Origin of the sequence: Burkholderia sp. Ac-20349, from assembly GCF_017104865.1 — a bacterium.
In the GTDB taxonomy this organism is placed as follows: domain Bacteria; phylum Pseudomonadota; class Gammaproteobacteria; order Burkholderiales; family Burkholderiaceae; genus Burkholderia; species Burkholderia aenigmatica.
Genome location: NZ_JAAGPM010000027.1, coordinates 1 through 56590, shown reverse-complemented (window position 1 = coordinate 56590; position 56590 = coordinate 1). Strand labels below are relative to the sequence as shown.

Here is a 56590-nt window from a genome sequence, read left to right as displayed (position 1 = left end):
GCGATGTGGCTGATTCCGCGCCTCGGCCGGTTTCGTCACGTCGATCCGCACCTGCATATCAAGGTCGAAACCGGCAACACGCTCGCCGATCTTGAACGCGATGCGCGGATCGATCTGGCGATTCGCGCGACGTCGCGCACGTTTCCGGCGCTGAACGAGATTGCGCTGATCGACGAGTATTTCGGCGCGTATGCGGCGGCCGGATTCGACGTGCATCGCACGGACGAGCCGCTCGACCTGATCGAGACCGTGTGGGATACGCCGCTGCCGGTGTCGGTCGACTGGGCGTCGTGGTGTCGCGCGGCCGGTCGCGACGCGTGGCTCGAACGCGCGGTGTTTCGCCACTACGACGACGAGCATTACGCGTTGCAGGCGGTGCTGCACGGGCAGGGTATCGCGCTGCTCAGCTCCGTGCTGGCCGCCGAGCATGTCGTGCTCGGGGCATTGATGCCGATCGAGCCGTCGGTGCGGCTCGACGGCGCGCGCTTCGTCGCGCTGTGCCGGCCGGGGCGGGAACGGGAGCCGCAGGTCAGATCGTTTCTCGACTGGCTCGAAGCGGAAATTGCGCAGACGCGGGAGGCGGTGGCGCGGATGGCGGGAGGGGGCTGAGCGGGAACGCATGGCCGCACCGCTCGTCATGCGCGGGCGGGGGTGCCGCTCCGGTCATTTCCCGGGGCGTATCGGCTTTGCGAGCTTCGCGTCGCAACGCCAGCTTCGGTCGCGTATCGCTGCGATCTGCGCGACGGCCGGGCTGCGCCATGCGTCGGGCAGCTTGCAGGTGCGACGGACGGCGTGTTTCGCGGGCGTTTCGTCGCCGGGGATCGGCGCGTCGCTGTCGTGCACGTCTCCCGTCAATGCATTGACGCTCGTATGGGATTCGCTGCTGCCGCTGCCGTCCCAGCGGAAGTCCCAACTGTCCTCATCCCATCCCGCGACGATCCATTGGCCGTTGCGCGTCGTCACGCGCCAGGTTTCGCCCCAGCGCATCGAACTGCCGCCGTCATTCCGCACCAGCAGCGAACCATGGCTGATGTCGAGCGGCTGGTACGGATCGCCCATCACGCCGCCGTCGTCTGGTCCCATCGCGATCGCGTCGTTCGTGAGCACGCGCTTGCCGTCGACGAAGATGCGCAGGCGTCGCGGGCCGTCGGGCTGCCCGCGCAGCACGTCGATGCAGGCGGTGACCGGCTGGGTCGAGCCGAACGCGCCGCGGATGCTGTCGTCGAGTGTGTAGCCGGTGTCGACCTTGCCGCATGGAGCGTCGGTCGTGTTGGTCGGGCCGGCGCCATGTGCGGTGGCGGCGGCGAGGGCGGTGAACGCAAGCAGTGCGCGCAGGCTGTGCGGCGCAGCGTTGAAACGCCCGGGAAACGACCGGAGAAATCGCATGGCGACGGGGGATGAGAGGTCGGGCGTGCAGTGTAAGCGATTCGGCGGGCCGATCGGGCGGCGTGCGGAGGCGCGGTTTGCCGACGAGCGGGCCACCGCATTTTTGCATCGGCTTCGACGTTCCGGAGCGGGCCGTCAACCGGCCCGTCGCCCGTCGTTACCCGAACCTGACGCAATAAACCGGAGGCAAATGCGCAGACACCAGCCGCCAGTTTTCCCCGCCGTCGTCGGACGTCCATAACCCGCCCGTCGTCGACGCCATCGCGAGGCGCGTGCCCGAATCGTCCACCGCGAGCCCGTGCCGATACACGAGGTCGTACGCCGGTGCGGGCGGCAACCCGTTCGTGAACTGCTCGAAACTGCGCCCGCCGTCGCGCGTGCGCGTGACGACGAACCGGCCGTTCACCGGAATCCGGCACGCGTCCTTCACGGCCGGCACGAACCACGCGGTATCCGGCTCGCGCGGGTGTACGGCCACCGCGAAGCCGAAGCTCGAAGGCTGTGCCTCGATGCGCCGCCAGTGTTCGGCGCCATCGGTCGAGCGGAAGATCGCGCAGTGATGCTGCGTCCACAGCACGTCCGGGTTGGCCGCGCACTGCACGACGCGGTGCGGATCCTGCATGTTGGGTTCGCCGCGCCGCTCGGGCGGCATGTAGTCGGCTTCCATGCCGTCGGCGGTCACACGCCACGTCGCGCCGCCGTCGGCGGTCTGCCAGACGCCGCCGCACGAGATGCCGATCGTCACGTGCCGGCTGTCGCGCGGATCGACCATCACCGAATGGATGCCCGGCGCATCGTATCCGCCGCCGCCCCATTCGGCGCGCTCCGGGCGATCCCACAAGGCCCGGTTGAGCACCCAGGAACGGCCGCCGTCGTCGGAGCGGAACAGCCCGCCGGGAATCGTGCCGGCCCACAGCACGCCCGGCTCGTCGGCGCCACCGGCTTCGAGCGACCAGATCTGCTGAAGCGTCCACGGCGGCTGCGGCGGGCCGGGCGGCGCGTCGTCCGCGTCGCCGGTGCCGGCATTCACGCGGGCGCTGGCGGGTGGGGCGTCGGCGGGTTGCGGCGGATAGACGGGGACTGCGCATTCTTCCCAGTCGGCGGCGCCTGCCTGCCTGCGGTGCAGCTTGACGCCGAAATGGCCGAGGTTCAGCGCGGCATACAGCGTGCCGTCGCGCGGGTCGGCGAGCGCCATGCTGACCGGCTCGCCGGCGAAGTGCGGCTCACCGAGCGTCCAGCCGCCGTGGCGGTCGGGCTGCAGGACGAACAGGCCCTTGCGGGTGGCGACGAGCAGTCGATCGTTCATGTGCGATGTCTCCTGATGGCCCGACCGCGCGATGGGGTGCTGGATCGGGGCTGATGCATACGTCCCCTTATCCGCCCGTCAACGCCTGCACGACATAGACCCGGCTGGCGTCGCCGAGCACATCGGACAGATGCTGCCGGTCGCGTATCGGCTGGCCGTCGATGAATACCGACAGGTGTTTGCGCAGCGCACCCTGGTCGTCGAGGATGTAACCGCGCAGCCGTGGCTGCTCGCCGAAAACGGTGTCGAATGCTTCGCCGACCGAGTGGGCGTCGATTTCGCGCTCGGGCGTTTCGATATGCCGCTGGATCGAAGCGGCGAAGAAGAGGTGCGCCATGGCGGTGACTGGCAGGAGCCGCGCGGAGGGGACGGTCTGTAGTTTAGGCGATCCGTCGGCGGCGGAAAGGTGACGTCGCGTAGTCGCGGTGTGCCGGCGTGTCGGATCCGTCCCGGTCGACACGATCCGGTGATTCGGCAACAATCCTGCCCGGATCGTCATCGCATGCCGGGTTCGGCTGCAATGCCAGACGACGGTCGCACACGCTCCATTTACCGATGAAGGAAACGCTTGCCATGCCGCGATTCGCGCTGTCGATCGTCAAACCCGCCGTCGACGATATCGTCGCGGGCCGCAAGCGGGTGGAAATCCGGTCGTGGGCGCCGCCGGCCCTGCCGCTGCGCGATCTCGTGCTGGTGCAGAACACGATCTTCCTGCGACAGGACGGACAGGAGGATCCCGACGGTATCGCGCTTGCGTTGGTCGACGTCGTGGGGATACACGACTGGACGCCTGATGAAGCCCGTGCGCAAGGCAAGTCATGGTGCGCCGGATACGTATGCTGGGAACTGACGAACGTGCGGGCGATCGATCCGCCGTTTCCGTGTGTCGCCAGGCGCGGCATCTATGCGTTGGCGGATGGCTCCGGCAAGGTGTCCTGATGATTGCGCCTGCATCCGGACTGCGCTGAGTTCCGTCTTGTCACAAGATAGGGCGGTCGCGAATCGACTGGTCACGCGGCGCATGCCGGTGACGTGTACTAAACCGGAATCGACCGCCCGCGAATCCGGATCCCGAGCCGCACGACGCCGATCACCGCATTCGACAGCCACGTGAGCGGGCGCGGCATCCCGCGCCGGCGGATATCGAGCAGCAGCACGATCCGTACGGCGTCGCTGTCGTTCCACACCTCGTGCATGAACGTGTCGTCCCACAGCAGGAAGCGTCCTTCCTCGAGCCGGTATTCGTGGCCGTCGACCTTGAGCACGGCGGCCGGCGTGCCGTCCGCGCGCGTCGGCATCGACAGCACGAGATAGCCGCGCAGGATGCCGCGAAACGGCCCGCGATGCGGGGGAATGTGCTTGCCGGGCGCGAGGAACGACAGCGATGCGGACAGCACGTCCGGCGACGCCGCGACGATCGACGCGACGGTCGGGCAGCGCGACAGGTTGCGCGGGAACGGCTGGCCGTACGCCTGCATGATGAACATCCGCCAGTCGCGTGCGTCGTTGGCCGAGATGTCGTACTGCTCGCGCATGATCTCGTGAAAGCGCGGGATGCGCGGCATGTCGCGCGCCACGGCGAATGCCTCTGTCTGGATGTCGGTCCACGCCCGGACGAAACGCTCGGCGTCGGGAAACGCGGCTGTATCGAGCACTGCACCGCCGTCGATATGGCGGTCGTACAGCGTGCGCAGCAGGCCGGCTGCATAGTCGTAAGCGACGGACATGGTCGATCGAAGGGCGATCCGTAGGGGATGACGTCAGTCTGCCCGAAGCGCGGCGGGCGCTGCGTTACGTCAGGTTACGCCGGCTGACGAAAGAATGACAGTTTCATGAACGTCCGTCCCGAGCGTGCCCGGCGCCGGAGAAACTGCGTGGTCCGGGTCGCGGCGCGCGGGAATAAACGCACACGCTCCGTCGTCATACGGGTGTAGCACGTCGTCTCGTTGACTTCTCAAGGAGTGGAACATGAATACGCATTGGCTGGTGGCCGCCGCCGTGGCGGCGATTTCTCTCGCGGGTATCGCGCCGCAAGCGTCGGCACAGGCACTGACGCGCGCGCAGGTCAGGCAGCAACTGATCGACGCCGAAAACAACGGGCTGCGCTTCGTGACCGATACGTCGTATCCGGACGTGAGCCCGCTGTTCCAGCGGCAGGCCGAGCAGATGCCGCAGCATCAGGCCAGCACGGCGATCGGCGGCGATCCGGCCGCCGCCTCCGAAGCGGGCAAGCCGGCGACGATGTCGCCGCGCCCAGGTTCTGCCGCGTGCGTCGGCCCCGCAAGCTTCTGCTCGATCTATTTCGGAAGCTGACGCAGCCGCCCGCGTGCGCAGGTCAGGCATTCAAGGCACTCGACAAGGTGGATCGATACGGAACATTGAAGGAGTTCATGATGAAAACATATATCGCAGTACTGATGATGATCGGAGCGATCGTCGGTCAGTCGGCCTTCGCGCAATCGGCCGCGCCGCTGACGCGTGCCCAGGTTCGCGACGAATTGATGCGTCTGGAAGCAGCCGGGTATGACCCGGCGAAGGGAGACGAAGGGGAGTATCCGGCGGACATCCAGGCGGCGGAAGCGAAGCTTGCCGAGCAGGACCGGGCGAGGATGGCGGCGGCCGCCGCGCATGCACCGGCCGCCTATACGCCGGCGCAGACCCGCAACTAGGTGCCGCCATGGTCTTGTGTGACTTCAGGCCGTCGTGTTCGCGGCACGGCAGTACGGCAGCCCTTCGTGCCGCTCGACGCGGCAGAAGGGCGCCGGTTGCGATGCCGGTCATCGCGCGCCGCTTCGCGCGGCGTCGCGATCATCTGGCCTGCCGCGCCAGATGGGCGGGCAGGTCGTTCGCGCGATGAGCCGGAGCGGAAGCCGGTATCGGCCTCGGCGGCAGCCCGGTTCATGCACGCAATGGCATGCCGTGCCGCCAGCGTGGTGATCACCAGGGCATCATGCGCTGTACGACCTGATCGCGCAGCACGAAGCGGTGCGCCAGCGCGGCGACCACGTGCAGGCAGATACCGCCGAACAGTGCCCAGGCGAGGATGCCGTGCACGTCGCCCATCGCGTGGCCGAATCCGGAGCCGGCCGCCGACAGCGCGGGCAACGGCACGATCCCGAGTAGCGTCACGCCCCATGCGCGCGACGACGCGTTGATCCAGCCGAGCAGCGGCACCGCGATCAGCAGCGCATAGAGCGCGAAATGCGTGACGCCCGACAGCGCACGCATCGCGGGCGGCAGGTCGCTCGCGGGCGGGCGATGCGTCGCGCGCCACAGCACGCGGCAAGCCATCGCGGCGAGCAGCGCGGTGCCCACGAGCAGATGCGCGGCGATCAGGCCGATGGGCTGCGTGTCGCGATGCACGTCGGGCATCGTCCAGCCGATGGCAAATTGCGCAACGATCAGCGCGACGATCAGCCAGTGAAGAAAACGCGCAACGGTGTCATATCGGGCGGGCGTGGACATGAAGACTCCTGGCGTACGACGGGGACGATATCGATCGGGCGAATTCTACGGTCGCTTCCTTAACGAAACGTTAAGCAGGCGTCGCCACAATCGTTCTCCGCTGGACTTTCGCTTGTCCTGATCCTGACCCACGCGACCTTTCGAATCTTTCAGACCGATACCGGTCGTCCGCACGGGAGACTCTTCACCATGGCATCTTCGACGATCGAGCGATGGCGCGCCCACCTGCTGATCGCCGCACTGGCCGGCATGCTCATTCAGTGTTTCGTGCTGGTGTCGCTGCTTGCGGGGCGCGTACCCGAAGCATTTTTCACCACGATGACGTTTCGCGTCTGGGTCGTCATCGCGGTCGCCACGGCGATCCTTTCGGCCCGCAAGCTTGCCGACGTCGCGTTCCGGGCCGCGGTCGCATGCGGCTACGTGCGCGTGACAGGAATCGATCGCCGCACGGTAGTTGTGTCATCTGAATGCGCGTATCGTCGCTTGGTCGTCCTTCACATCCGGCTCCACGGGAATCGATACGGCGGCGCGCACGGGTGAACCCGCGTGCGCGCGGCGGTTCCCGGGTGTCGTGGTCGCACGGGTCACCACTGGGGAGAAGCATGGTTTTGCTGCATGTGCTGCGCGCGCTGGCCGGGGCAATGTCGATCGTCTGCGGGCTGGGCGTGTTACTGGGCGTTGCATATACGGTCACGGCCAGCGTGCTGGTCGGCCGGTTCTTTTCCCGGGCGGCGGCCGAGCCGCGCGATTATCCGGGCGTCACCGTCGCGAAGCCGCTGCACGGCGACGAGTGGCAGCTCGTACAGCATCTTGAAAGCTTTTTCGTACAGAATTATCCGGGACCGGTCCAGCACCTGTTCGGCGTGCACGATGCGAACGACAAAGCCCTCGCGGCCGTCGAGACGCTGCGTGCGCGCTACCCTGATGCGAACATCAAGGTCGTCGCCGATGCGCGGCTGTACGGGCCGAACCGCAAGATCGCCAATCTCGTGAACATGCTCGAACACGCGGAGTATTCGGTGCTCTGTCTCGCCGACAGCGACGTACTGGTCGAGCGCGATTATTTGCGCGCTGTCGTCGGCGCGCTGCAGCAGCCGGATGTCGGCATCGTGACGAGCGTGTATCGCGGCATCGCATCGCCCGGCTTCTGGCCCGGCATCGCCGTCGCGATGACGAACTACCATTTCCTGCCGGGCGTGATCACCGGGCTCTTCATCGGGCGCGCGCGCCCGTGCTTTGGTCAGACGATTGCGATCACGCGCGCGACGCTCGAACGCATCGGCGGGCTCGCGCGTTTCGCGCATCATCTGGCCGAGGATCACGCGCTGGGCGAAGCGGTGCGGCAGGTGGGCGCGCAGGTCGTCATTCCGCCGTTCGTCGTCGGGCATGCGTGCGTCGAGGAGACGTTCGCGAAGCTGTACGCACACGAATTGCGCTGGAGTTGCACGATCCGCGCGGCGGACCGGCTCGGCCATGCCGGCTCGGTGCTGATGCACCCGGTGCCGCTCGCGTTGCTGGCGCTGCTGTTCTCCGGCGGCACGACCGCCGCGTGCGGGCTGACGGTCGCCGCGCTCGCCGCACGGGCGCTGCTGATGCTGAAGACGAGCCGGGCGACCGGCGCGGGCCTGCGCGGCGCGCTCTGGCTGCCGTTCGTCGATCTCCTGCAGTTCTTCGTGTTCGTGTCGAGCTTCTTCTCGTCGCATGTCGTGTGGCGCGGCACGCGCTTTCGCGTCGACCGCGAAGGCCTGCTGTCGCCGGTGAGCGAATCATGACGACGCAGACGAACCCCGGCGCCGATGCCGCGGAGCGGAACGCCGCGCGGGGCGACGCACGGCTCCGTCATGCGGGGCAGGTGGCGGCATTGGGCGGGCTCGCGCTCGCCGTGTGGCTGATCTGGCGCGAGCATCCGCTGGAAATCCTGCACCGCCTGCAGATCGCCGGCGCGGGGCTGTTGCTCGCGGCGCTGGCGCACATCCTGCCGATGCTCGCGAACGCATGGGACTGGCGGATGCTGATCCGCGGCCCGCGCCGGCCGTCGTTCGCGACGATGCTGAAGCTCGTGTGGATCCGCGAATCGATCAACGGGTTGTTGCCGGTCGCGCGGATCGGCGGCGAGATCGTGTCGTTCGGCCTGTTGCGGCAGGCGGGCGTGCGGCCGGCAACGGTCGTGGCCAGCCTCGTCGCCGACATGCAGCTGACGCTGATCAGCCAGCTGGTGTTCGCGCTGGTCGCGATCGGCTACGTGCTCGAGCACGTGTCGTCGGATGCCGCGCGGGTGGCCGGCAACCTCGCGATCGGCATGGCCGCGCTGGTGCCGGTGCTGCTGCTGTTCGCGCTGGTGCAGCATGCGCGGCCGTTCGAACGCGCGATGCGCGTGATCAACCGCGTCACGAGCGGCAAGGTGGTGGCGCTGGTCGGCGAATCGGCGCGCACCGATCAGTCGATCCGGATGATCTGGAGAAAGACCGGCATCGTCGTGCGCTATCTCGCGATCTGGCAGACGCTGCAGTTCGTCGGCTATGCGCTGGAAATCTGGCTCGCGTTGTATTTTCTCGGCGCGGAGCCGACCTTCGCGCAGGCGCTCGCGATCGAGGCGCTGATCCAGCTCGTGAGCAGCATCGCGTTCCTGATGCCGGGCGGCCTCGGCGTGCAGGAGGGCGGGTTCGTGCTGATCGGCGGGCTGCTCGGGTTCGACCCGCCGACCTGTCTCGCGCTGGCCGGCGCACGGCGCGTACGCGATCTGCTGTTCTATCTGCCGGGCCTGCTGGCGTGGCAGTGGGCGGCCGGTTCGGCGAACCGGCCGGGCGGAACGAAACGCGCGCCGTTGCCCATTGGGGAATCCGCCCGGCCGCACTGATGCGACCGGGCAGCCGGGGCCCGCGCGGCGGGCGGCGCGATCAGCGTCGTTCGTCGGCGAGATGGCTGCGGATCACGTCCGCGAACGACGTGTCGCCCTTCAGCCCGAGCGCTTCCGCGCGCGACGTATCCCAGCGGCCCGGCCAGCTGCCGACGATCTTCTCGACACGCTCGTCCGGCACATGGCGGATCAGCTTCACGACTTCGTCGCCCGCGATTTCGCGCAGCGCCGCGATCATTTCGTCGACCGACACCGAAATGCCGGGCAGATTGATCACACGTTTGTTGCCGAGCTGCGCGCTGTCGATCTCGCAGCCGGCGACGAGCGCTTCGATCGCGCCGCGCGGCGACAGCAGCCACAGCCGCGTCGAACCCGGCACCGGGCATACGCTTTCCTCGCCGTTCAGCGGTTCGCGGATGATGCCGCTCGCGAACGACGACGCGGCCGCGTTAGGGCGGCCCGGCCGCACGCTGATCGTCGGCAACCGCAGCACGCGGCCGTCGACGAAGCCACGCCGCGCGTAGTCGCACAGCAGCAGTTCGGCGATCGCCTTCTCGGCGCCGTACGACGATTGCGGGTTCAGCGCGGTGTCGTCCTGCACGACGTCGGGCAGTGCGCCGCCATAGACCGCGACGGAGCTCGTGAACACGACGCGCGGCCGATGGCCCCGCGCGCGGCACACTTCGAGCAGCGTGCGCGACGCGTCGAGGTTGATCCGCATGCCGAGATCGAAATCGGCCTCGGCCTGCCCGCTGACGATTGCCGCGAGGTGGAAGATCGCGCCGGTTTGCGTGTCGATCGCGCTGTCGAGCACCGCGCGGTCGGCGATGTCGCCGACGATCGACGTCACGCGTGCGTCGCCGAAATCGCTGCCTGCGACGACGTCGAGCAGTACCAGCTCGTCGATCTTCTCGCTCCGGCCATCGGGGCCGGTCAGTTCGCCGCGCTCGAGCAGCTTGCGCGCAAGACGCTGGCCGAGAAAGCCGGCGCCGCCGGTGATCAGTACTTTCATTTCAGTTGCCCTCTTCGAATGCTTTGAATGACAGGTAAGGCTTGAGCCAGCCGAGCCCTTCCGACGTGCCGGCCTTCGGGCGGTATTCGCAGCCGATCCAGCCGTCGTAGCCGAGCGCGTCGATCAGCGCGAACAGGTACGGGTAGTTGAGTTCGCCGATATCCGGCTCGTGACGCTCGGGCACGCCCGCGATCTGGATATGGCCGATGCCCGCGAAATCGCGCTTGAGCTTCATCGCGAGATCGCCTTCGACGATCTGGCAGTGGTAGCAGTCGAACTGCACCTTCAGGTTCGGTGCGCCGACTTCCGCGCAGATCGCCTGCGCGTCGTCCTGGCGGCTCAGGAAATAGCCGGGCATGTCGCGCTGGTTGATCGGCTCGATCAGGATCGTGATGCCCTGCGCGGCGGCGGCCTGCGTCGCGTGCCGCAGGTTCGACAGGTAGATGTCGCGATGGCGGGCGCGGTCGGCGCCCGGCGGCACCATGCCGGCCATCACGTGCAGCTTCTTGTTGCCGAGCACGCGCGCATAGTCGAGCGCCTGGTCGATGCCGCGCCGGAACTCGTCCTCGCGGCCCGGCAGCGACGCGGTGCCGCGTTCGCCCGCGGCCCAGTCGCCGGGCGGCGCGTTGAACAGCGCCTGTTCGAGGTTGTGCGTGTCGAGGCGCGCGCGGATGTCCTCGGCGGCGAAGTCGTACGGGAACAGGTACTCGACGGCCTTGAAGCCGTCGTAGGCGGCAGCGGCGAAGCGTTCGAGGAACGCATGCTCGGTGTACATCATCGAGAGGTTGGCGGCGAAGCGTGGCATGGCAGCGGGTCCTGTGAATGAATGGGGCGGGGCGCACGGCACCCCGCGTCGAATGGCGGCCGGTTCGGCAGATCAGCGGTTCACGAGTTTCGCGGGCGTGAGCCACACGGCGATCGCGCCGATCACGAGCATCACGGCGAGCACGTACATGCCGGACGCCGTGCTGTGCGTGACGTCCTTCAGGTAGCCGATCACGTACGGGCTCGCGAAACCGGCGAGGTTGCCGACCGAGTTGATGATCGCGATCCCGGCCGCGGCGGCGGAGCCCGCGAGGAACGCGGTCGGCAGCGACCAGAACAGCGGGGCGCAGGTCAGCACGCCGCCGGCCGCGAGCGACAGGAACACGATCGACACCGCTGTATTGTGCGAGTACGACGCGGCGACCGCAAACCCGACCGCGCCCATCAGCGCGGGCACGATCAGGTGCCAGCGGCGTTCGCGGCGCTTGTCCGCGCTGTGGCCGAACAGGTTCATCACGACGATCGCGACGAGGAACGGAATGGCCGACAGCAGGCCGATCTGCAGCGTATCGGTGATGCCGGTCGATTTGACGAGCGTCGGCATCCAGAACGTGAGGCCGTACTGGCCCGTGACGAACGCGAAGTAGATCAGCGACATCCACCACATGCGCGGGTCCGAGAACACGGCCTTCAGCGAATGGCCGTGCTTCTGCTGTTCCTGCGGCTGCGCGGCGATCTCGTCCTCCAGCAGTTGCTTCTCGCGCTCGTCGAGCCACTTCGCGCTGCGGATGCTGTTGTCGAGATACAGGATCGTCGCGATGCCGACCAGCACGGCCGGCACGGCTTCGATCATGAACATCCATTGCCAGCCGTGGAAGCCCGAGCCGCCGTGGAAGCGCTCCATGATCCAGCCCGACAGCGGGTTGCCGAAGATGCCCGACACGGGAATCGCGGACATGAACACCGCGATGATCTTCGCGCGGCGATGCGACGGGAACCAGTACGTGAGATACAGGATCACGCCCGGATAGAAGCCGGCTTCCGCGAGGCCGAGCAGGAAGCGCAGCACGTAAAACTGCGTCGGCGTCTTCACGAATGCGAACAGCGCGGACAGCAGGCCCCAAGTGATCATGATCCGCGCGATCCAGATGCGTGCGCCGATCCGGTGCATCAGCATATTGCTTGGCAGTTCGAACAGAAAATAGCCAAGAAAGAAAATGCCGGCGCCGAGCCCGAACACCGTTTCGCTGAATGCGAGATCCTGCGACATCTGCAGCTTCGCGAAGCCGACGTTCACGCGGTCGAGATACGCGACCACGTAGCAGAGCATCAGGAACGGCACGATGCGCCAGAACACTTTCTTGTAGGTGCGGTCGAGTTCCGCGGCATGGGCGGGCGCGGCGGGCGAGCGGCCAGCGGCCGCGTCGAGAGCAGTCATCGTCGTCTCCAGGGTGTTGTCTGCCGGCGGCGCGACCGCCGCCGGATCATGTGTGTGCTGACGGAAGGGCCCGCGCACACGGCGGGCATGGGAATCGTTGTGGGGCGCGTCGCTACCAGCGCGCGCCGAAGCTGGTGCGCAATTCGTCGAGCGCGGCGTCGTCGAGCGGCTCGGGTTTCGGGTGCGTCATCAGCCACAGCCGCGCCGTTTCCTCGAGCTCTTCGAGCGCAAACGATGCGTGCGACACCGACGGCCCCCACATCACGGGGCCGAGGCGCTCGAGCAGCACGCCGCGTACCTGGTCGGCGAGCGCCGCGACTTCGGCGGCGACCGCCGGGTCGCCGGGGCGGCGGTAACGGATCAGCGGAACGTGGCCGACCTTCATCACGTAGTACGGCGTGATCGGCGGCAGCACGTCGGTGTCGCGCCACACGCCCGCGAGCGTCAGCGCGACGAGGTGCGTCGAATGCGTGTGGACGATGCCGTTCGCTTCGGCGTTGCGCGCGTAGATGCCGCGATGCAGTGCGAGCGTCTTCGATGGCTTGCCGCCAGACAAGTGCTGGCCGTCGAGGCCGACTTTCGCGATGTCGTTCGGATCGAGCCGGCCGAGGCATGCGTCGGTCGGTGTGATCAGCCAGCCGTCGGCGAGGCGCGCGCTGATGTTGCCGGCGCTGCCGACCGCGTGGCCGCGCGCATACAGGCTCGCGCCGACCACGCAGATCTCTTCGCGCAGTGTCGCTTCGTCGCTCATCGTGCGGCTCCATCCAGCGCGCGCAGCGCCTTGTCGAAAAAGTCCGTCGCGCCGAAGTTGCCGGACTTCAGCGCGAGGCCGAGCGGCTGCGCATCGATGGTGGCCGTCGCCGGTACGCCCGGATCGATCTGCGCGCCGATCTGCAGCGACTTCACGTCGAGCGCCTGCACGACCGCGCCGGAGGTCTCGCCGCCCGCGACGACGAACTTGCGCACGCCGAGGTCGCGCAGGCCGCGCGCGATCGCCGCGAGCGTGGCTTCGACGAGATGGCCGGCCGCGTCGACGCCGAGCGCCTGCTGTACGGCCTTCACTTCGTCGGGCGTCGCGGTTGCATAGATCAGCACGGGCTGCGGCAGGTGCGCGCGCGCGAACGCGAGCGCCTGGTCGACGACGGGTTCGCCGCGCGATGCCGCGAGCGGATCGATGCGGAAGCTCGGCCGCGTGGCGCGCCAGGCGGCGACCTGCGCATTGGTGGCCTTCGATGCGCTGCCGGCGAGCACCGTCGAGAACCCTTCGATGCGCGGCAGCGACGCCGCGTTGTCGCGTTCGGGCAGTTGCTCCGCGCGGCGGAAATTCGCCGGCAGGCCGAGCGCGATGCCCGAGCCGCCGGTGACGAGCGGCAGGCCCGCGCACGCTTCGCCGAGCACGTAGAGATCGCGATCCGACAGCGCGTCGGCGATCGCGAAGCGCGCGCCTTCCGCGCGCAGCTGGTCGATCCGCGCCCGCACGGCGGCCGCGCCCAGCGCGATCGTGTCGTAGCGGATCAGGCCGACCGGCGACTGCGTTTGCCGCTGCAGCACGCGCACGAGGTTCGCGTCCTTCATCGGCGTGAGCGGATGGTTCTCCATCCCCGATTCGTTCAGCAGCACGTCGCCGACGAACAGGTGGCCGCGATAGATCGTGCGGCCGTTCTCAGGGAACGCCGGGCACGCGATCGTGAAGCCGCCGCCGGCCGCATCGAGCAGCGCATCGGCGACGGGGCCGATATTGCCCGCGTCGGTCGAATCGAACGTCGAGCAGTATTTGAAAAAGAACTGCCGGCAGCCTTGCGCGCGCAGCCATTCGCAGGCGGCGAGCGATTGCGCGACGGCGTCGGCCGCGGGGATCGTGCGCGACTTCAGCGCGACGACGATCGCGTCGGCGTGGAGCGTGCTGTCGGCAGTGCCGTCGGCGGGTACGCCGATCGTCTGCACGGTGCGCATGCCGCTCTTCACGAGCATGTTCGCGAGATCGGTCGCGCCGGTGAAATCGTCGGCGATGCAGCCGAGCAGGGGACGGGAAGCGGAAGCGGTCATGGCAGGGGCGTCGGTCGAATCAGCGGGCAGGCGGCAGCGTGATGCCGGGGAAAGTCTTGATCACGGCGGAATCGTCCTCGCCGCCGTGGCCGGCGCTCGACGCGCTCATGAACATCTGGTGCGCGGTGGCCGACAGCGGCAGCGGGAACTTGCTGCGGCGCGCGGTATCGAGCACGAGGCCGAGATCCTTCACGAAGATGTCGACGGCCGACAGCGGCGTGTAGTCGCCGTTCAGGATGTGCGGCACGCGGTTCTCGAACATCCACGAATTGCCGGCGCTGTGCGTGATCACGTCGTACAGCGCATCGGCATCGACGCCTTCGCGCAGGCCGAGCGCCATCGCCTCGGCCGCCGCCGCGATGTGCACGCCGGCCAGCAGCTGGTTGATGATCTTCACCTTCGAGCCGATGCCGTGTGCGTCGCCGAGGCGATAGACCTTGCCGGCGATCGCCGCGAGCACGTCCTCGCAGCCGGCGTACGCGGCGGCCGGACCCGACGTCATCATCGTCATCTCGCCGGAGGCCGCGCGCGCGGCGCCGCCCGACACCGGCGCATCGAGCATCTGCAGGCCGGCGGCCTCGATGCGCGCGCCGAGCGCGACCGCGAATTCGGGCGCGACGGTCGCGCTGGCGATCACGACGCCGCCCGGCTGCATCGCCGCGACCGCGCCGTGCTCGCCGAACAGCACCGTTTCGGTCTGCGCGGCATTGACGACGAGCGTGACGACGACGTCGCACTGCGCGCCGAGTTCGGCCGGCGTTGTGCAGGCGATGCCGCCTTCGGCGGCGAACGCCTGCAGCACGGTGTCGCGCACGTCGCATGCGTGCACGCGCAGGCCGGCGCGCAGCAGCGAGCGGGCGACGCCGAGGCCCATCGCGCCGAGGCCGATGACTCCAACATTTCGTGACATGGTCAACCTTGATCGATTCGGAAGAGGGGCGGCGCGGCCGCCGCCGGGTTCAGCAGATGCCGGCTTCCGCGAGACGGCGGGCGGCGTTGTACATGTGCGTGCGTGCCGCGTTGCGTGCGGCCATCGGGTCGCGTGCGCGGATCGCGTCGGCGATCGCCGCGTGTTCCTCGCGCACCTGGCGCGAGAAGTCCTCGCGCGTCGCTTCGTTGCGCCGCGTGACCTTCACGCCGGCTTCGAGGTACTGGTTCAGGAACTGCAGCGTTTTCAGGAAATACGGGTTGCCGGTAACGGCCGCGATCGTGCGGTGGAACGCAACGTCTTCCGCGACGCCGTCGCGCCCTTCGGCCACCGCATCGTCGATCTTGCGCAGCGCGTCGTCGATGTCGGCCATGTCTTCATCGGTGTGATTCAACGCGGCTTCGGCCGCGACCTCGGCCTCGATCGCGCGCCGCACCGCGAGCAGGTGCGGCAGCGACGTGGCCTCGACTGCCTCCGCGTAGTCGATCCTCAGCGGCCGGATCGCGCCGTGCTGGTTCACGTACACACCGCTGCCCTGGCGCGGCTCGACCACGCCTTCGTTCTTCAGCCGCGAGATCGCCTCGCGGATCACGGTGCGGCTCACGCCGAATTCCTGCGCGAGCACGGCCTCCGTCGGCAGCTTGCCGGTGGCGGAGAAACTACCGACTTCGATCTGCTTGAGCAGTTGCTGCGCGACATGGTCGCTCATCGCACGGGCGGGAATTTTCTCGAACATGGTGCTCTGGTTTGTCAGGTTATGTGGTCATCATACAAATTTGAGTGTGCGACAGCATCAGGGATAACCCTCGGTTAAAGGTGGATAACGTCGGTCAAGTTGATTGGAACCGGTTCCAATTCAGCGAAACATGCGGCGATCATTCGTGGCGTGGCGGTCCAGAGGAATCGTGTCAGTCGCGATGGGGCAGTGGTGCATGCTTGGCAATGGCGAATTCCAGAGTGCATGACCGACGGCCTCACGTCGGTCGACACGCGGCCATCTGGATTTTCTGGCAGCGGACCGACGGTCTGCGTTCAATGGGCTCGATCGGTTCGGAAAGTCCGCCAATTCCATTGGAGCCGTGCCGAGTGTTTCGCGACGCTCGACCCTAAATCGCGGCATGGTATAAAGCGCTGGATTCCGGTGAATATATGATCAGGTTTTTACTCGGCTTTTATTCGATTCACTTGCCATCGGAGTTCGTCAAGCCGCTGCATCGAATACATGGCACGTGGCATTCGATGGCGCAAAAAACAAGGAAATTGTTCGGGAGACGCTCGTGTCGTTCAAATTCGGCCAGGTATTTTCTCGTGCGGCCCCGATAGCGCTCGGGCTCATGCTGGCGGCGTGTGGCAGGCACGACACGCCAGTCAATTATTCGCCGGCGGCGCAGTTCATGTCGTTATCCATTCCCCAGGCATCATTGCCACCTGACGCCGACGCCCAAGTGCGGGCGCTGATGAACGACGAGCTTCATGCAATCAAGGAGGCGGCGCAAGGCCAGCCGACGAAGCGTGATCTCAGGAGCACGGCGTTTGAACAGAATACCTTCCTGACGGTCTTGCGCTCGCCGGACGACATGAATGACTTCAAATTGGCGAGCCTCGACAGCGCGCGGATGCCTTCCGGCGTCAATCCGGGCCCGGATGACGTGCTGTTGGTGATTTCGCACCAGTCGGATCCCGGCTATGGGTACGTGGATACGGCCCAGACGGTGCCCGATGCACCGAATGGAAGCGATTCACTTACGTTGCGTATCACGTCGACCAAAGTTCAGATGCCTGGTACGGTGGTTGGCGCGGGATACTTTGACAACAACGTGTTCGTCATCAAGCGCGGGAAAGCATCGAAATTGATTCTGTCTCTGGACGACGTGCAGCAGGCTTATGAGCTAGGGGCTGCCACACGATAGTGCTTCCTTTATCGCGTCCAGAAAACGGGGCCATCTGCGAATTCAACCGGCATTTGAATACTGAATTCCTCGACCGGCTACCTTTCGCACAATGCCGAAACCGATCGGTCGCGGCAGCCGATTCAGCCTGAATCGTTGGCGGCGGTCAGTCAGAGGAAATGAGATTGGTTTGAGATAGCGACTCGTTATCCTCCGCCGCCGCACCGGCTTCCGCCACGTCACCCCCCCGTTCCCGATACGTCGCCGGCGGCACGCCGTACTGCTTGCGGAACTCGCGCCCGAGGTGCGACGCATCCGCGAACCCGCAGCTCGATGCGATATCGGCCACCGTGCGATCCGAGCTCGTCAGCAGCCACGCGGCCGTGCGCAGCCGCACCTGCTTCGCGAACGCCTGCGGGCTCTTGCCCGTTTCCGCCTTGAACAGCCGCTCGAGTTGCCGCGTGGACAAATCGAGCTTGCTCGCGAGCTCGTCGAGCGACAGCGCGCGCCCGACATGCTGTTCCATCAGGAGAATCGCGCGCTTGACCTTCGGATGCGTGGCCGGTTCGAGCCCCGGCGGATGCGGCTGCGGCGCATTGCCTTTCTGCATCTCGCCGACCAGCAGGATGCGCAGCGCCTTCTGCACGGTCGCGTGATCGAAATGACGCAGCAGGATCGCGGCGGCGACGTCGATCGACGCACGGCCGCCCGAACAGGTGATGCGGCGCCGGTCGATCACGAACAGCCGGTCGGCGATCAGCAGATCCGGGTCGGCGGCCGGAAAGCGCTCGATGAAATCCCAGTAGTGGAACCAGCTCACGCAGGTGCGGTGCCCGTCGAGCACGCCCGCGCGCATCAGCGTGAACACGCCGGTGCAGATGCCGACCACCGTCGCGCCGTCGGCCGCCGAGCGGCGGATGAAGTCGAGCGTCTCGGGGCCCGCCTGGGGGCCCGAATGCAGCAGCCCGCCGACCACCACCACATAGTCGAACGGCTCGGCCGCGTCGAAGGTTTCCCACGGCGTGATCTGGATCCCGCAGCTCGCGCGCACCGGCGCGAGGGTTTCGCCGATCACGCTCCACGCGCAGCGCACGGGCTTGCTGTAGTCGCCGTCGTCCGCCGACAGCCGCAGCATGTCGACGAAGCCCGAGAAGGCCGTCAGCGTGAAGTTCGGCAGGAGCACGATGCCGAAGCGGATACGCCGCGGCGCGGGTTCTGCGAGGGGGGAAGCGGGGACGTCGGTTGTCATTGCGGCCAATCTCTTCACGCCGGGCGGGCGGTCTCACTCAGTCTGTTGATACGGGTAATGCGGGTACGGCAAGCGGGCGGGGCCGGGCGGCGCGGATGTAGCCAGCGTCGCCGATCGGTTCCGGCCCGACTTGTGGTTTTCCGTCGCCAACCATCGCCAAAACGCACTTTCGGGGCTGCCGAAGTGGTGCTTGGCGGCGGTATCCCACGCCGATGCCGTTTTTGTTCTATCGGCCGATTTTACGCTTTGATGTACTGGCGCCAACGTCATTTCACGTGTGTCCCACCCAGAGGAAGCCAGATGAACGTCAGCGTCTTCGACCTGTTCAAGATCGGCATCGGCCCGTCCAGTTCGCATACGGTCGGCCCGATGATCGCCGCGTGCCGCTTCGCGTCGCACGTGGAGGACGCGAACCTGCTCGGGTTCGTGCGCCGCGTGCGGGTCGAACTATACGGCTCGCTCGGCGCGACCGGCAAGGGCCATGGTACCGACAAGGCCGTGCTGCTCGGCCTCGAGGGCCACCTGCCCGACACGATCGACCCGGACCTGATCGAGCCGCGGCTTGCCGCGATCCGCGCGGAGAAATCGCTGTCGCTGCTCGGCAAGCAGACCGTGCGCTTCGAGGAAAAGGAGCACATCGGCTTCTATCGCAAGCTGATGAGCGGCACGAGCATCGTGCACCCGAACGGGATGCGCTTCCAGGCCTTCGACGAGCACGGCCAGCTGCTCGTCGAGAAAGAGTATTACTCGGTCGGCGGCGGCTTCGTCGTGAACCGCGACGGCGATCGCGTGAACGGCGTGCGCGCGGCGGTCGAGGTGCCGTATCCGTTCCGTACCGGCGACGACCTGATGCGCCAGTGCCGCGAGCACGGGCTGTCGATCGCCGAGCTGATGATGCGCAACGAATGCGCGCTGCGTCCCGCCGACGAAGTGCGCGCCGGGCTGCTCGCGATCTGGCGCACGATGGCCGCCTGCGTCGAGCGCGGCTGCAAGGTCGAGGGCGACCTGCCCGGCCCGATGCGCGTGAAGCGCCGCGCGGCCGAGCTGAATGCGCGCCTGCGCGAGCGCTCGGAGGAATCGCTGCGCGACCCGCTGTCGATGCTCGACTGGGTCAACCTGTATGCGATGGCCGTCAACGAGGAGAACGCGGCGGGCGGCCGTGTCGTCACCGCGCCGACCAACGGTGCGGCCGGCGTGATTCCCGCGGTGCTGCACTACTACGTGAAGTTCGTGCCGGGCTCGAACGAAGCCGGCATCGTCGAATTCCTGATGACGGCCGCGGCGATCGGGATCATCTACAAGGAAACCGCGTCGATCTCCGGCGCGGAAGTCGGTTGCCAGGGCGAAGTGGGCGTCGCGTGCTCGATGGCCGCCGCCGCGCTCGCCGCGGTGATGGGCGGTACGCCCGACCAGGTCGAGAACGCCGCCGAGATCGGCATGGAGCACAACCTCGGGATGACCTGCGACCCGGTCGGCGGGCTCGTGCAGATCCCGTGCATCGAGCGCAACGCGATGGGCGCGATCAAGGCGCTGAACGCATCGCGGATGGCGCTCAAGGGCAATGGCCAGCACTACGTGTCGCTCGATTCGGTCATCAAGACGATGCGCGAGACGGGCGCCGACATGAAGACGAAATACAAGGAAACGTCGCGCGGCGGTCTGGCCGTGAACGTCATCGAATGCTAAACGAAGGATCACTAACATGAGCCGCTACTCGATATTCAGCCTGTTCCGCAACGGCCTCTCGTATCACGAGAACTGGGAAAAGCAGTGGAAGAGCCCGGAACCGAAGAAGGAATACGACGTCGTGATCGTCGGCGGCGGCGGCCACGGCCTCGCGACCGCGTACTACCTCGCGAAAGAGCACGGGATCACGAACGTCGCGATCCTCGAGAAGGGCTGGATCGGCGGCGGCAACACCGCGCGCAACACGACGATCGTGCGCTCGAACTATCTGTGGGACGAATCGGCCGCGCTGTACGAGAAGGCGATGAAGCTGTGGGAAGGGCTGTCGCAGGACCTGAACTACAACGTGATGTTCAGCCAGCGCGGCGTGATGAACCTGGCCCACACGCTGCAGGACGTGCGTGACACCGAGCGTCGCGTGAACGCGAACCGGCTGAACGGCGTCGACGCCGAATTCCTGACGCCCGCGCAGATCAAGGAAATCGAGCCGACCATCAACCTGAACAGCCGCTACCCGGTGCTCGGCGCATCGATCCAGCGCCGCGCAGGTGTGGCGCGTCACGACGCGGTGGCCTGGGGCTTCGCGCGCGGCGCGGATCGCGCGGGCGTCGACATCATCCAGAACTGCCAGGTGACGGGCATTCGCCGCGAAGGCGGTGCAGTCGTCGGCGTCGATACGGTGAAGGGTTTCATCAAGGCGAAGAAGGTTGCGGTGGTCGCAGCCGGCAACACGACGACGCTCGCCGACATGGCCGGCGTGCGCCTGCCGATCGAAAGCCACCCGCTGCAGGCGCTGGTGTCCGAGCCGATCAAGCCGGTCGTCAACTCGGTGATCATGTCGAACGCGGTGCACGCGTACATCAGCCAGTCCGACAAGGGCGACCTCGTGATCGGTGCGGGCATCGACCAGTACACGGGCTTCGGCCAGCGCGGCAGCTTCCACATCATCGAAAGCACGCTGCAGGCGATCGTCGAGATGTTCCCGGTGTTCTCGCGCGTGCGGATGAACCGCCAGTGGGGCGGCATCGTCGACGTGTCGCCGGACGCGTGCCCGATCATCACCAAGACCGACGTGAAGGGCCTCTATTTCAACTGCGGTTGGGGTACCGGCGGCTTCAAGGCGACGCCCGGCTCGGGCTGGGTGTTCGCGCACACGATCGCCCGCGACGAACCGCATCCGCTGAACGCGCCGTTCGCGCTCGACCGTTTCTACACGGGCCACCTGATCGACGAGCACGGCGCTGCCGCCGTCGCGCACTAACCCCCGCACTGAAGGAGAAGGAAACATGTTGCTGATCGAATGTCCGTGGTGCGGGCCGCGCGCCGAATCCGAGTTCTCGTGCGGCGGTGAAGCCGACATCGTGCGCCCGGTTGCGAACGAGAACATGACCGACCGCGAATGGGGCGAGTACGTGTTCATGCGCGAGAACAAGCGCGGGCTGCACAAGGAGCAGTGGCTGCACGCGCAGGGCTGCCGCCGCTGGTTCAAGGCCACGCGCGACACGGTGACCTACGATATCAAGGGCTACGAAAAGTTCGGCGAAGCTGCCGGCAACGCACACGAAGAGGGCACGAGCAAATGAGCCAGAAAGACCGCCTCGGCACCGGTGGCCGCATCAATCGCGCGATTCCGTTGACGTTCACGTTCAACGGCCGCACGTATCAAGGCTTCCAGGGCGACACGCTCGCGTCCGCGCTGCTCGCGAACGGCGTGCACTTCGTCGCGCGCAGCTTCAAGTACCACCGTCCGCGCGGGATCGTGACGGCCGACGTCGCGGAACCGAACGCCGTCGTGCAGCTCGAATCGGGCCCGTACACGGTGCCGAACGCGCGCGCGACCGAGATCGAGCTGTACCAGGGGCTCGTCGCGTCCAGCGTGAACGCGGAGCCGACGCTCGAGAACGACAAGTACGCGATCAACCAGAAGCTGTCGCGCTTCCTGCCGGCCGGCTTCTACTACAAGACCTTCATGTGGCCGCGCAACATGTGGCCGAAGTACGAAGAGAAGATCCGTGAGGCAGCCGGTCTCGGCAAGGCGCCGGAAGCGCTCGACGCCGATCGCTACGACAAGTGCTACGCGCACTGCGACGTGCTCGTCGTCGGCGGGGGCCCGTCGGGCCTCGCCGCCGCGCATGCGGCCGCCACGGCCGGCGCACGCGTGATCCTCGTCGACGACCAGCGCGAACTCGGCGGCAGCCTGCTGTCGTGCCGCGCCGAGATCGACGCGAAGCCCGCGCTGCAGTGGGTCGAGAAGATCGAGGCCGAGCTGCGCAAGCTGCCCGACGTGACGATCCTGTCGCGCAGCACCGCGTTCGGTTACCAGGACCACAACCTCGTGACGGTCACGCAGCGCCTGACCGATCACCTGCCGGTGTCGATGCGCAAGGGTACGCGCGAGCTGCTGTGGAAGGTCCGCGCGAAGCGCGTGATCCTCGCGACCGGCGCGCACGAGCGGCCGATCGTGTTCGGCAACAACGACCTGCCGGGTGTGATGCTCGCCGGCGCGGTGTCCACCTACGTGCATCGCTTCGGCGTGCTGCCGGGCCGCAACGCGGTCGTGTTCACGAACAACGATCGCGCCTACCAGACCGCGCTCGACCTGAAGGCGTGCGGCGCGAAGGTGACGGTCGTCGATTCGCGCGCGTCGTCGAACGGTGCGCTGCCGGCCGCTGCGAAGCGGCAGGGCGTGACGGTGATGAGCGGCGCGGTCGTGACGGGCGCATCGGGCAAGTGGCGCGTATCGTCGGTCGACGTCGCGTCGCTCTCGAACGGCCAGGTGGGCGGCAAGCTGCAGACGCTGCCGTGCGACCTCGTCGCGATGTCGGGGGGCTTCAGCCCGGTGCTGCACCTGTTCGCGCAGTCGGGCGGCAAGGCCTGCTGGAACGACGAGAAGGCCTGCTTCCTGCCGGGCAAGCCCGTGCAGGCGGAAGCGAGCATTGGTGCCGCAGCCGGCGAATTCGGCCTGGCGCGCGCGCTGCGACTCGCGGTCGATGCGGGCGTGGAAGCCGCGAAGGCGGCGGGCTTCGCGGCTGCGCAGCGCGCGGTCGCGCCGCAGGTCGCGGAAGCCGTCGAAGGCGCACTGCAGCCGCTGTGGCTGGTCGGCAGCCGCGAAGCCGCGGCGCGCGGGCCGAAGCAGTTCGTCGACTTCCAGAACGACGTGTCGGCCGCGGACATCCTGCTGGCCGCACGCGAAGGCTTCGAGTCGGTCGAGCACGTGAAGCGCTATACGGCGATGGGCTTCGGCACCGACCAGGGCAAGCTCGGCAACATCAACGGGATGGCGATCCTCGCGGGTGCGCTCGGCAAGACGATTCCGGAAACGGGCACGACGACGTTCCGCCCGAACTACACGCCCGTGTCGTTCGGCACGTTCGCGGGCCGCGAGCTCGGCGATTTCCTCGATCCGATCCGCAAGACCTGCGTGCACGAGTGGCACGTCGAGCACGGCGCACTGTTCGAGGACGTCGGCAACTGGAAGCGGCCGTGGTACTTCCCGAAGAACGGCGAGGATCTCCATGCGGCCGTGAAGCGCGAATGCCTGGCGGTGCGCAACAGCGTCGGCATCCTCGACGCATCGACGCTCGGCAAGATCGACATCCAGGGCCCGGATGCCGTGAAGCTGCTGAACTGGATGTACACGAACCCGTGGAACAAGCTCGAAGTGGGCAAGTGCCGCTACGGGCTGATGCTCGACGAGAACGGGATGGTGTTCGACGACGGCGTGACGGTGCGCCTCGCCGACCAGCATTTCATGATGACGACCACGACGGGCGGCGCGGCGCGCGTGCTCACGTGGCTCGAACGCTGGCTGCAGACCGAATGGCCCGACATGAAGGTGCGGCTGTCGTCGGTCACCGACCACTGGGCGACGTTCGCGGTGGTCGGCCCGAAGAGCCGCAAGGTCGTGCAGAAGGTGTGCCAGGACATCGACTTCGGCAACGAAGCGTTCCCGTTCATGAGCTACCGGAACGGCACCGTCGCGGGCGCGAAGGCGCGCGTGATGCGGATCAGCTTCTCGGGCGAGCTCGCCTATGAAGTGAACGTGCCGGCGAACGCGGGCCGCGCGGTGTGGGAAGCGCTGATGGCGGCCGGTGCCGAGTTCGACATCACGCCGTACGGCACCGAGACGATGCACGTGCTGCGCGCGGAGAAGGGCTACATCATCGTCGGCCAGGATACCGACGGCTCGATCACGCCGTACGACCTCGGGATGGGCGGGCTCGTCGCGAAGTCGAAGGACTTCCTCGGCAAGCGTTCGCTCACGCGCTCGGATACCGCGAAGGAAGGCCGCAAGCAGTTCGTCGGCCTCTTGACCGAGGACGAGCAGCTCGTGCTGCCGGAAGGCGCGCAGATCGTCGCGAAGGACACGCAGGTGTCGGCGGTCGATCCGACGCCGATGATCGGCCACGTGACGTCGAGCTACTACAGCCCGATCCTGAAGCGCTCGATCGCGCTCGCGGTGGTGAAGGGCGGCCTGAACAAGATGGGCGAGAGCGTCGTGATTCCGCTGGCCAACGGCAAGCGCATCACCGCGAAGATCTCGAGCCCGGTTTTCTACGATACCGAAGGGGTGCGTCAGCATGTGGAATGAAACCAGAAACCAGACGCAGGTGGCGGGCGCGGGCGGCGTGACGCTTGAATCGCCGTTCGTCGGCGCGGCCGACGTGCTGAAACCGCACCAGGCGCGCGCCTCGAAGAAGTTCACGTTGCGCGAGCGGCCGTTCCTCGATCTCGTCAACGTGCGTGGCGAGTTGAGCGATCCGGCGTTCGTGAGCGCGTTCGAGCGCGTGGTCGGCTGCCGGCCGCCGGCAGCGCCGAACACGGTCGCGCGCGGCGCCGAGTACGACGTGCTGTGGCTCGGCCCGGACGAATGGCTCGTGCGCTCGAACGGGCCGGTGCAGGCCGGCGTGCTGGAGGCGCAGCTTGCGGAGGCCGTGCAGGGTTCGTATGCGGCGGCCGTCGACGTCGGCAGCGGCTACACGGTTGTCGAAATCAGCGGCGAACGCGTGCGCGACGTGCTCGCACGCGGCTGCCCGCTCGATCTCCATCCGCGCGCATTCAAGCCGGGCCAGTGCGCGCAGTCGCACTACTTCAAGTCGTCGATCGTGCTGATCCCGACCGGTGACGATGCGTTCGAGATCGTCCTGCGTCGCAGCTTCGCCGACTACTTCGTGCGCATCATGCTCGACGCGGCCGCGCCGCTCGCATCATGAAGCCGTTCGACGAACCGTTCGTGGCGATCGACGCGCCGCGCCTGCGCGGGCGCGGCTGGAGCGTGTTCGTCGACGAACTGAAGGTGCCCGCGCGGATCGGCATTCATGCGCACGAGCATGAAGCGCCGCAACCGATCGTGATCGATGCGCGGCTCGGCTATCGGTGCGAGCCGAGCGAGCAGGGCGAGTGGATCGATTACGACGGCTATTGCGCGCGCCTTGCCGCGTTCCTGTCGCACAAGCCGCATACGCGGTTGCTCGAAACACTCGTCGCCGATATCGCGGTGCTGTCGTTCCGTGAATGGCCGGCGCTGGAGTCGTTGACGCTGTCGGTGTACAAGCCGAAGATCCGGCCCGGTACGAAGCGCGTCGGCGTGTCGCTCGACTGGACGCGCGGCGATTATTTGCGGTGGACGGGGGCGGCGGGGCAGTTTTGATGTGACGGAGACGGTCGACGCGGGTGTCGAAACGATGCCGGTCGGCCGCCGGCGTGGCACGTGTTGGTCTGTATAGTTCCTGAAATATGCGAATAATGTATCGACCATGAGTGCATCGCCATTTGTTCCTGAAATATGAGAACAATTCGCCATCCCCGGCATTCAAGCCTATAATTCCGATATTCTCGTAACAATGCCGTCGATTTGCGTTCGACGGCGTTTTGTTCCTGGTATCCCGGAATTATGGCCCGCACCTTACCCCGCCCGATTGCATCACCCGACCCGCTTGCACAGGATCTCGCGGCGTTGGGCGCGCTCGTCCGCAACCGGCGGGCGCAGAACCAGATGCGGATCGATGACGCGGCCGATATGCTCGGCGTCTCCAAGGACGTGCTGTCGCGGCTCGAAAACGGCCGGGCGGTGAGCCTCGACAAGCTGTTCAAGGTACTCGACGGTCTGGGGCTCAATTTGCTCGTCGTACCGAAACGCGAAGTGCCCGTGGCTCGCAAGGCGTTGCATGAATTGGCTGAGCCGACCGTTCCGGCGGGGGCGCGGGAGGGCGCGTGATGGTTCATCGCCTGCGCATCTCGACCAACGGTTCGCCCGTCGGGCAACTGACTTACGATGCCCGTCAGGATGACTACGGTTTTTCCTATGACCCGACGTGGCAGGCGCGCGCCGATGCGTTCGCGTTGTCGCCGTGCATTCCGCTCGACGGCAGTTCGCTTCCCGTGGGAGCGGTGCAGCGCTTCATCGGCAATCTGTTGCCCGAGGGGCGTGCGCTCGAAGTGGCCGCGGCGATGTACCAGCTTTCGAAGGACAACGTGTTCGGCCTGATCCGGATGCTCGGCAAGGAGCCGGTCGGCGCGTTGAGTTTCCTGCCGGACGACGCCGATGATGCGCAGGCACCGGAAGTTGCCGAGTCCGAACGTCGCGTGATATCCGCGGAGGAGCTGACCGACCGCATTCGCAAGCGCGACGCGATCCCGTTTCCGGTGTGGGACGGTCAGGTCCGTCTGTCGATTGCCGGCCATCAGGACAAGTTGCAGGTGCTGGTCGAGGGGGCGCAATTTGCACTCGTCGAAGGGGCGCTCAGCAGCACGCACATTCTGAAGCCGGAGTCGGGCAATCCGCATGCGCCGTTCATGGTCGCCAACGAGCATTTCTGCATGACGCTGGCCGCGCGCATGGGGCTGCCAGTGGCGCCCGTCGAGATTCGCCGCATCCCGGAACCCATTCTGCTCATCGAGCGCTTCGACCGGATCGTGACGACCGAGCCGGACGATCCGACGCGCGTCAGTGCGGTGCGGCGCCTTCATGTCATCGACGGATGCCAGGCATTGGACTTGCCGGCGACGCTCAAGTACGAACGCAACCTCGGCAACAATGCGGACGTGCGCACTATTCGCGAAGGCGTGAGCTTCGAGAAGCTGTTCTCGCTGACGCCGTGTCTCGAGACCCCCGCGGCCGCGCGCACGGCCATGCTGCGCTGGGCCCTGCTGCAACTGCTGATCGGCAACAGCGACGCGCATGGCAAGAACATCTCGTTCTTCGTCAGCAGCGGCGGGCTTGCTCCGGCGCCGCTTTACGACCTCGTTTGCGTCAACGTGTATGGCGACGCGTACGTCCAGGATATGGCGATGGCCTATGGGGATGTGTTTTGCACCGAGGAATTGACCGCGTTCGCGCTCGCGGATTTTGCGCACCGCGCCCAAATCCGGCCGGCGTTCGTTGCGCGCGAAATGTCGAAAATGGCGAGTCTGGCGAGGAAGCTCGCGCCTGAATTGGCGGCGTCCGACGTTTACGCGGGCGACGAACGTGGATGGGTCGGCAATATTTCGGAGTACGTGTGTGCTCAGGCCGATCGTGTATTGCGTATTGCGCCTATGGTGTCCAGGGTGAACGTCGATCTGCTTTGAAATCGGGTGTTCCACGGGCGATCGTCGCAACACGCAATGCGGCGCGCTGCAACGATCACCCTCAGCCTAAGCGTCAAGCCGCAGCTACCCCACCCAGCGCCGGATAGTCGACATACCCGCGCGCATCGCCGCCGAAGAACGTTTCGCGCTGCGCGTCGTTCATCGGCGCCCCCGTCTTCAGTCGCGTCACGAAATCCGGATTCGCCAGCACCATCTGCCCGTACGCTTCGAGGTCGGCCAGCTCCGACGTCACGTCCGTGCCGATCGCGTCGCGCGTGCGGCCCGGGCGGTTCAGGATCAGCGTGCCGTTCCAGCGTGCACGCAGGTCGGCCAGCAACGCTTCGTCGCCGTGATGCATCACGTGCAGGTACGCGAGACCGAGCGGGTCGAGCTGCGCGGCCAGGTAGCGATACAGGTCCGGCCCTTGCTCGCCTTCGTCGATCCCCCACATCGTGTTGCCCGGCGACAGGCGGATGGCGGTGCGGTCCGCGCCGATTTCGTCGGCGATCGCCGTGGCGACCTCGATCGCGAAGCGCGCGCGGTTTTCGATCGAACCGCCGTAGGCGTCCGTGCGGAGGTTCGCGCTCGGCGCGAAGAACTGCTGGACCAGATACGCGTTCGCGCCGTGGATCTCGACGCCGTCGGCGCCGGCCTCGATCGCGCGGCGCGCGGCGAAGCGGAAGTCGTTCACGGTGTCGCGCACTTCGGCGGTCGTCAGCGCGCGCGGCGCCGGGATGTCCTGCATACCCTTCATCGTGAACATGCCCGCGCCCGGCGCGATCGCCGACGGCGCGACGGCCTGGCGGTGATGCGGCGTATTGTCGGGATGCGACATGCGCCCCGCGTGCATCAGCTGGATGAACAGCCGGCCGCCGCGTGCGTGCACGCGGTCGCTGACCGCCTTCCAGCCGGCGACGTGCGCGTCGGTATAGATGCCGGGCGTCGTCAGGTAGCCCTGCCCGTCGTCCGACGGCTGCGTGCCTTCGGTGACGATCAGGCCGAGGTCCGCGCGCTGCGCATAGTATTCGGCGGCCAGCTCGCCGGGCGTGCCGTCAAAGGCGGCGCGGCTGCGGGTCATCGGCGCCATGACCAGGCGGTTTTCCAGCGTATATCGGCCCACGCGGACCGGGGTGAACAGTTGGCTCATGATGCGTCAGCTCCTCGAGATTCGGGATGACGGCGCCGGGTCGGTGCCGCCTCGGGCGCCGGCCGCGCACGGGTGTGCCGACCTCGCCTCCACGCAGTCATCATCCATTGCTTCCTTTTCGGGATAAACCAGGTAATCTGGATAACATTGATCCATTGATGGAGCAGTAAGCATGGAACTGCTGAACGACATGGCGCTGTTCGTCGAAGTCGTGAAGGCGAAGGGCTTTCGCAGCGCGGCCGAGACGCTGGGGATGCCGAACTCGACGCTGTCGCGGCGGATCGGCGCGCTGGAGAAGGCGATCGGGCTGCGGCTGCTGCATCGCACGACGCGCCGGATCGAGCTGACGGAGGCCGGCCAGCTTTACTTCGAGCGCTGCAAGCGCATCGTCGACGAGGCGCGGCTTGCGCACGAGCAGCTCGGCGGGCTGCTGGCGGAGCCGACCGGGGTGCTGCGCGCATCGTTTCCGGTCGATTTCGCGGTGGTCATCCTGGCGCCGCTGGTCGTCGAATTCGCGAACCGCTACCCGAAACTGACCTTCGATTTCGAACTGACGTCGCGGCGCGTCGATCTGGTGAGCGAGCCGTTCGACGTGGCGATCCGCATGGGGCCATCCGAGGATTCGCAACTGATCGCGCGGCGGCTCGCGACGCTCCGGAATTATCTGTATGCGTCGCCCGGCTATCTCGCGCGTGCCGGCGAGCCGCAAGCGCCGGAAGACCTCACCCGGCACGCGTGCCTCGGCCTGCAGCGGAGCGGATCATGGACGCTGCACGACGGCACGCGTTCCGTTGCGGTACCGGTGAGCAGCCGCTTCGGGGCGAACAGCGTCGGCATGCTGCGGCGCCTGGCTACGCTCGATGCGGGCATCATCGTGCTGGCGGAGGCGATCGTCGCGGACGATCTGGCCGCCGGCCGGCTGCGCCGCGTGATGCCCGCCTGGGAAGGCGAGCCGCTGCCGGTCTACGCGATGACCGAAACGCGGCTGCTGCCCGCGAAGACGCAGCATTTCATCGAGTTTCTGCGGGAGCGTTTCGCGCAGGCGTGACGGGAGGTTGCGCGGGCATCCTTCCGTCGATCACTGCTGCGCCGGTTGCGGCGCGTCCAGCTGCGCTTCCCATTTCTTCAGGATGCGCACGCGTGCCTGGCTGAAATCGACCCAGCAGCTCATCCGCGCGTCTTCCGGGATCGTCTGCTGCGGATTGGCGGCTTTCACGTAGTCGCAGGTGTCGTCGGCGAAGCGGGTCCAGCTTGCCTGCGATTTCGCGAGCGCGCTGGCGGCATCGGGGTTGCGCTGCTTGAGCTTGCGCTCGAGCGACCGGTACGCGTGCTCGACGGCCTGATTGTTCTGGTCGAGTATGCAGATCCACACGTTGTTCATCGTCGGGCCATGCTTCTCGCAATCGACGGCCGCGAACGCGGCGGTGTGGCCGATCGCCAGCGCGGCGACGGCAAGGAAGCGGGAGGCGTGGCGCATGCGTGTCGAACGAAGGGGACTAGTTGCTGCGGACCGACGTCGGGCTCGACTTCTCGCTGACCGGCACCATGCGGGCCTTCGCATCGCTCGCGGGGTTCGCGGCTTTCGCGTCGTCGTCCGGTTCGAGCACGAAGCGGAACGCATCGACCCGCTGCATCACCTTCGCTGCATACGCGTTCGAACCGCCGCTGTAGCTCCTCAGTCCGGCCCGCACATCGCCACCGGCCGCCCTCACGTAGCCCGACAGAATTGCGGAGCCGACTTCGACGTTCGCGTTCGGTTCGGTCAGGTCCTTCACGTTGCGCACCAGGCCGCGGTGCGCGGTCGGCACGACCTGCATCAGCCCGGTCGCGCCATGCTGGCCGCGCGCCTTTTCCTGGAAGCGCGATTCGATCGAAATGATGGCGTAAACGAGTGCGGGCGGCAGCGAATATTTCGTCGCAGTGACGCTCACGATATCGGCGAGCTTCGCGGCGCGTTCCCGCGCGACGCCGAATTTCTTCGTCAGGTAGGACGTGATGCGGCGGTTTGCTTCGTTCGGCTGATCGTTGGCGTCGGCGAGCGGTGCGGATGCAACGGTCGGTGCCGATGCGGCCGCTTCGGGCGCGAACGCAGGCAGTGCGGGCGCCTGCTGCGCCGATGCCTGTTGCGCAATGCCGAGCGAAAGCACGATCAGCCAGAGAAACCGTCGCATGGTGGAGTGCGGGGAATGGGAAGGCGCCTAGTATATCGGCCAATTGCCGCAGGTGGTCGAAGGCTGGCTCGAATGAAAGCGGCATGTAGGCTTGTGTCGACTCGCGTCGGGCCGCGAGCCGATCGTTGCGCGGACACGCATCGGAGTCCGGATGAACGTCGCCAGGCGTGGCGTTTCGGTCGTTTTTACAGGTACCTGTGCGTGACAGGATGTGTCCCCACGCGCATTACGTGCGCCGGGCGGCCGCTACCCGTGCAAGCGCGCCGATCGCATCGCTGACGAGCACCGCGAGCAGCCCGACGATCACGCCGCCCTGCAGCACGAACGCGGTGTTCGACGTCTGCAGCCCCGCGATGATGACGTCGCCGAGCCCGCGCGCGGCGACCGTCGAGCCGATCGTCGCGGTGCCGAGATTGATCACGACCGCGAGCCGGACCCCGTTGACGATCACCGGAAACGCGAGCGGCAGTTCGACCGACACGAGTTGCTGCCAGCCGCTCATGCCCATCCCGCGCGCGGCGTCGACGACGTCGCGCGGCACGTCCTCGAGCCCGGCGATCGTGCTTTCGAACACGGGCAGCAGGCCATACAGCACGAGCGCGATCAGCACGGGCTTCAATCCGAAGCCGACGGCCGGCACCGCGAGCGCGAGCACCGCGACGGGCGGGAAGGTCTGGCCGATGTCGACGACGCTGCGCGCGACCGGCAGGAAATCCGCGCCCCACGGCCGCGTGACTGCGATGCCGGCCGCGACCGCGACGATCGTGCCGATCACGCTCGACAACGCGACCGTGCCGAGATGCGCGAGCGTGAGGTCGAGCAGGCTCGCGCGATCGTAGATGACCGGTGCGCCGTTGTCCGCGAACGGCGCGAACCATCCTTGCAGCCATGCGGGGCGCAACAGCAGCACGAGCAGCAGCGCGAGCGCGGCGGCGCGTGCGACAGTCGCAAGAAGCGCCGACCGCTTGGGCTGCACGCTGCTGCGCGTCGTCATGCGGGCTTCCTGGCGTGCGCGCGGATCGCATCGAGCGTGATGCGGCGCGTGTTGTGGCCGTTGCCATCTTCCACTGGCAGCACATCGACACCGCGCCACAGCAGCTCCGACACCGCATCGCGCAGCGTGCGCGTCGCGGCGATCGGTTCGCCGTCGGCATGACCGGCTTCGGCCACCAAGTCGATCGGCGTCAGCGCGAGCAGGCGCAGCGGCCGGTCGACGCCCGCGACGAGCTGCTCGACGACGCCGGCTGCCGGCTTGCCGAGAATCTCGGCCGGCGAAGCGACCTGCAAGAGCCGGCCGCCGTCCATCACCGCGATCGTGTCGCCGAGCTTCAGCGCTTCCTCGATATCGTGCGTGACGATCACGACCGTGATGCCGAGGCGGCGCTGCAGCGCGAACAGGTCGTCCTGCGCCTTGCCGCGGATGATCGGATCGAGCGCGCCGAACGGCTCGTCCATCAGCAGCATCGCGGGCTCGGCCGCGAGCGCGCGCGCGACGCCGACGCGCTGCTGCTGGCCGCCCGACAGTTCGTGCGGCAGCTTGTCCGCGAACTCGGCCGGTGCGAGATGGAACAGGTCGAGCAATTCGTTCACGCGCGCGTCGATGCGATCGGCGGGCCAGCCGAGCAGGCGCGGCACGGTCGCGATGTTGCGCGCGACGCTCCAGTGCGGAAACAGCCCGTGCCCCTGGATCGCATAGCCGATGCCGCGCCGCAGCTGCTCGGGCGCAACGGTGGCCGTATCGACGCCGTCGATGCGGATCGTGCCGCTGGTGGGCGCGATCAGCCGGTTGATCATGCGCAGCAGCGTCGACTTGCCGCTGCCCGATGCGCCGACGAGCGCGGTGATCGTGCCGCGCTTCATCGTCAGCGACACGTCGTCGACGGCGACGATGTCGCCGAAGCGTTTGCCGGCCCGTTCGATCTCGATCATCCTGCACGCCCTTTCGCGAGCGTGGTCGCGGCTTCGAACATGACGGCCGCCACCAGCGCGAGCGCGATCGTCGGGATCGCGCCGAGCAGCACGAGATCGGCGGCCGATTGCCCGATCCCCTGGAAAATGAAGGTGCCGAAGCCGCCGCCGCCGATCAGCGCGGCGACCGCGGTCAGCCCGATGTTCTGCACGAGCACGATGCGCACGCCGCTCAGGATCACCGGCAGCGCGAGCACGAGATCGACACGCAGCAGCCGCTGCGTGCGCGTCATGCCCATCGCGCGCGCCGCTTCGGTCACGTGCGGCGGCACTTGCCCGAGCCCGACCACGACGCTCGACGCGATCGGCAGCAGCGAATACAGGAACAGCGCGAGCACGGCCGGCGCGACGCCGATGCCGCGGATGCCGAGCGCGGCCGCGAGCGGCACGCGTGCGGCGAGCAGCCCGAGCGGCGCCATCATCAGCCCGTACATCGCGATGCTGGGGATCGTCTGCACGATGTTGAGCACGGGCATCGCGACGGTACGCACGGCCGCGATGCGCGCGCACGCGATGCCGAGCGGCACGCCCGCGATGAGTGCGGCAGCGACCGAGCCGCCCGCGAGCGACACGTGCCGGATCGCCTCCCGCCAGAAATCGTCGCTGCGCACCGCGTATTCGCGCATCACCGAGAGGCCATCCCACCAGCCGCTCGCGAGCGGCACCGAAATCGCTGCTATTGCAACGACGAGCGCGGCGAGGCGCCGCCACGGGCCGAATGCGAGCCGTGCGAGCGCGTCCGCGACGAACACGGCCCACGCGAACAGCAGCAGCCAGACGCCGGAGGAGGGCGACACGCGGGCGAGCATGTCGTCAGGTGCGACGACGTGCGTCGCGGCCGCGCCGACTGCGTACGCGAGCGTCGCGAGCCACGCGCAGCCGGCCGCGAGCCGCCACGTGGGGCGGCTCGCCGTCATCGCCCACAGCGCGCCGACGATCCACAGCGTCGCGAGCGCGGCTGCCTGCGGGGCCGGCAGCGCGGCGAACACCGACAGGTCGGTGCCGGCCGCGATGCGGTTCGGCCGCAGCACCGCGAACGGCAGGCCGAGCACGGCGACGATCGTCAGGATGCCGATCAGGATGCCGACCTTGTCCGCCGTGATGCGCCGCGCGGACGCTGCCGCGCGACCGGTCATTTAACGAAGCCCTTCGATTTCAGGTAGCTCTTCGCGACGCCGGCGGCCGGTTCGCCGTTGATCTGGATGCGCGCGTTCAGCGTCTGCAGCGTCTTCAGGTCGAGGCTCGCGAATACGGGCTTCAGGTAGTCGGCGATCTGCGGATGCGCTTTCAGCACGGCTTCGCGGATCACCGGCGCGGGGGCGTAGACGGGCTGCACGTGCTTGTCGTCGTCGAGCACCGCGAGGCCGCTCGACGAGATCCCGCCGTCGGTGCCGTAGACCATCGCGGCATTCACGCCGTCGGTCTGGTTCGCGGCGGCCTTGATGGTCGCGGCCGTGTCGCCGCCGGACAGCACGACGAGCTGGTCGGGCTTCAGCTTGAAGCCGTATGCCTTCTCGAACGACGGCAGCGCCGACGCGCTGTTCACGAATTCGGCCGACGCCGCGAGCTTCACCTTGCCGCCGCCGGCGACCCACTTGCCGAAATCGGAGAAGGTCTTCAGGTGCTGCGACTGCGCGACGGGCGCGAGCACGGCGACGCCCCACGTGTTGTTCGCGGGTGCCGGGGTGAGCCAGACGAGATGGTTCGCCGCGTAGTCGAGTTGCTTCGCGGTGTCATAGCCCTGGCTTGCGTTCTTCCACAGCGGATCGTCGGCCTTGTTGAAGAAGAACGCGGCGTTGCCGGTGTATTCGGGGTAGATGTCGATCTCGCCGCTCGTGAGCGCCTTGCGCACGATCGGCGTGGTGCCGAGCGCGATCTTTTCGGTGACGGGGATGCCGTGCGCCTTCAGCACCTGCGCGATGAGGTTGCCGAGCAGGTTGCCTTCGGTGTCGATCTTCGACGACACCACGACGGGCGTGTCGGCATGCGCGCCGGGCGCGACGAGGGTAGCGGCGAGCGCGAGGCCCAGGATCCGGGCGGGCAGGGCGAGCTTCATCGGGCCAATCTCCAGGGCGAGGGCGTACGCCGAAAGTTACTTGACTGAGCCGGCTTTGGCAAACCGCGTGCGGCGGCGTGCCCACAGCCCGTGTGGGGATAACCCGCATCCGTGTTGCAGGCTTGTTACACTGAAATCCGTTCCCGCCTTGCAGACACTTCCTGACATGAAGCCCGAGTTGCTGGTTCTGATCGCCTTGCGCGGCGACGCGCATCGCGAGATCGCCGCGTCGTTCGACGTGCGCTACGCCCCGACATCCGAAGCACGCGAACGCGCGATCGCCGAACACGGCGACACGATACGCGCGGTGCTGACCAACGGCAGCACGGGGCTCACTGCCGCCGAGATCGATCGTCTTCCGCAACTCACGTTCGTCAGCGCACTCGGCGCCGGCTACGAGCACATCGATGTTGCGCATGCCAAGGCGCGCGGCATTGCCGTGGTCACGGGCGCCGGCACCAACGACGATTGCGTCGCCGATCATGCGTTCGCGCTGCTGCTCGCGGCCGTGCGCAATGTCGTGCAGCTCGATGCGAAAACCCGTGCGGGCGTGTGGCGCGACGGACTGGCGATGCCGCCGAACGTGTCGGGCAAGAAGCTCGGCATCGTCGGGCTCGGCAAGATCGGCGAGAAGTGCGCGCGCCGCGCGGCCGGCTTCGACATCGAGATCGGTTATCACAACCGGTCGGTGAAAGACGTCCCCTACCGCTATTTCGACCGCGTCGACGCGCTCGCGCAGTGGGCCGATTTCCTGATCGTCGCAACGCCGGGCGGCGCGGGCACGCGGCACCTGATCGATCGCGCGGTGCTCGATGCACTCGGCCCCGGCGGGTTCGTCGTCAATGTGTCACGTGGCAGCGTTGTCGATACCGCTGCTTTGGCGGAGGCGTTGCGCGACGGGCGCATCGCGGGCGCGGGGCTCGACGTGTACGAAGGCGAGCCCGAGCCGCCGCGCGCGCTGACGGATCTCGACAGCGTCGTGCTGACACCGCACATGGGCGGCTGGTCGCCCGAGGCGCTCGATCGTTCGGTGCGGCAGTTCATCGACAACGCCGAGCGGCACTTCGCGGGGCAGCCGGTACTTACGCCGGTGTGAGGGCAAGGCAGCAGGCGCGAATCAGGTCGCCTGCTTGCAGAATTCCCAATAGAACGCCGGCAGGTTCGCCGGCTTGTCGGCATCGAGGTCGATCCAGCCGAACTGGTTGTGCTCGTCGCTCAGGACGATTTCATGACGATCGACCTGGCACTGGAAGCACACGATGAGTACGCGCTTGCCTGGCACGACCTCGCACGAACGGCTCGCCACGTAGCGGATCGTCGAAGCGACGATTCCGCACTCCTCCTGCACTTCGCGCGTGACGGTTTCTTCGAGCGATTCGCCTGCTTCGGGCCAGCCGCCCGGCAACTCCCATTCGTCGCGCGGATTGCGCAGGAACAGGACCGAGCGGCCGTCGCGGACGATGGCTTTGGCGCTGATGGGGATCATGGGGGGTCACCGTTGGCGTTCGACGTTCGCAGCCTATCGCAGGTGTTCCCTTCGTGCAGCGAGCCGGCGCCGGCTGGCGCGCAGGCGGGGGAGGCCGTACCGTGACGCGGGACGCCGGCGTGCGCGTGCGCATCGGTGGATGATGAGGCCAGCGGCACCGTCAACGACGTACCGGCCGGATCAGGCGTCCGACGGTGCGGCAGTTTCTTGACGACGCGCCACGGCATGTCGCGGCGCAGCCGGTGCTCGTGCCGCTGTGACGGCGGCGCGTGCGGCAGATCCGACCGCTTCCCTGCATCGAGCCTGAGTCGGCACGTATTTGTACGGAACCGGCGCGCGAAGACGAAAAAAAGTTGCGTCCAGACGGCCAATTCAGAGCCGAAATATCGATTCACCTGAAATAACATTTCACTCCATCAAGTCCGGCGACTGGCCGGATGCGTGCTGCACATGGAGACGATCGATGAATACCCCTGTCGTACCGCTGCCCGCGCTCGAGCTGGATGGAGCGCTTCTCCTCGACCAATTGAGACGGCTTGGCGAAGTCGGCGCCGATCCCGAGATAGGCGGCCGGACCCGTATCGCGCTGACGGACGACGAGCGGGCCGGGCGCGATCTCGTCGTCGCATGGATGCGCGAGCTGGATCTCGACGTCCGGATCGACCGCATCGGCAACATCTTCGGCACGTTGCGCTCGGCAACCGACGGCGGCAACGAGCGCCCGCTGATGATGGGCTCCCATATCGACACCGTGAAAAACGCCGGCGCACTCGACGGGTGCTATGGCGTGCTGGCCGGCCTCGCCGTCGTGCGTGCGTTTCGCGACGCCGGGCTCAAGCCGCGCCGCTCGATCACGATCGGCGCCTTTACCAACGAAGAGGGCATCCGGTACCAGCCGGACATGATGGGTTCGCTCGTCCATGCCGGCGGCATGCCGGTCGACGCGGCGCTGGATACGATCGGCATCGACGGCACGCGCCTGGGCGACGAACTCGCGCGGATCGGCTATGCGGGCGATCTCGAGCCCGGCGCGATCGTGCCGCACGAATATCTCGAACTGCACATCGAACAGGGGCCGATCCTCGAGGCCGAGCAGATTCGCATCGGCGTGGTCGAAAGCCTGCAGGGCATTTCATGGCAGCAGATCACCGTGCAGGGGAATGCGAACCACGCCGGCACGACGCCAACGCATCTGCGGCATGACGCCGGCTGGGCCGCGGCGGCGATCGCGACCTTCCTGCGCGAGCTGGCGGTGGCGAGCGGCACGACGCTCGCGACGATCGGCATGTTGCGCATCGAGCCGAACGTCATCAACGTGATTCCGCGCAAGGCCGTGTTCACCGTGGACCTTCGCGATCCGGACGAGCTGCGCCTGCAGGACGCGGAGCAGCGCCTGGCCGACTATCTCGACAAGGTGTCGGCGGAAGAGGGTGTCAGGATCACGACCGAACGTCTGGTCCGGTTCGAACCGGTCGTGTTCGACGCGGGGCTGGCCGCGGAAATCGAGGCGTCGGCCACGCGGATGGGATTCTCGAACCGGCGCATGACATCGGGTGCCGGCCACGACGCGCAAATGATCGCGCGCATCGCGCCCGCGGCGATGAACACGGCAACCACCGCGCGCATGATCTACGCGATGGAGCGCAACCGGACGATGCCGAAGCTGTTCGGCACGCTGCATCCCGTTTATGGCGTGCCGCGCGCGGCGATGTGGTTCAACCTCGGCGTGTCGTTCGTGTTCATGTTCTTCTTTCGCGGTTGGGGCACGCTGGCCGCGGTGATTTCGGTCGCGACGGTCATTTCGTTTCTGACCGGCCCGGTCAGCGTGATGGCCCTGCGACGGCATGCGGCCGATCTGCCGCGGCCGCTGCGAATCGCATGCATGCCGATCGTCGCGCCGTTTGCGTTCGTCTGCGCGTCGCTGGTGCTGTACTGGGCGTGCTGGCCGTTGACGGGGCAAATCATCCTGCTGATCGTCGTGGCGCTGCCGGTCTACCTGTATTACCAGTCGAAGAGCGGCTGGGCCGATTTCCGCGCGGAATTGCGTTCGGCCTGGTGGATGGTGGCTTACCTGCCGGTCATGGCGCTGCTGTCGCGGTTCGGCGGGCGGGAGTTTGGCGGGTACGGGATCATTCCGGACGGATGGGACCTGGTCGCGGTGGTGATCGTTGCGCTTGCGTTCTATCGCTGGGGTGTCGCCAGCGGGCGGCGTACGACGTATCTCAGCGAATACGCGACATCGCAGCCGGCGGGCTCACAGGACGACGAGATGCCGCTGCCCGTGAAGCAGGCCGGCTGACGACCGGTGGTATGCAACGCGGTATCGCGCGCGTGCGGCCGTTCCCGACCGCACGCGCATCGCCCGCTTCAGGTCAGGACGACACCAGCGGCACCGTCACCGACGTGCCGGCCGGATCGAGCGTCAGGCCCGTGCCCGGCGTCGGCCGCAGCGTGGCCTCGTTGTCGCTCGACAGGACGACGAGCCCCAGCCGGTGGCCGGCTTCCAGCTTGTAGTCACGCGGCATGAAGGTCAGCTTCAGGTCGTACGGCATCCCGGGCAGCACGGGCTCCGAGCGCCACTCGGAGTACCGGTTGCGCGGATCGGTCCACGCACGCGTGACGATCGTGGCCGTACCGTCCGGCGCGCGATCGACCAGCAGGGCCGTCACGTTGGCCACCGCCGTGAAGGTCAGCCTGACGCGTGCGGTCGCGGAACCCGACAGGCGTGTCGCGGCCGTGAGCGGCGCGGTTTCGAACCGGCTGCGGTTCTCGCCCGTCGGCGCGTTCGCCAGCGTGAGCGCGGTAATGCGCGCATCGTCGGTGAAGCGCGCGAGCGGGCCGCCGCTCGGCAGCCGCAACAGCGTGCCGGTGCCCGCGCCGTCGCCGCCCGCGAAATACGTGACCGGCGTGGCGCGGCGTGCGGCCCAGTCCGCTTCCTTCAGCAACGTGCCGTCCGCCTGCTCGATCACCGCGCGCGGATCGCGTTCGACACCGTTGTCGAAACCGATCAGGTAGCGCGTGAACCAGCGGTTCACTTCCGCGGTCCACGCATCGGCCATCGCCGGCACGCGGGTCGGGTCGGTGTGCTTCAGGCGATGCAGCCACAGCTGCGTCGGCACGCCCTGGCGCCGCATCGCGAGATGCCACGCCGTCGACTGGTCGACGCGCACGTTGTCGTCGGTCAGCCCCTGCGCGACGAGCGCCGGCGCGACCGCGTACGCGGTCGGGATGTCGCGCGCGGCCCAGAACGGCGAATAGTCGCCGGTCTTGCGGTCTTCCTGCTGCAATGCTTCGTCGATCAGGTGCGTGCAGCGCTCCGGATGCGCGTTCGTCAGCAGCGCCTTGATGTACACGTCGACGTCTTCGCCCTGATAGCCTTCCGGCGCGCGCACGAGCCCGCCCGAGCGGTAGTAGCCGTACATGTTCGTCAGCCCGGCGACCGGCACGATCGCGTCGAGCCCGCGCGTGCGCAGGCTCGCGACCATCTTCGGCAGCGTGCCGTCGTACGACACGCCGTACATGCCGACGTGGCCCGTCGACCAGTTCGCGACGACCGTCTTGCCGTTCGCGTCCTTCGCGGTTGCGTCGCGGCCGAGCCAGCGGATCACCGATGCCATAGCGACCGATTCGTCGCGCGTGAGGATCGTCGGGCAGCCGTCCGAGCCGGCGGTGCCGAGCGAATCCGCGTAGACGATCGTGAAGCCGCGCGGGATGAAGTAGCCCTCGATCCACGAGCGTCCGGCGGCGGCGGCTTCGACCTGCTGCAGCATCCGAACCTGCGGCGCGGCGGCCATGATCCGTGCGGAGGCGCCGGTCGCTGCCGTGGCCGCGGTGGCGGCCGGATGCGGCGTGCCGTCGAGTTCGACGTCGACGTTGTGGTCGGGGCTGTCGGCGAGGCCCGCGTAGTACGGGCTCGCGAGCACGATGACAGGCGTACGCGCGCCGTTCGCGGTTTCGGTGGGGCGCACGATGCGCACGTGAATGCGGTCGCGCGTGCCGTCGCCGTCGGAATCGACCGGCGTGTCGACCCACGCGTTCTCCTCGATCGTGCCGCCCGACAGCGACGGCTGCACCTGGCCGTTCGCGATCACGGGCCGGTAGCGGCCGCCGCTGGCCGGATTGGCGTACGGGACGCCGGACGGCGAGATGCGCGATGCGAGCGACTGCTTGTCGGCCGCCGATGCGGCGGCCCCCTCCTGTTGGCCCTGTGCGAGTGCGGAAACGCCCGCCACGCTGCCGCCGTCGTCGCCGCCGCACGCGGCGAGCGTCGTGGCTGCAACGAGCGCGGGAAGCCACGCGCGACGCAATCCGGTTCGATGAATGTCCATTGTCGACCTCTTGTTGTGATTGTCTGGAACCGGACGGCCCGCGATATGCCCCCTGCGGCCCGACCGGGTGCTGCATCGGATGAAACGGAACGGCACCTTCGAAAGCGCCGGGCGTGATGCCCGGGTGTCACGGCCGGTGTCGAGGCGACTGCATCGCCCCGACCGGAAAGCGTCAGCGCGGCGGCTGATTCGTGCCGCCCGGTCGATGCGGGGCCGGCGGCGCGAAATGAATGCAGGAGTGCGAATCAAATGCGGGCATGCCCGATCTTCCTTCAGGTTTCAGACGAAACGGAACGGCACGATGCGATGAGGCGGGGATGTTGCGAACGGCGGTGCTGCAACGGCAGGAAAGCGCGACGCGAGTCGGCGGGGCTGGCCGGAATGCTTTCCGGAAGCTTGCGCCAAACTTATCTCAGTGAAATCTTGGTGTCAAACTTTTTTAGTTTGAGTCAAACAAAGTTTTAGCGCGCGCCCAGCGATCGACGTGAGACCGGTCTAAATTTCCGGGAAATCTTTCCGTAAACGGTAAAAAACGGATTGAAAGGAGAGAGAGGGCATGACGACTTCAGTCACGGCAGCGAGCGGCCTTTCGCTCGTGCAGATGGCGCAGCAAGCGGCGCTCGACGGGCGCCCGCAGACGGACGCGGCGTCCGGGCAGCAGGACGCGCCGATCACCATCCGGGCGCTGGATCAGGACGCGATGCACGCGGCGCGCATGAAGCAGATGTCGATGCTGGGCGACCTGTCGACGAAGCTGCGCGGCGTCACCAGCCAGCTCGCGACGAGCCTGCACGAGATCATCGCGAAGCGCCCCGATCTGGCCGACGCGCAGTTCGATTTCAAGACCGGCAACGGCCGGATCGAGGTCGTGTCGAAGACGATGAAGGAAAGCGATCGCGCGTGGGTGGAGTCGACGCTGAACGCGAACGCGGGCCTCGTGCTCGCGACGCGCGAATTTCACCAGCAGGCCGTCGACTTTGCCGAGCAGGGCGCGGCCTCGGTGGGCGAGACGTTCACGGACGACGATCGCAAGGTGGCCAGCCAGCGCGCCGACGCGGACTTCCTCTTCATGAAGGAGATCAATACGTCCGTCGCGCGCAACCAGAAGATCGAAGAGGCCGGCGGGCATTTCACCACGCAGGACGGCACGCCGTTGACGTTCGAGCAGTCGGCCGGCAGCGCGCGCGGCACGCTCGCGCTGCTGGATACCGATCGCCAGCTGTCGTCGGGCGCGGCGATCTTCGTCGACGATGCGGGGCAGAAGACCTACGGCAGGCGCGCGGGCCTGATCGACGTCGGCTTGGAGGCTGCGTTCGAGGACATCCTGAACGGCCGCAACAGCATCGGTTTCCACGAGATCGCATAACGACGCGCTTCGTCGAGTCGTGCACCGGACACCGCGCGCCTATTCGTCGCGCAGCGCTTCGGCCGGCCGTACCCGTGCGGCACGCCAGCTCGGGTAGAGCGTCGCGACGCACGACATCAGGAACGCGGCCGCGGCGATCTCGATCACGTCGGTCGCTGCGAGCTTCGACGGCAGCGAGCTGAGGAAGTACACGGACGGCGTCAGGAAGCGGATGCCGAGCAACTGCTCGATCGCCGGCAGCACCCACGGGATGCTCACCGCGATCGCGCAGCCGAGCGCGACGCCCGCCAGCGTGCCGGCGAGGCCGATCGTCATCCCCTGGATCGCGAAGATCTTCATGATCGACCCGGGCGGCGCGCCGAGCGTGCGCAGGATCGCGATGTCGCCCTGCTTCTGCGTGACGGTCATCACGAGCGACGACACGAGGTTGAACGCGGCGACCGCGACGATCAGCATCAGGATCAGCGACAGCATGCGCTTTTGGAGCCGCTCGGCTTCGAACCACGTGCGGTTCTGCCGCGTCCAGTCGCGGATATAAAGCTCGCCCGACAGCGTGCGCGACAGTTCCAGTGCGATGTCCGGCGCGCGCTGCAGGTCATCGAGGCGCAGCCGGATGCCGGTGGGCGCGCGCACGTTGAACAGCGTCTGCGCGTCGCGGAGATGGATGTATGCGAGCGCGCTGTCATACTGGTAGTGGCCCGACTCGAATGTGCCGACCACGTTGAACTGCCGGAACTGCGGCAGCGCGTCGCCGATGCGCGCGGTATTGCCGGGCGCGAAGAACGTGATGCGGTCGCCGATCTTCACGTGCAGCGCATCGGCCAGCGCCGAGCCGAGCACGATCCCCATCTCGCCCGGCACGAGCGCGTCGAGCCGCCCGGTCTTCAGCTTGCGCGCGATCTCGGACACGCGCGGCTCCAGCACCGGATCGATGCCGCGCAGCGCGACGCCCGTTACGCTCCCCGCGTTCGTCAGCAGCGCCTGCGCATCGACATAGGGCGCGACGGCGCGCACCGCCGGATTCTGCAGCGATTCGTGCGCGGTGAGCCGCCAGTCGGGCATCGCGCCGGTCGGCGAGAAGATTTCCACGTGCGCGAGCACCGACAGCATCCGGTCGCGCACTTCGGTCCGGAATCCGTTCATCACCGACAGCACGACGATCAGCGCGGCGACCCCGAGCGCGATGCCGGCCATCGCGGCGCCGGCAATGAACGACACGAAGCCGTCGCCGGCCGAGCGCCGGCCGCCGCGCGCATAGCGCAGCCCGATCTGCCATTCGAACGGGAGTTTCAAGCGTTTTCCTTTCATTTCGATTCGAATCATGCCGAGCCGCGCATTCTAGCGAACGCCGCGCGACCGCGCGCAGCGGTTGGCCGGCGAGCCGAAATCCGCCCGACCGGCCGGTTATCCGGCAGCGTTGCGCGCCGGCACGCCGATATTTCCATCGTTTCGGGTCTGATCGATAATGGCGCCCAGCATCCGGTCGAACATACCAAGTATTTACGGCGCAACCGGGCCGCGCCGTCACAAGACCCATAACGATTCGGGGAAGGTTGCCGCACCCGGCAGCATGTCCTTGACAAGGAAATAACAATGGATTTGCTGCGCTTCCTGCTGCTCCTGCCCGTTCGCGTGGCGGGCTTCGTCTGGTGGCTGCTCGGCTGCGTGCTGCGGCCGCTGGTCGGCGACGTGTCGTGGACGGCGCCCGCGTGGATGGGTGTCACCGTCGCGGCCGTGCGCCGCCGCCCGTGGCATGCCGGCGGCCTCGTGCTGCTCGCGGCCGCGCTGGGCTACGGCGGCTACTGGTTCAAGCATCGCCCGAAGCCGCCCGAGCCCGAGACCGTCAGCTTCACCGTGAAGGCGCCGGCGATCACCACCTATGAGGTGGACGACAGCGACAAGCCGAAGATCACCGTGCATCCGCTCGAAGTCGTGTTCGCGCAATCGGCCGCGCCGATCGAACAGGTCGGCAAGCCGGCCGGCGACGGCATCGAGATGACACCCGCGCTGAAGGGCGCGTGGGAGTGGGTCGACGACAAGACGCTGCGCTTCACGCCGGCGGCCGACTGGCCGGTCGGCGCGCACGTCGAGGTGCGTTTCGCGGTGCACCGGGTGTTCGCGCCGCAGGTGACGATGCACGACGACCGTTTCGCCTTCGACCTGCCGGCGTTCGCCGCGACATTCGGCAACAATGAGTTCTACCAGAACCCCGACAATCCGGCGGAGAAGCAGGCGCTGCTGCAGCTGCGCTTCAACTACCCGGTCGATCCGGCCGAGTTCGAGAAGCGCATCGGCCTCGTGCTGGTCGGCCGCGACGGCAAGAATTCGACGCCGCTGCGCTACACCGTCAGCTACGACAAGATGAAGACGAGCGCATGGATCCACTCGCAGTCGCTCGCGATCCCGCTTGACTCGATGGCGGCACGGCTCGACGTCGACAAGGGCGTGAAGAGTGCGCGCGGCGGCAACGGCACGCCGGACGTGCTGCACGCGTCGGTTGACGTGCCGGGGCTCTACAGCCTGTCGATCGACAACATCGCGCCGACGCTCGTCGACAACGAGCGCTACGAGCCCGAGCAGGTGCTCGTCGCGGAAGCGTCCGACGGCGTGCGCAGCGCCGACCTGGCCGCGCGCGCCAAGGCGTGGGTGCTGCCGAAGCGCAAGCCGGGCGTCGATCAGTCGGACGACGATCCGCCGTACGAATGGACCGTGGCCGACATCAGCGATGCGGTGCTGAAGCAGTCGAAGCCGCTGCCGCTCGACGCGGTGCCGACCGAGAACGACTACGCGACGCTGCAAAGCTTCAAGTATCACGCGACGCCGGGTGATCGCATCGTCGTGCGTTTCGAGGGCGACCTGAAATCGGCGGGCGGCTACCTGCTCGCCAAACCGGTGACGGCCGCGTTCACGGTGCCCGACTATCCGAAGCTGCTGCGCTTCATGGCCGACGGTTCGCTGCTGTCGATGAGCGGCAGCAAGCGGCTGTCGGTCGTGTCGCGCAACCTGCCGGGGATGAAGGTCGAGATCGGCCGCGTGCTGCCCGGCCAGCTTCAGCATCTGGTGAGCTTCAACAACGGCACGTACGCACGGCCCGAGCTGTCGTATTCGTTCAGCGAGGATCACATCGTCGAGCGCTTCGTGCAGACGCGCGCGTTCCCGGCCGGCGAACCCGGCAAGGCGCATTACGAAGGCATCGATCTCGGCCAGTACCTGAAGGGCGGCAAGCGCGGCGTGTTCCTGCTGCACCTGACGAAGTACGACCCGGCCGCCGAGAAGAAGAAGGCCGACGACGCGAAGGACGGCGACGCATCGTCCGGCGACGGCAGCCAGGATCAGTCCGACAACGCCGATTCGAGCGACAGCAACGGCAACGGCGACGACAGCGACAGCGCGCTCGGCGACACGCGCCTGATCGTCGTGACCGATCTCGGGATGCTGGTCAAGAAGGCGCTGGACGGCAGCCAGGACGTGTTCGTGCAGTCGATCCGCAACGGCCGCCCGGTTGCGGGCGCAACCGTGTCGGTGCTCGCGGTGAACGGCCAGGCGCTGTTCACGCAGACGACCGGCGCCGACGGCATCGTGCATTTCCCCGCGTTCAAGGGGCTCGACCGCGAGAAGCGGCCGCAGCTGTATGTCGTGAAGAAGGACACCGACCTGTCGTTCCTGCCGGTGGCCGGCCGCGATCGCCAGCTCGATTTCTCGCGTTTCGACGTCGACGGCGAGCGTAATGCGACCGGCCAGGGGCAACTGTCCGCGTACCTGTTCTCGGATCGCGGGCTGTATCGCCCTGGCGACCCGTTCCACATCGGCCTGATCGTGCGCGCGGCGAGCTGGGCGCGCAGCCCGGCCGGCGTGCCGCTGCAGGCGGAGATCGTCGACCCGCGCGGGATCACCGTCGAGCGCAAGCCGGTGACGGTCGATGCGACCGGCTTCACCGAGCTCGGCTATACGACGGCCGAAACGGCGCCGACCGGCACGTGGACGGTCAACCTGTACATCGTCAAGGACGGCCAGCCGGGCGCCGAGCCGATCGGCAGCACGACGGTGCAGGTGAAGGAGTTCCTGCCCGACCGGATGAAGGTCGACGCGAAGCTGTCGCAACAGGTCGTCGAAGGGTGGGTGAAGCCGAAGGGGCTGAAGGGCATCGTCGATGCGCAGAACCTGTTCGGCACGCCGGCGGAGAAGCGCCGCGTCGCGGCGACGCTGACGCTGCGCCCGGTGTGGCCGTCGTTCCGCAGCTGGCAGGGCTATCACTTCTTCGACGCACGCCGCGCGAAGGAGGGTTATACGACGACGCTGCAGGACGGCACGACCGACGACAAGGGCCATGCCGAGTTCGATCTCGATCTCGACAAGTACGCGGACGCGACCTACCAGCTCTATTTCCAGGCGAAGGCCTACGAAGCGGAAGGTGGGCGTAACGTCGCCGCGAACGCGCAGACGCTCGTGTCGAACAACGACTGGCTCGTCGGCTACAAGTCGGTCGACGATCTCGGCTACGTGAAGCGCGGCAGCCCGCGCACGGTGCGGCTCGTCGCGATCGATCCGAACGCGAAGGCGATCGACGTGAAGGGCCTGCGCGCGCAGCTCGTCGAGGAACGCTACGTATCGGTGCTGACCAAGCAGGATTCCGGCGCATATAAATACGATTCGCGGCTGAAGGAAGTGCCGGTCGACGAGAAGCCGCTGACGATTCCGGCAGCCGGGCTCGACTTCACGCTGCGCACCGACAAGCCGGGCAGCTATGCGCTCGTGATCCGCAACGCGGACGGCGCCGCGGTGAACCGGATCGAGTATTCGGTCACGGGCGATGCAAACGTCACGCGTTCGCTCGACCGCAACGCGGAGCTGCAGGTGAGCCTCGCGAAGCACGACTTCAAGCCGGGCGAACAGGTCGAGATCGCGATCCGCGCGCCTTACGCGGGCAGCGGCCTGATCACGATCGAGCGCGACAAGGTGTATGCGCACGCGTGGTTCCATGCGGATACGACGAGCTCGATCCAGCACATCACGGTGCCGGCCGGCTTCGAGGGCAACGGCTACATCAACGTGCAGTACATCCGCGATCCGTCGTCCGATGAAATCTTCATGAGCCCGCTGAGCTACGGCGTCGTGCCGTTCTCGGTGAACCTCGATGCGCGCCGCAACGCGGTGTCGGTCGATGCGCCGGCGCTCGTGAAGCCCGGCGAGACGGTGAATTTCACCGTGCATTCGGCGAAGCCCGCGAAGGTCGTCGTGTTCGCGGTCGACGAGGGCATCCTGCAGGTCGCGCGCTACAAGCTCGGCGATCCGCTGAAGTTCTTCTTCCGCAAGCGGATGCTCGAAGTCGGCACGTCGCAGATCCTCGACCTGATCCTGCCGGACTTCGAGAAGCTGATGGCGATGGCCGCGCCGGGGGGTGACGCCGACGATGCGATCGGCCGTCAACTGAACCCGTTCAAGCGCAAGCGCGACAAGCCGGTCGTCTACTGGTCGGGAATCGTCGACGTGAACGGCGACACGCGCCTGAGCTACACGGTGCCCGACTATTTCAACGGCAAGCTGCGCGTGATGGCCGTGTCGGTGTCGCCGGACCTGGTCGGCACATTCGAAGGCGCGACGACGGTACGCGGCGATTTCGTGCTGTCGCCGAACGTGCCGACGACGCTCGCACCGGGCGACGAGGCCGACGTCAGCGTCGGTGTCGCGAACAACCTGACGGGTGTCGGCAACCAGCCGGTGCCGGTCGCGGTCACGCTGAAGACGGGCCCGCAGTTGCAGGTGATCGGGCCGGCCACGCAGAACGTCGCGCTCGCGCCGCAGCACGAGGGCGTCGCGATGTTCCGCGTGAAGGCGACCGACACGCTCGGCTCGGGCGCGCTGTCGTTCGGCGCGCGCTACGGCGCGAAGGGCGCGCAGCAGCGCGTCGACGTGTCGGTGCGTCCGGCCGCCGCGTTCCGCACGCAGCTCGACATCGCGCGGCTCGATCCGGGCAAAAAGGCGAACGTGCCGAACCTGAGGTCGATGTACGACGCGTATGCGTCGCGCGACGCGAGCATCTCGACCGCGCCGCTCGTGCTGTCCGAAGGGCTGTCGTCGTATCTCGTCAACTTCGAGCACTACTGCAGCGAGCAGATGGTGAGCGCGGCCGTGCCGCGCGTGTTCGCGGCGAAGTGGCTGTCGGTGCGCGCGCTGACGAGCGCGATGCATGCGACCGACCCGGGTGCCGACGCGACGAACGCAGCGGCGATTACGCAGTTCCTCGGCGTGCTGCGCAGCCGGCAGAACGCGCAGGGCGGGTTCGGCCTGTGGAGCGCGACGCCCGATGCCGATCCGTTCGTGTCCGCGTACGCGATGCACGTGCTGCTCGATGCGCGCGAGCGCGGGATCGCGGTGCCGAAGGACATGCTCGACGCGGGCAACCAGTATCTGCAGAAACTTGCAGCGAACGATTCGCTCGGCTCGCTCGACCTGCTGCGGCAGCGCGCGTACGCGGTGTATCTGCTGACGCGCCAGGGCAACGTGACGACCAACAGCCTCGCGGCCGTGCAGAAGCGGCTGCAGGATGCGTATCCGAACGACTGGAAGAACGATCTCGCGGCCGCGTGGCTCGCCGCGTCGTATCAGTTGCTGAAGCAGGACAAGGAAGCGGCGGCACTGATCGCCGGCCCGCAGGCGCTGCTCGAGCGCAAGCGCGCGTCCGACGGCGGTTACGTGACCGGCTACTACCTCGATCCGCTGACGCGCGACGCGAGCGTGCTGTACCTGATCGCGAAGCACTTCCCGGAGCGCGTGCGCAAGCTGTCGCCGCGCGCGATGGACAACCTCGCCGCGCCGCTCGTCGACAACCGCTACAACACGCTGTCGTCGGCGATGACGATCCTCGCGCTCGATGCGTATGCGGCGTCGAGTGCGGGCCAGCTCGACCAGCTCGCGATCGACGAGGTGCGCGCGGGTGCCGCACCGAAGGACGTGTCGTCGATCCAGGCGAACCTCGTGCGCTCGGGCACGTGGTCGGGCAGTGCGTCGCGTGTCGACTTCGTGAACGGCAGCACGCTGCCCGCGTGGTGGGTCTCGAGCCAGTCGGGCTACGATCGCGGCACGTCGACGAAGGCGATCAAGAACGGGCTGGAGATCGTGCGCGACTACACCGACACGGACGGCAGGCCGCTCGACAAGATCACGCTCGGCCAGGAGATCGACGTGCATCTGAAGATCCGTGCGACGGGCTCGGCGAACGTCGGCAACGTTGCGATCGTCGACCTGCTGCCGGGCGGTTTCGATCCGGTGATCGCGCCGCCGCCCGTTACCGACACGCAGGACGGCGACAGCAACGGCGATGGCGGCGCGTCGGCGCCGGTGGCCGATGCACCGTGGCGTTCGCCGATCGGCGTGAAGGGTTCCACGTGGCAGCCGCAATTCGCGGACGTTCGCGAGGATCGCGTGGTGATCTACGGCACCGCGACGACCGACGTGCGCGAGTTCGTCTACCGGATCAAGGCGAGCAACGCGGGCCGCTTCATCGCGCCGCCGGCATACGGCGAGTCGATGTACGACCGCCGCGTGCAGGCGCAGGCGCCGGGCGGCACGACGCTGACGGTGGAGCGCGTGCGATGACGATGAGGACGCCAAGTCGTGACCTGCTGTGCCGGGGGCGAGGAGCGCCCGCGCGTGACTGACGACGTTTCGGTGCTCCGGCGCGCGCTGCACGGCGCCGGCCGCTGGTTGCATCGCTGGCAGAACTGGATCGCCGGCGCGCTGCTCGTGTTCGGCGCGCTGGCCGCGTGCCGGCTGTGGCCGCATCCGCCGCTGCGCGACTGGAAACCGTCGTCGGTTGCGGTGACGGACGCGCAGGGCCGGTTGCTGCGCCTGACGCTCGCGAAGGACGACCGCTACCGGTTGTGGGTGCCGCTCGACCGGATGTCGCCGCAGCTCGTCGAAGCCGTGATGCTGCACGAGGACCGCTGGTTCTGGTGGCATCCCGGTTTCAACCCGTACGGGCTCGCGCGCGGCGCGTGGATCACGTACGTGCGCGGCGGCAATCCGCAGGGCGGCTCGACGCTGACGATGCAGCTCGTGCGCTCGCTGTGGCGGCTGAACACGCGCACGCCGGCCGGCAAGCTCGAGCAGGTCGCACGTGCGGTGCAGCTCGAACTTTTCTATTCGAAACGGCAGATCCTCGAAGCGTATCTGAACGACGCGCCGTACGGCCGCAACGTCGAAGGCGCGGGCACCGCGAGCGTCGTCTATTTCGACCGGATGCCCGACGCGCTGACGCTGCCCGAGGCGCTCGCGCTCGCGGTGATTCCGCAGGACCCGGCGCGGCGCGTGCGCGGCGGGCAGGACGAGATCAACCGCGCGCTGGCTGCGTCGCGCAACCGGCTGTATGCACGCTGGCTGACGAAGCATCCGGGCGATGCGTCGCTCAAGCCGCTGTTCGCGTTGCCGCTTGCGATGCGGCCGCTGTCCGCGCTGCCGTTCGACGCGCCGCATGCGGTCGATCAGGCGCTCGCCGCACGCAGCGCGTGGCGCACGACCTCGGGCGGCGCGGCGGACGACCACGACGCCGGCGCGCGGCTCGTGACGACGCTCGATCTCGACCTGCAGCGCACGCTCGAACGGCAGATCGCACGCTATGTCGCGCGCAACGATACGCGCGGCGTGCGCAACGCGGCGGCGATCCTCGTCGATACGCGCGACATGGGCGTGAAGGCGCTCGTCGGCTCGGCGAACTTCCTCGACCGCACGATCGACGGGCAGGTGAATGGCACGCTCGCGCGGCGTTCGCCGGGCTCGACACTCAAGCCGTTCATCTATGCGCTCGGCTTCGACCAGGGCGTGCTGCACCCGCAGACCGTGCTGCGCGACGTGCCGACCGCGTTCGGCCCGTATGCGCCGGAGAATTTCGACGGCCATTTCCTGGGGCCGATCACCGCGACCGATGCGCTGAACCGCAGTCGCAACGTACCGGCCGTGTGGGTCGCGTCGCAGCTCAAGTCGCCGGACCTGTACCGGTTCCTGCAGGACGCCGGCGTGCGCCGGCTCGCGAGCGCGCAGCACTACGGGCTTGCGCTCGTGCTCGGCGGCGGCGAAGTGACGATGCAGGATCTCGCGGCGCTTTACGCGATGCTCGCGAATCGCGGCGAGTTCCGGCCGCTGCGGCTGCGCGCGGACGAACCGGCGCTGCCCGGCCGGCGCCTGTTGAGCGCCGAGGCGAGCTACATGACGATGGACATGCTGCGCCAGCACCTGCGCCCCGACGAGACGAGCGGCGCGCAGCCATCGAGCGTGCCCGTCTACTGGAAGACCGGTACGTCATGGTCGTTCCGCGATGCGTGGACGGCGGGCGTGTTCGGCCCGTACGTGCTGGTCGTGTGGGTCGGCAATTTCGACAACTCGACCAATACGGCGTTCGTCGGCGTCGACGCGGCCGCGCCGCTGTTCTTCCAGGTCGTCGATGCGATGAATGCCGAGCGCACGCTCGTCGAGCCGCCGCGCGCGCTGCCGCCGAAGCTGAAGCGCGTGCGGATCTGCCTCGCGAGCGGCGATTTGCCGAACGAGTGGTGTCCGCAGCAGGGCTGGACGTGGTTCATTCCGGGCACGTCGCCGATTCGCGTGAGCACCGTGCACCGGCCGGTCGTGATCGACGATGCGACGGGGAAGGCCGCGTGTCCGCCGTACGACGGCAAGCGCACGCATACGGAGATCTTCGAGTTCTGGCCGTCGGATCTGCAGCAGGTGTTCGCGCAGGCCGGCATTCCGCGCCGGCGGCCGCCGCAGAACGCGGACTGCCGCGACGCGGGGCAGGTCGAAGGCGATCCGCCGCGCATCACGTCGCCGCTGCGCGGCAGTACGTATGCGATGCGCGTGAGGAGCACGGAGGAGACGCGCATCGCGTTCAACGCGACGGCCGATGCGAGCGCGCATGCGCTGTACTGGTTCGTCAACGATGCATTTGTCGGGCGCAGTGCGCCGGGCGATGCGCTGTTCTGGCAGCCGCGGACGGCTGGCAGTTATACGGTGCGCGTGGTCGACGATCACGGGCGCAGCGATCAGCGGCCGCTGGCGGTGGGGTTGGAGCAATAGCGGTTGCGCGCCTGTCACCTGGGTGGCTGTCGTGTGACTGCGTCGACCTCTGTTGTGCTGGGTGGATTTCCGCGGACATGGGGCAGACTGTCGGCATTCGGCCGGCGCCATCGTTCGACAACAGTGCAGCGAGAAATGAAATGATTGCAATCGACGTCGCGTGGAAGCACGCTTTCGAGGCGGAGCCGGTCCGACTCGTTTCGGTGCTGGAACGGAATCGCCATGAGGTGCGCAAGCTCGAATTCTTTCGCGACGGCCGGGTGGGATTTGCCGACGAAGCGAGGTCGTCGCATGGAACGGAGCTTGGAACGGTTCCGGTGCCGCCGCTGGTCGAGATCAACGCCGATCCTGAATTCGATGGAAGAGCGATCACGTTGGAAGATTTCGAAACGCTATGGTCGTGCCATGTGACACGTATCGATCGCGTCGACTGAGTGTGCGGCGTTGGGCCGCAATCAGTCGCTCGACATCGGCGCGTAGATCGCCGACCATCGATAACGAGAACGTCGAACGTCATCGTCCGCCGTGATCGGCAACATCGGAAGCGTGTCTGCACGATGCGGTTGGGTGGAATCGTGCAGTCCGAGCCATTCGTCACCCGCAACAGGAATTTTCATCATGACGGCCACACCGCCGGAGCGCATCGCAATCAATCATGACGAGTTCGACGCGAAGTACGTCGGCCGAACGGTTAGCGGCAGCCAGTTCTTTTTGACTACGCCGTTTGTACCCGAATCCTCGAAACGACCGGGCGCGGAATATGTCGCGCTTTATCTGTTTGATGCCGGAGGCATCTTGCAGGAGGCGCGAATCGAAGCCTTTGGCTCGCGTGCCGACATGGATCTGACGGCACGCAATGCCTGCTGCGAACGGTATCTGGCCGAGCTTGGCGAAGTGCAGTACGGTCGCATCGAGATCGCCCCTTTCTCTGTCGAACGTTTCGGCGTCACGTTTGGACTCGTGGCGGACGACAGGGACGAAGACGACGACGCAGCGCTATACATCATGGAGCCAGGAAACTATATGGCTTTCTTCGAGCCGTGGGACAGCGGCGACTACGACACCTGAATTGCTTGCTGGTGACAGCAGGGCAGGCGTACCTGCCTGACGACCTCGTGGCGAGTGGCCGTTGCCGGTGAAGCCGGCGGACTGCTGCGGGGCGTCAGGCGACCTCGACAGAAATCCCCGCATCCATCTCCGGTCCTCTTTCCCGATGCCAGTCACAGCGGCGCACGGGCAGCCTTCCATCACCCATATCCGCCTTCGCCTGCAGCCCCTTCAACCCCTGGATCGCGACCAGCAGCGCGCACCCGTGCGCGTCCGACCCCTATCACGGGCGTAGTGATCAGCGGCCGCTCGCGGAGGGGTTGGAGCAGTAGCGGCCCGCTCGCGCCGGTTCAGACGCTGTAGCCGATCCTCAGGACCCCCCATGGTCGTCCGCCGACGACGATCGGCGCGGAAACGTCCTTCATCAGCGCGAATTGACCATTGCCCATATCGCGCCGATAGGTCTGCAACAGGAACGGCTTGGTATGCGACACGGAGGTGCGCGCCGTCCGGTCGTTGTAGATCCGGCGGTTCCGGCAATTCGCCGCGTTCCAGGTGGCGTCTGCGCGCTGGGGCAGCGAGAATTTCCGGTTGTGGGTCGGCAGGTAGCACTGCCTGTCGAAGCTGGCGCAATAGACGATGCGCTCGTCGAACCCGAGCACCGGCTCCTGGATGGCCGGCAGCACGCGATCGGTGAAGGCCGTGAAGCGCGTCACGAACTGCTGCGGGTCGGTGCCGGGAATCGGCTCGTAGTGCACGTCGAAGAGCGCGTCGAGCGCGATGTCGCCGCGGCTGACCGCCTCCTCGAAGAGCTTGCTGATCGCGGCGGCGGTGTTCCGTGCCGTTTCGATCAGGCGCGTGTCGGGCGATTCGATGCCGGTCGCGGCCGTGAGTTCGATGAGTGTCTCGGAGACGGAGAGCAGATTGCCGAGCCGATCCTTGGCCTGTGAGAAGTTGTCGCTCGAGTTTTCGACACCGGACGCCATCTCGCCCACCTGTTCGTCGAGGCGGTGGCACTGCGTCTCGATCTCGTCCGTCAGCGACGCGATCTGTTCGGCTTCGCCGGCGAGTTCGGTGATCGCGTGCCCGGTCGCGTGCACGACTTCGCCGATCGTGCGCGTGCCCTCGCGTACGCGGTGCGCGCGCGCGGCGTTGTCGGTTCCGTCCGCGATCAGGTGTTCGGTCTGCTCGGCGAGGCGCGCTAAGGTCGTTTCGATCTGGGCCGTGGCCTGCCCGGTCTTGGCGGACAGATTCTTGACCTCGGCTGCGACGACGGCGAAGCTGCGGCCCGACTCGCCCGCGCGCGCGGCCTCGATCGCGGCGTTCAGCGCGAGCAGGTGGGTCTGGCGAGCGATGACGGAGATCTCCTCGGACACGGCCCGCACGTGATCGAGCGCGTCGCGTAGCGCACCCATCTGGCTGCCGATCGCGGTGACGCCCTCGACGAGGACGTGAATGTCGGCGAGCGATGCCTCGATCGTCTGCTGCGACTGCCGGACCGCGCTCGATGCGTTGGCGCTGACGTTGCGCACCTGCAGCGCGGCCTCGGCGATCCGGTGGTTGCCGCGCAACGTAAGGGCCGCCGATTCGCGCAGCGTATGGCAGACCTCCGCCTGCCGGGCGACGCGGGCGGCGACTTCCTCGACGTGCCCCGACACGTCGCAGATCTCGATGCCGAGCCTGCCGGCCTGCTCGGCGATGTCGCCGACGAGTGCGCGTGATGAACGGCGGCCGCGGCCGATTCCGAAAAGGTTCACGTTGCTGGGTCTCCTTGAGGGCGCACCCGCCTCGTTCCTGGCGGATAGTGGGCGTGCGCTCCTGACTTGACGGCAGCGCGGCCGCGGACTTGAGGTCGGGTAAACATCGAGGCTGGATGGTCGGCGCGATGCCGGGCGCGGCACGTCGTTCCCCGTGCTCTCGGCGTGCGGGGACGGCCGTGTGCCGGCCGTCCGCAGGCTGCGTCAGAATACGTGGTGGATGCCGGCATTGACACCGACCGTCGTGCCCGGCAATCCGAACAGCGCACCGCCCGTTATGCCGAGGCCCGTATCCATCGCGCCGTGGTTGTTGACGACGCCGACCTGCGCATACAGGCCGGTTCGCTTCGACAGGCTGTAGTCGGCGCCGATCGCGGCAAGCAGCGAATGATTGTGCGAATCGTTGCGGTCGGTCGTATACCACGCGCCGGTGTTCAGGTCGAGGGCCGGCGTGACGCGATAGTCGAGACCGGCGCTATACACGTTGTTGCTGAACGAGCCGGCGACCTTGTAGCTCGTGAACGACGCCTTGCCGGTCACCGGCCCGAATGTGTAGGCGGCGCCGATCGTGCGGCCGACGAATGCGACCGTGCTCGGAACCGGCGTCGGCGACGTGCCGCCGTTGCCGTCGTAGAGTGCCGCGTTGAGCATGAATGCGCCATTCGTATAGGTGAGGCTGCCGGAATACTGGCGTCCCGCCTGGAAATCTCCGGCCTTTCCGCCGAATCCGAACATCGCGCTGCCTGTCAGCCCGGCGATCGTCGGGCTCGTGTACGAAATCGCATTCGGGTTGAAAAGACCCGTGACGAGCACGTTGTCGACGTAAGGGATCAGCGCGGCGCCGAAGTGCGAGATATTGCGGGGATCCGATCCGAGCACCGCGAGCACGAATGGCGAGAACTGCAGGCCGACCTTCGTCTCGCCGAATCCGCCGTCGATTCCGACCCACGCCTGGCGACCGAAGAAGTTGCCGTTCGAATGGCCGAACGCGCCGTCCGTGATGTTGAAGCCGCTTTCCAGCTTGAATCTCGCATGCAACCCGCCGCCGAGATCTTCGGTACCCGTCATGCCGAAATTGGTCGGCGTCATGCCGGTGTCGGTCAGCGCGAACTGGCGTCCGGCGTTGCCACCGGTTGCGGAGTCGAGCGATCGGCTCGTATAAAGCAATGCGGCGTCGAGGTCGCCGTACAGCGTGATGCTGCTCTGAGCGAAGCTGCTCGTGCTTGCCGCTGCGCCCAGCAGTGCCGCGCAAATCATCCGTGTCCTTCCGTTCATCGTCTGTCTCCGTTTTGTTGAGTGTTGTAATACGTATAACTAATTAAAAATGCGGCGACGGAATCGATTCGAGCCGCCTGCATGCCGTGCCGTCGGGGAACGCACGGCGATGCTTCTCGCGGGCCGGATATGGCCGTGCTCCGGCGCCGCGGTGATGCGGAACGCCCGCCGCGGCGGGTGGTGTCACATCGAGCGGTTCAACTGCTCGAGGATGGCCGGATTCTCGAGCGTGGACGTATCCTGCGTGATCGCCTCGCCCTTCGCGAGCGAGCGCAGCAGGCGCCGCATGATCTTGCCCGAGCGCGTCTTCGGCAGGTTGTCGCCGAAG

General features: G+C 67.2%; 51 protein-coding genes and 1 pseudogene (1 of these 52 cut by a window edge). 24 read left to right on the top strand and 28 right to left on the bottom strand.

Going from position 1 to position 56590, the window contains the following annotated elements:
- Window positions 1-609, top strand: partial view of a LysR substrate-binding domain-containing protein gene (locus G3N61_RS12420; protein WP_205822525.1) — the 3' portion only. 315 nt of this gene lie to the left of the window's left edge; the window shows 609 of its 924 coding nt (coding positions 316-924); the start codon falls outside the window, past its left edge; its stop codon occupies window positions 607-609.
- A 54-nt stretch (window positions 610-663) separates the two neighbouring features.
- On the opposite strand, the gene G3N61_RS12415 is transcribed toward G3N61_RS12420, so the two are convergent.
- From G3N61_RS12415 to G3N61_RS12405, 3 genes are all read right to left on the bottom strand, one after another.
- Window positions 664-1386 (bottom strand): hypothetical protein, encoded by a 723-nt coding sequence (locus tag G3N61_RS12415; protein ID WP_205822524.1) that lies wholly within the window; start codon window positions 1384-1386, stop codon window positions 664-666.
- A gap of 157 nt (window positions 1387-1543) precedes the next feature.
- A complete protein-coding gene (locus G3N61_RS12410) occupies window positions 1544-2692 on the bottom strand; it encodes an exo-alpha-sialidase (protein WP_205822523.1) in 1149 nt (382 codons plus the stop codon).
- 67 nt (window positions 2693-2759) lie between these two features.
- Window positions 2760-3029, bottom strand: coding sequence for a MoaD/ThiS family protein (locus G3N61_RS12405; protein WP_043180651.1), 270 nt, complete (start codon window positions 3027-3029; stop codon window positions 2760-2762).
- 236 nt (window positions 3030-3265) lie between these two features.
- Between G3N61_RS12405 and G3N61_RS12400 the strand changes: the two genes are divergently transcribed.
- Window positions 3266-3631 carry an ASCH domain-containing protein gene (locus tag G3N61_RS12400; RefSeq protein ID WP_205822521.1) on the top strand — a complete coding sequence of 122 codons (366 nt, stop codon included), beginning with the start codon at window positions 3266-3268 and terminating at the stop codon, window positions 3629-3631.
- Between the two features lie 98 nt (window positions 3632-3729).
- On the opposite strand, the gene G3N61_RS12395 is transcribed toward G3N61_RS12400, so the two are convergent.
- Window positions 3730-4419 carry an aspartyl/asparaginyl beta-hydroxylase domain-containing protein gene (locus G3N61_RS12395; RefSeq protein ID WP_043180647.1) on the bottom strand — a complete coding sequence of 230 codons (690 nt, stop codon included), beginning with the start codon at window positions 4417-4419 and terminating at the stop codon, window positions 3730-3732.
- A 241-nt stretch (window positions 4420-4660) separates the two neighbouring features.
- Here G3N61_RS12395 and G3N61_RS12390 point away from each other — a divergent pair, with 241 nt between their 5' ends.
- On the top strand, window positions 4661-5005 hold the full coding sequence (locus G3N61_RS12390; protein ID WP_205822519.1) for a DUF4148 domain-containing protein: 345 nt from the start codon (window positions 4661-4663) through the stop codon (window positions 5003-5005).
- 80 nt (window positions 5006-5085) lie between these two features.
- Entirely contained in the window at window positions 5086-5361 is a 276-nt protein-coding gene (locus tag G3N61_RS12385; protein ID WP_205822534.1) for a DUF4148 domain-containing protein, read from the top strand.
- Here the strand turns inward: G3N61_RS12385 and G3N61_RS12380 are convergent.
- A complete protein-coding gene (locus G3N61_RS12380) occupies window positions 5358-5633 on the bottom strand; it encodes a hypothetical protein (RefSeq protein WP_205822517.1) in 276 nt (91 codons plus the stop codon). The two genes, G3N61_RS12385 and G3N61_RS12380, sit on opposite strands and share 4 nt — an antisense overlap.
- The gene (locus G3N61_RS12375) at window positions 5630-6157 is read right to left on the bottom strand and encodes a cytochrome b (protein ID WP_205822515.1); all 528 of its coding nucleotides are present in this window, start codon (window positions 6155-6157) and stop codon (window positions 5630-5632) included. The genes G3N61_RS12380 and G3N61_RS12375 overlap by 4 nt, the downstream gene beginning before the upstream one ends.
- 189 nt (window positions 6158-6346) lie before the next feature.
- On the opposite strand from G3N61_RS12375, the gene G3N61_RS12370 reads away from it, so the two are divergent.
- The 3 genes from G3N61_RS12370 (at window position 6347) to G3N61_RS12360 (ending at window position 9014) form a co-directional block, all read left to right on the top strand.
- Window positions 6347-6697 (top strand): hypothetical protein, encoded by a 351-nt coding sequence (locus G3N61_RS12370; protein WP_205822513.1) that lies wholly within the window; start codon window positions 6347-6349, stop codon window positions 6695-6697.
- Between the two features lie 62 nt (window positions 6698-6759).
- A complete protein-coding gene (gene hpnI / locus G3N61_RS12365; RefSeq protein ID WP_205822512.1) occupies window positions 6760-7929 on the top strand; it encodes a bacteriohopanetetrol glucosamine biosynthesis glycosyltransferase HpnI in 1170 nt (389 codons plus the stop codon).
- Window positions 7926-9014: a lysylphosphatidylglycerol synthase domain-containing protein gene (locus G3N61_RS12360; protein WP_205822511.1), complete on the top strand. Its 1089-nt coding sequence runs from the start codon at window positions 7926-7928 to the stop codon at window positions 9012-9014. Before hpnI ends, G3N61_RS12360 begins: the two co-directional genes overlap by 4 nt.
- A gap of 40 nt (window positions 9015-9054) precedes the next feature.
- On the opposite strand, the gene denD is transcribed toward G3N61_RS12360, so the two are convergent.
- The 7 genes from denD to G3N61_RS12325 all read right to left on the bottom strand — a co-directional run bounded on the left by denD (window position 9055) and on the right by G3N61_RS12325 (window position 15939).
- Window positions 9055-10026: a D-erythronate dehydrogenase gene (gene denD / locus G3N61_RS12355; RefSeq protein ID WP_205822510.1), complete on the bottom strand. Its 972-nt coding sequence runs from the start codon at window positions 10024-10026 to the stop codon at window positions 9055-9057.
- Between the two features lies 1 nt (window position 10027).
- Window positions 10028-10831 (bottom strand): 2-oxo-tetronate isomerase, encoded by an 804-nt coding sequence (gene otnI / locus G3N61_RS12350; protein WP_205822509.1) that lies wholly within the window; start codon window positions 10829-10831, stop codon window positions 10028-10030.
- 72 nt (window positions 10832-10903) lie between these two features.
- Window positions 10904-12229, bottom strand: coding sequence for an MFS transporter (locus G3N61_RS12345; protein WP_043180633.1), 1326 nt, complete (start codon window positions 12227-12229; stop codon window positions 10904-10906).
- Window positions 12230-12341: 112 nt separating this feature from the next.
- Window positions 12342-12980 (bottom strand): aldolase, encoded by a 639-nt coding sequence (locus G3N61_RS12340; RefSeq protein WP_089451939.1) that lies wholly within the window; start codon window positions 12978-12980, stop codon window positions 12342-12344.
- Entirely contained in the window at window positions 12977-14275 is a 1299-nt protein-coding gene (gene otnK, locus G3N61_RS12335) for a 3-oxo-tetronate kinase (protein WP_205822508.1), read from the bottom strand. Before otnK ends, G3N61_RS12340 begins: the two co-directional genes overlap by 4 nt.
- 19 nt (window positions 14276-14294) lie before the next feature.
- Window positions 14295-15185 carry an L-threonate dehydrogenase gene (ltnD, locus tag G3N61_RS12330; RefSeq protein WP_089451941.1) on the bottom strand — a complete coding sequence of 297 codons (891 nt, stop codon included), beginning with the start codon at window positions 15183-15185 and terminating at the stop codon, window positions 14295-14297.
- A gap of 49 nt (window positions 15186-15234) precedes the next feature.
- A complete protein-coding gene (locus G3N61_RS12325; RefSeq protein ID WP_011354089.1) occupies window positions 15235-15939 on the bottom strand; it encodes a FadR/GntR family transcriptional regulator in 705 nt (234 codons plus the stop codon).
- A gap of 493 nt (window positions 15940-16432) precedes the next feature.
- Here G3N61_RS12325 and G3N61_RS12320 point away from each other — a divergent pair, with 493 nt between their 5' ends.
- Window positions 16433-17113 carry a hypothetical protein gene (locus G3N61_RS12320; protein WP_089451942.1) on the top strand — a complete coding sequence of 227 codons (681 nt, stop codon included), beginning with the start codon at window positions 16433-16435 and terminating at the stop codon, window positions 17111-17113.
- Window positions 17114-17258: 145 nt separating this feature from the next.
- Here the strand turns inward: G3N61_RS12320 and G3N61_RS12315 are convergent, their stop codons facing one another.
- Window positions 17259-18341, bottom strand: a complete 1083-nt coding sequence (locus G3N61_RS12315) for a GlxA family transcriptional regulator (protein ID WP_205822507.1) — start codon at window positions 18339-18341, stop codon at window positions 17259-17261.
- Window positions 18342-18641: 300 nt separating this feature from the next.
- Between G3N61_RS12315 and G3N61_RS12310 the strand changes: the two genes are divergently transcribed.
- The 8 genes from G3N61_RS12310 to G3N61_RS12275 all read left to right on the top strand — a co-directional run bounded on the left by G3N61_RS12310 (window position 18642) and on the right by G3N61_RS12275 (window position 27596).
- On the top strand, window positions 18642-20027 hold the full coding sequence (locus tag G3N61_RS12310; protein ID WP_043180619.1) for an L-serine ammonia-lyase: 1386 nt from the start codon (window positions 18642-18644) through the stop codon (window positions 20025-20027).
- Between the two features lie 16 nt (window positions 20028-20043).
- A complete protein-coding gene (locus G3N61_RS12305; RefSeq protein WP_006480591.1) occupies window positions 20044-21288 on the top strand; it encodes a sarcosine oxidase subunit beta family protein in 1245 nt (414 codons plus the stop codon).
- A 25-nt stretch (window positions 21289-21313) separates the two neighbouring features.
- Window positions 21314-21610: a sarcosine oxidase subunit delta gene (locus G3N61_RS12300; RefSeq protein ID WP_043180617.1), complete on the top strand. Its 297-nt coding sequence runs from the start codon at window positions 21314-21316 to the stop codon at window positions 21608-21610.
- Window positions 21607-24618 carry a sarcosine oxidase subunit alpha family protein gene (locus tag G3N61_RS12295; protein ID WP_089451944.1) on the top strand — a complete coding sequence of 1004 codons (3012 nt, stop codon included), beginning with the start codon at window positions 21607-21609 and terminating at the stop codon, window positions 24616-24618. Before G3N61_RS12300 ends, G3N61_RS12295 begins: the two co-directional genes overlap by 4 nt.
- A complete protein-coding gene (locus G3N61_RS12290) occupies window positions 24608-25240 on the top strand; it encodes a sarcosine oxidase subunit gamma (protein ID WP_043180612.1) in 633 nt (210 codons plus the stop codon). Before G3N61_RS12295 ends, G3N61_RS12290 begins: the two co-directional genes overlap by 11 nt.
- Window positions 25237-25677, top strand: a complete 441-nt coding sequence (locus G3N61_RS12285) for a dihydroneopterin aldolase (protein WP_011354099.1) — start codon at window positions 25237-25239, stop codon at window positions 25675-25677. Before G3N61_RS12290 ends, G3N61_RS12285 begins: the two co-directional genes overlap by 4 nt.
- Window positions 25678-25920: 243 nt before the next feature.
- Window positions 25921-26244, top strand: a complete 324-nt coding sequence (locus tag G3N61_RS12280) for a helix-turn-helix transcriptional regulator (RefSeq protein WP_089451945.1) — start codon at window positions 25921-25923, stop codon at window positions 26242-26244.
- Window positions 26244-27596: a HipA domain-containing protein gene (locus tag G3N61_RS12275; RefSeq protein ID WP_089451946.1), complete on the top strand. Its 1353-nt coding sequence runs from the start codon at window positions 26244-26246 to the stop codon at window positions 27594-27596. Before G3N61_RS12280 ends, G3N61_RS12275 begins: the two co-directional genes overlap by 1 nt.
- Window positions 27597-27669: 73 nt before the next feature.
- Here the strand turns inward: G3N61_RS12275 and G3N61_RS12270 are convergent, their stop codons facing one another.
- Window positions 27670-28743 (bottom strand): alkene reductase, encoded by a 1074-nt coding sequence (locus G3N61_RS12270; RefSeq protein WP_205822506.1) that lies wholly within the window; start codon window positions 28741-28743, stop codon window positions 27670-27672.
- A gap of 172 nt (window positions 28744-28915) precedes the next feature.
- On the opposite strand from G3N61_RS12270, the gene G3N61_RS12265 reads away from it, so the two are divergent.
- Complete coding sequence (locus G3N61_RS12265; RefSeq protein WP_089451948.1) at window positions 28916-29791, top strand: LysR family transcriptional regulator; 876 nt, start codon at window positions 28916-28918, stop codon at window positions 29789-29791.
- A gap of 30 nt (window positions 29792-29821) precedes the next feature.
- Here G3N61_RS12265 and G3N61_RS12260 read toward each other — a convergent pair whose 3' ends face one another.
- The 6 genes from G3N61_RS12260 to G3N61_RS12235 all read right to left on the bottom strand — a co-directional run bounded on the left by G3N61_RS12260 (window position 29822) and on the right by G3N61_RS12235 (window position 34938).
- Window positions 29822-30220 (bottom strand): lysozyme inhibitor LprI family protein, encoded by a 399-nt coding sequence (locus tag G3N61_RS12260; RefSeq protein WP_089451949.1) that lies wholly within the window; start codon window positions 30218-30220, stop codon window positions 29822-29824.
- Window positions 30221-30239: 19 nt separating this feature from the next.
- Window positions 30240-30914 (bottom strand): lytic transglycosylase domain-containing protein, encoded by a 675-nt coding sequence (locus tag G3N61_RS12255; protein ID WP_205822505.1) that lies wholly within the window; start codon window positions 30912-30914, stop codon window positions 30240-30242.
- A 226-nt stretch (window positions 30915-31140) separates the two neighbouring features.
- On the bottom strand, window positions 31141-31908 hold the full coding sequence (locus G3N61_RS12250) for an ABC transporter permease (RefSeq protein ID WP_089451950.1): 768 nt from the start codon (window positions 31906-31908) through the stop codon (window positions 31141-31143).
- A complete protein-coding gene (locus G3N61_RS12245; protein ID WP_205822504.1) occupies window positions 31905-32843 on the bottom strand; it encodes an ABC transporter ATP-binding protein in 939 nt (312 codons plus the stop codon). The genes G3N61_RS12250 and G3N61_RS12245 overlap by 4 nt, the downstream gene beginning before the upstream one ends.
- On the bottom strand, window positions 32840-34018 hold the full coding sequence (locus G3N61_RS12240) for an ABC transporter permease (RefSeq protein ID WP_043180595.1): 1179 nt from the start codon (window positions 34016-34018) through the stop codon (window positions 32840-32842). The genes G3N61_RS12245 and G3N61_RS12240 overlap by 4 nt, the downstream gene beginning before the upstream one ends.
- Window positions 34015-34938, bottom strand: a complete 924-nt coding sequence (locus tag G3N61_RS12235) for an ABC transporter substrate-binding protein (RefSeq protein WP_043180592.1) — start codon at window positions 34936-34938, stop codon at window positions 34015-34017. Before G3N61_RS12235 ends, G3N61_RS12240 begins: the two co-directional genes overlap by 4 nt.
- A gap of 166 nt (window positions 34939-35104) precedes the next feature.
- Here G3N61_RS12235 and G3N61_RS12230 point away from each other — a divergent pair, with 166 nt between their 5' ends.
- Window positions 35105-36034: a 2-hydroxyacid dehydrogenase gene (locus G3N61_RS12230; RefSeq protein WP_205822533.1), complete on the top strand. Its 930-nt coding sequence runs from the start codon at window positions 35105-35107 to the stop codon at window positions 36032-36034.
- Between the two features lie 21 nt (window positions 36035-36055).
- On the opposite strand, the gene G3N61_RS12225 is transcribed toward G3N61_RS12230, so the two are convergent.
- Window positions 36056-36424: an NUDIX hydrolase gene (locus G3N61_RS12225; RefSeq protein ID WP_089451953.1), complete on the bottom strand. Its 369-nt coding sequence runs from the start codon at window positions 36422-36424 to the stop codon at window positions 36056-36058.
- Window positions 36425-36743: 319 nt separating this feature from the next.
- Between G3N61_RS12225 and G3N61_RS40265 the strand changes: the two genes are divergently transcribed.
- Window positions 36744-38723, top strand: coding sequence for a hydantoinase/carbamoylase family amidase (locus G3N61_RS40265; RefSeq protein ID WP_346778568.1), 1980 nt, complete (start codon window positions 36744-36746; stop codon window positions 38721-38723).
- 73 nt (window positions 38724-38796) lie between these two features.
- On the opposite strand, the gene G3N61_RS12210 is transcribed toward G3N61_RS40265, so the two are convergent.
- Window positions 38797-40752, bottom strand: coding sequence for a Xaa-Pro dipeptidyl-peptidase (locus G3N61_RS12210; RefSeq protein WP_205822503.1), 1956 nt, complete (start codon window positions 40750-40752; stop codon window positions 38797-38799).
- Between the two features lie 556 nt (window positions 40753-41308).
- On the opposite strand from G3N61_RS12210, the gene G3N61_RS12205 reads away from it, so the two are divergent.
- Window positions 41309-42118: a hypothetical protein gene (locus G3N61_RS12205; RefSeq protein WP_205822502.1), complete on the top strand. Its 810-nt coding sequence runs from the start codon at window positions 41309-41311 to the stop codon at window positions 42116-42118.
- A gap of 39 nt (window positions 42119-42157) precedes the next feature.
- Here G3N61_RS12205 and G3N61_RS12200 read toward each other — a convergent pair whose 3' ends face one another.
- The gene (locus G3N61_RS12200; RefSeq protein WP_080741524.1) at window positions 42158-43426 is read right to left on the bottom strand and encodes a lipoprotein-releasing ABC transporter permease subunit; all 1269 of its coding nucleotides are present in this window, start codon (window positions 43424-43426) and stop codon (window positions 42158-42160) included.
- Between the two features lie 285 nt (window positions 43427-43711).
- On the opposite strand from G3N61_RS12200, the gene G3N61_RS12195 reads away from it, so the two are divergent.
- The 3 genes from G3N61_RS12195 to G3N61_RS12185 all read left to right on the top strand — a co-directional run bounded on the left by G3N61_RS12195 (window position 43712) and on the right by G3N61_RS12185 (window position 52617).
- A complete protein-coding gene (locus G3N61_RS12195; RefSeq protein ID WP_205822501.1) occupies window positions 43712-49714 on the top strand; it encodes an MG2 domain-containing protein in 6003 nt (2000 codons plus the stop codon).
- A 54-nt stretch (window positions 49715-49768) separates the two neighbouring features.
- Window positions 49769-52183, top strand: coding sequence for a penicillin-binding protein 1C (pbpC, locus tag G3N61_RS12190; protein ID WP_089451960.1), 2415 nt, complete (start codon window positions 49769-49771; stop codon window positions 52181-52183).
- Window positions 52184-52260: 77 nt separating this feature from the next.
- Complete coding sequence (locus G3N61_RS12185; protein ID WP_241017710.1) at window positions 52261-52617, top strand: hypothetical protein; 357 nt, start codon at window positions 52261-52263, stop codon at window positions 52615-52617.
- A 21-nt stretch (window positions 52618-52638) separates the two neighbouring features.
- Here G3N61_RS12185 and G3N61_RS12180 read toward each other — a convergent pair whose 3' ends face one another.
- Window positions 52639-52803, bottom strand: coding sequence for a hypothetical protein (locus G3N61_RS12180; protein WP_179258758.1), 165 nt, complete (start codon window positions 52801-52803; stop codon window positions 52639-52641).
- On the opposite strand from G3N61_RS12180, the gene G3N61_RS12175 reads away from it, so the two are divergent.
- The gene (locus G3N61_RS12175; protein WP_089451962.1) at window positions 52802-53251 is read left to right on the top strand and encodes a hypothetical protein; all 450 of its coding nucleotides are present in this window, start codon (window positions 52802-52804) and stop codon (window positions 53249-53251) included. The genes G3N61_RS12180 and G3N61_RS12175 overlap by 2 nt on opposite strands.
- A 181-nt stretch (window positions 53252-53432) precedes the next feature.
- On the opposite strand, the pseudogene G3N61_RS40260 reads toward G3N61_RS12175, so the two are convergent.
- The 3 genes and pseudogenes from G3N61_RS40260 to G3N61_RS12165 all read right to left on the bottom strand — a co-directional run.
- Window positions 53433-53510: pseudogene (locus G3N61_RS40260) on the bottom strand (XRE family transcriptional regulator); the annotation flags it as partial.
- 70 nt (window positions 53511-53580) lie between these two features.
- Window positions 53581-54987 carry a methyl-accepting chemotaxis protein gene (locus G3N61_RS12170; protein WP_205822530.1) on the bottom strand — a complete coding sequence of 469 codons (1407 nt, stop codon included), beginning with the start codon at window positions 54985-54987 and terminating at the stop codon, window positions 53581-53583.
- Between the two features lie 204 nt (window positions 54988-55191).
- The gene (locus G3N61_RS12165; protein ID WP_175024582.1) at window positions 55192-56262 is read right to left on the bottom strand and encodes a porin; all 1071 of its coding nucleotides are present in this window, start codon (window positions 56260-56262) and stop codon (window positions 55192-55194) included.
- Between the last annotated feature and the right edge of the window lie 328 nt (window positions 56263-56590).

Bases quoted from the DNA above. Each gene is read 5' to 3' on its own strand.
- G3N61_RS12210 (WP_205822503.1), bottom strand. From the start codon at position 40,752: ATGGACATTCATCGAACCGGATTGCGTCGCGCGTGGCTTCCCGCGCTC.
- G3N61_RS12415 (WP_205822524.1), bottom strand. From the start codon at position 1,386: ATGCGATTTCTCCGGTCGTTTCCCGGGCGTTTCAACGCTGCGCCGCAC.
- G3N61_RS12270 (WP_205822506.1), bottom strand. From the start codon at position 28,743: ATGAGCCAACTGTTCACCCCGGTCCGCGTGGGCCGATATACGCTGGAA.
- G3N61_RS12240 (WP_043180595.1), bottom strand. From the start codon at position 34,018: ATGACCGGTCGCGCGGCAGCGTCCGCGCGGCGCATCACGGCGGACAAG.
- denD (WP_205822510.1), bottom strand. From the start codon at position 10,026: ATGAAAGTACTGATCACCGGCGGCGCCGGCTTTCTCGGCCAGCGTCTT.
- G3N61_RS12370 (WP_205822513.1), top strand. From the start codon at position 6,347: ATGGCATCTTCGACGATCGAGCGATGGCGCGCCCACCTGCTGATCGCC.
- G3N61_RS12235 (WP_043180592.1), bottom strand. From the start codon at position 34,938: ATGAAGCTCGCCCTGCCCGCCCGGATCCTGGGCCTCGCGCTCGCCGCT.
- G3N61_RS12285 (WP_011354099.1), top strand. From the start codon at position 25,237: ATGAAGCCGTTCGACGAACCGTTCGTGGCGATCGACGCGCCGCGCCTG.
- G3N61_RS12390 (WP_205822519.1), top strand. From the start codon at position 4,661: ATGAATACGCATTGGCTGGTGGCCGCCGCCGTGGCGGCGATTTCTCTC.
- G3N61_RS12315 (WP_205822507.1), bottom strand. From the start codon at position 18,341: ATGACAACCGACGTCCCCGCTTCCCCCCTCGCAGAACCCGCGCCGCGG.
- G3N61_RS12310 (WP_043180619.1), top strand. From the start codon at position 18,642: ATGAACGTCAGCGTCTTCGACCTGTTCAAGATCGGCATCGGCCCGTCC.
- G3N61_RS12295 (WP_089451944.1), top strand. From the start codon at position 21,607: ATGAGCCAGAAAGACCGCCTCGGCACCGGTGGCCGCATCAATCGCGCG.
- G3N61_RS12290 (WP_043180612.1), top strand. From the start codon at position 24,608: ATGTGGAATGAAACCAGAAACCAGACGCAGGTGGCGGGCGCGGGCGGC.
- G3N61_RS12260 (WP_089451949.1), bottom strand. From the start codon at position 30,220: ATGCGCCACGCCTCCCGCTTCCTTGCCGTCGCCGCGCTGGCGATCGGC.
- G3N61_RS12255 (WP_205822505.1), bottom strand. From the start codon at position 30,914: ATGCGACGGTTTCTCTGGCTGATCGTGCTTTCGCTCGGCATTGCGCAA.
- G3N61_RS12265 (WP_089451948.1), top strand. From the start codon at position 28,916: ATGGAACTGCTGAACGACATGGCGCTGTTCGTCGAAGTCGTGAAGGCG.
- G3N61_RS12325 (WP_011354089.1), bottom strand. From the start codon at position 15,939: ATGTTCGAGAAAATTCCCGCCCGTGCGATGAGCGACCATGTCGCGCAG.
- G3N61_RS12165 (WP_175024582.1), bottom strand. From the start codon at position 56,262: ATGAACGGAAGGACACGGATGATTTGCGCGGCACTGCTGGGCGCAGCG.
- hpnI (WP_205822512.1), top strand. From the start codon at position 6,760: ATGGTTTTGCTGCATGTGCTGCGCGCGCTGGCCGGGGCAATGTCGATC.
- G3N61_RS12280 (WP_089451945.1), top strand. From the start codon at position 25,921: ATGGCCCGCACCTTACCCCGCCCGATTGCATCACCCGACCCGCTTGCA.
- G3N61_RS12180 (WP_179258758.1), bottom strand. From the start codon at position 52,803: ATGATGAAAATTCCTGTTGCGGGTGACGAATGGCTCGGACTGCACGAT.
- G3N61_RS12360 (WP_205822511.1), top strand. From the start codon at position 7,926: ATGACGACGCAGACGAACCCCGGCGCCGATGCCGCGGAGCGGAACGCC.
- G3N61_RS12185 (WP_241017710.1), top strand. From the start codon at position 52,261: ATGGGGCAGACTGTCGGCATTCGGCCGGCGCCATCGTTCGACAACAGT.
- G3N61_RS12275 (WP_089451946.1), top strand. From the start codon at position 26,244: ATGGTTCATCGCCTGCGCATCTCGACCAACGGTTCGCCCGTCGGGCAA.
- G3N61_RS12300 (WP_043180617.1), top strand. From the start codon at position 21,314: ATGTTGCTGATCGAATGTCCGTGGTGCGGGCCGCGCGCCGAATCCGAG.
- G3N61_RS12250 (WP_089451950.1), bottom strand. From the start codon at position 31,908: ATGACGACGCGCAGCAGCGTGCAGCCCAAGCGGTCGGCGCTTCTTGCG.
- G3N61_RS12245 (WP_205822504.1), bottom strand. From the start codon at position 32,843: ATGATCGAGATCGAACGGGCCGGCAAACGCTTCGGCGACATCGTCGCC.
- otnK (WP_205822508.1), bottom strand. From the start codon at position 14,275: ATGACCGCTTCCGCTTCCCGTCCCCTGCTCGGCTGCATCGCCGACGAT.
- G3N61_RS12375 (WP_205822515.1), bottom strand. From the start codon at position 6,157: ATGTCCACGCCCGCCCGATATGACACCGTTGCGCGTTTTCTTCACTGG.
- G3N61_RS12205 (WP_205822502.1), top strand. From the start codon at position 41,309: ATGACGACTTCAGTCACGGCAGCGAGCGGCCTTTCGCTCGTGCAGATG.
- G3N61_RS12395 (WP_043180647.1), bottom strand. From the start codon at position 4,419: ATGTCCGTCGCTTACGACTATGCAGCCGGCCTGCTGCGCACGCTGTAC.
- G3N61_RS12345 (WP_043180633.1), bottom strand. From the start codon at position 12,229: ATGACTGCTCTCGACGCGGCCGCTGGCCGCTCGCCCGCCGCGCCCGCC.
- G3N61_RS12200 (WP_080741524.1), bottom strand. From the start codon at position 43,426: ATGAAAGGAAAACGCTTGAAACTCCCGTTCGAATGGCAGATCGGGCTG.
- otnI (WP_205822509.1), bottom strand. From the start codon at position 10,831: ATGCCACGCTTCGCCGCCAACCTCTCGATGATGTACACCGAGCATGCG.
- ltnD (WP_089451941.1), bottom strand. From the start codon at position 15,185: ATGTCACGAAATGTTGGAGTCATCGGCCTCGGCGCGATGGGCCTCGGC.
- G3N61_RS12225 (WP_089451953.1), bottom strand. From the start codon at position 36,424: ATGATCCCCATCAGCGCCAAAGCCATCGTCCGCGACGGCCGCTCGGTC.
- G3N61_RS12195 (WP_205822501.1), top strand. From the start codon at position 43,712: ATGGATTTGCTGCGCTTCCTGCTGCTCCTGCCCGTTCGCGTGGCGGGC.
- G3N61_RS12305 (WP_006480591.1), top strand. From the start codon at position 20,044: ATGAGCCGCTACTCGATATTCAGCCTGTTCCGCAACGGCCTCTCGTAT.
- G3N61_RS12410 (WP_205822523.1), bottom strand. From the start codon at position 2,692: ATGAACGATCGACTGCTCGTCGCCACCCGCAAGGGCCTGTTCGTCCTG.
- G3N61_RS12400 (WP_205822521.1), top strand. From the start codon at position 3,266: ATGCCGCGATTCGCGCTGTCGATCGTCAAACCCGCCGTCGACGATATC.
- G3N61_RS12230 (WP_205822533.1), top strand. From the start codon at position 35,105: ATGAAGCCCGAGTTGCTGGTTCTGATCGCCTTGCGCGGCGACGCGCAT.
- G3N61_RS12340 (WP_089451939.1), bottom strand. From the start codon at position 12,980: ATGAGCGACGAAGCGACACTGCGCGAAGAGATCTGCGTGGTCGGCGCG.
- G3N61_RS12175 (WP_089451962.1), top strand. From the start codon at position 52,802: ATGACGGCCACACCGCCGGAGCGCATCGCAATCAATCATGACGAGTTC.
- G3N61_RS12405 (WP_043180651.1), bottom strand. From the start codon at position 3,029: ATGGCGCACCTCTTCTTCGCCGCTTCGATCCAGCGGCATATCGAAACG.
- G3N61_RS12385 (WP_205822534.1), top strand. From the start codon at position 5,086: ATGAAAACATATATCGCAGTACTGATGATGATCGGAGCGATCGTCGGT.